Below are 55,670 nucleotides of genomic sequence, written 5' to 3'. Positions count from 1 at the left end.
CCACTTCATGCAGGACAAGCTGGCGCCCGCCGAGCGCGGCATCTTCATTGCCGGCGACGACGTTTCGTTCACGCCCGCGTGGGTGGAAGGCGCGGTGCAGACCTCCCTGAACGCGGTGTGGGGCATCGCGCGCCACCTGGGCGGCCACACGCACGCGGACAACCCCGGGCCGGGCGACGTGTTCGCCGAGCTCGGGCCGATGGCACTGCCGGACTGATCTCCGTTCGGGCTGAGCTTGTCGAAGCCCTCACCCACACCCATGACCGCCGACACCCTCTCCCTCGCGCTCTGGCAGTGCCCCTACGCAGGCCGTTCCAGCGAAGCCCTGGTGCGGCTCGACGCCACCGCCGCGCAGGCCCGCGCCCAGGGTGCCGGGCTGCTGGTCTGCCCCGAGATGTCGCTCACCGGTTACCAGATCGGCGCGGCCCAGGTGGCCGAACTCGCCGAGCCGGCCGACGGCGCGCTGGCTCAAGCCGTGGGTGCCATCGCACAGCGCCACGGCATCGCCATCGTGTACGGCTACCCCGAACACCACGCCGGAAGCAAGCCGTACAACGCCGCGCAGTTCATCAGCGCCGACGGCCAGCGTGTGGCGAACTACCGCAAGACCCACCTCTTCGGCGACATCGACCGCGCGCAGTTCAGCCCCGGTCCGCAAGCGCCCGCGGTGTTCGGGTGGAACGGCTGGCGCCTGGGCCTGTTGATTTGCTACGACATCGAATTTCCCGAACCGGCGCGCGGGCTTGCGCTGCAAGGCGCCGACGCGATCCTGGTGCCCACGGCCAACATGGTCGCCTTCGACGAGGTGCAGCGCGTGCTGCTGCCGGCGCGCGCGCTGGAGAACCGGGTGTATGTGGCCTACGCGAACGCCTGCGGGCAGGAGGGCGACACGGCCTATGGCGGCCTGAGCACGGTGTGCGGCCCCCTGGGTGATGCAGGCCACTCGGCAGGGCGTGACGAGGCCTTGCTGCTGGTCACGCTGGAGCCTTCGGCCTTGCAGCGCGCCCGCGTCGGCGCCCAGTGGCCCGACCGCCGGCCCGCGCTCTACGCACCCGGGCGCGGTTGAGCCTTCACGGCGCGCGGCTGGCGCCTCCTGGGGCTGGCCGTGGCGCGGCTGGCCTGGGTCAGCAGTTGCGCAAACGCCGTGGCGGCCGGCGACAGGCTGCGCCCGGTGCGGCGGATCAGGCCGATGGTGCGGCTGATGGCCGGGTCTTCCAGCCGAACACCCACGATGGAGGCGGGCTGGCGGGGCAAGGTGAGCTGCGGAACGATGGCGACACCCAGCCCGTTGTCCACGAAGCCGATCAAGGTCGAGATGTGGCGGAATTCGCAGACCGGTCGCGGCAGCGGGGCCAGCTCGGCCAGCGCCTGGTCGATCAACACCCGGTTGCGGCTCGCGTGCGACACCAGCGCGTACGGGTAGTCCGCGAGCTCTTCCCAGCGCACCGAACGCCGACGGGCCAGCGGATGCTCCGCGGGACATGCCAGCACGAAGTGCTCCTTCAGCAAGGGCGTGAACTCGACCTCGGGGTCCTGCATGCCGGTGTAGTTGAGCGCGAAGTCCGCTTCGCCGCTCTTCACGCTGGCGAGCACTTCGTCCGCGCCCTCTTCGATGATCCGCACCAGCACATGCGGGTGGTGCTCGCGGTAGCTGCGGATCACCCCGGGCAGGAAGTGGTGCACGGCCGAGAACACGCAACCGATCGTCACGTCACCCGACTCCAGGTGCGCGACATCGTGCAGGTCGACCACCGAGCGGTCGAGGTCGTCGATCACGCTGCGCACCTGACCCAGGAAGCGCTGCCCCAGCTGGGTGAGCGCCACGCTGCGCGTGGTGCGGTCGAACAGGCGCACGCCCAGCAAGCCCTCCAGGTGGGAGATGCGGCGCGAGAGCGCCGGCTGCGACAGGTGCAGGGCCTTGGCCGCCGCGGCAAAGCTCTGCAGTTCGCCCACGGTGACGAAGGCACGAAGGTCGGCCAACGTCGGCTTCATCGGATTCATCTCACCTCCCATTCATGCATTGAATGCATCAAGACCTCAGAAAGATGCAATTTACAGCACCTTCCCGCGCTGTCAACATGAGCACACAACGAAGGAGACAAGAACCGTGAAACGCCGCCACCTCTTGCAGGCAGCATCGGCTGCCATCGCCCTGCCAGGCCTTGCCCTGGCGCAGACCTACCCCACCCGATCCATGCGCTACATCGTGCCCGTGGCCGCCGGCGGCGGCAGCGACATGATCGCCCGCGTGGTCACCGAGCGCTGGGGCAAGGCGCTGGGCCAGAGCTTCATCGTGGACAACCAGAGTGGCGGCGGCGGCGTGGTCGCGTGCCAGCTCACGGCCCGCGCACCGGCCGACGGCTACACCTTGCTGCAAGGCTACGTGGCCACCCACGGCACCACCCCGGCCACGCGCCGCGTCAGCTACGACGCGGTCGCCGATTTCACGCCCATCGGCATGATCGGCGCCACACCGAACGTGCTGGCGGTCAACGCCAACGTGCCGGTCAAGGACATCAAGGAATTCATCGACTACGTCAAGCGCCAGCCGGGCAAGCTGAGCTATGGCTCGGCCGGCCAGGGTTCGCTCACGCACCTGACGATGGAACTGCTCAAGCAGGAGACGGGCATCTTCATGCTGCACATCCCCTACCGCGGCATCGCGCCCGCCATCAACGACCTGCTGGGCGGCCAGACCCAGGCGATCTTTCCCGGCCTGGCGGCGGCCCTGCCGCACCTGCGCTCGGGCCGCATGCGCGCGCTGGCCGTGACCGGCAAGTCCCGCAGTCCGCAGCTGCCGAACGTGCCCACCATGGACGAGATCGGTTTCAAGGGCTTTGATGCCATGCAGTGGTACGGCGTGGTCGGCCCGGCCGGCATGCCGGCGGACGTGGTGCGCCGCCTCAACGAGACGCAGGTGGCCGTGCTAAAGGCGCCCGACCTCGCCGAGAAGCTCGCGGGCGAAGCCGTGGAGCCCTGGCCCATGGCGCCCGACCAATTCGGTCAGTACATCCGCGCCGAAGTCACGCGCTGGAGCGCGCTGGCCAAGGCACGAAACATCCGCCTGGACGAGTGACGCTGGCCGAAGTCCCGCTGCCTCTCTCTTCCTCCCTTTCCTCCTCACCAGAACAGGTTCCCGTGGCCCGCAACACCCAAGTCCCAGCCGACACCTCGGCGCCTCCCATCACGGCCATCCTGGCCCGTTTCGTCGCCACCCACCCGCCCAAGGGCTGGAGCGCCGCCGTTGAAAACGAGGCCCACCGCACCTTCTACAACTGGCTGGGCTGCGCGATCGGCGCGGCGCACCACGAGGCGGCCGACGCCGCCCTGGCCGCCGTGCAACTGCTGCAGCCCGCACCGCAAGCTACCGTGCTGGGGCGCAGCGAGCAGGTGGACATGGCCAGCGCCGCACTGGTCAACGGCATCACCTCGCACACCTTTGATTTCGACGACACGCACCTGAAAACCATCATCCACCCGGCCGGCCCCGTGGCCTCGGCCGTGCTGGCGCTGGCGGAGCACCTGGGCAGCAGCGGGCGCGAGGTGCTCGATGCGCTGGTGCTCGGCATCGACGTGGCCTGCCGCATCGGCAACGTGATGTACCCCGACCACTACGACCGCGGCTGGCACATCACCGGCTCCACCGGCATGCTGGGCGCCGCAGCCGGCTGTGCGCGCCTGCTCAAGCTGAACGAGCAGCAGACCACCATGGCGCTCGGCATCGCGGCATCGCAGCCCGTCGGCCTGCGCGAGCAGTTCGGCACCATGACCAAACCCTTCCACCCGGGCGGTGCGGCGCGTGCCGGCCTCATGTCGGCGCTGCTGGCGAGCCAGGGTTTCACGTCGAGCGCGCGCGCACTCGAAGCGCCGCGCGGCTTCGTGCAGGTGGCGTCGGACAAGCGCGCCTGGCACGAGGCCACCGACGAGCTCGGCGAGCGCTTCGAGATTTCCTTCAACACCTACAAGCCCTTTGCCTGCGGCATCGTGATCCACCCCAGCATCGACGCCTGCGTGCAGCTGCGCGACCAGGGTGTGACACCGGACCAGGTGAAGACCATCGAGCTGCGCGTGCACTCGCTGGTGCTCGAACTCACCGGCAAGAAAACGCCTCAGGACGGCCTGCAAGGCAAGTTCAGCGTCTACCACGGCTGCGCGGTGGGCCTGATGTACGGCCGCGCGGCGGAAGAAGAGTTTTCGGATGCGGTGGTCACCGACCCGGCCGTGGTGGCGCTGCGCGACAAGGTGCAGGCCACGGTGGACGACAGCATCGCCGAGGAAGCGGTTCACGTGACCGCGGTGCTGCACGACGGCCGGCGCGTCGAGGTGCGCGTGGACCACGCGATCGGCTCCATGCAGAACCCGCTGACCGACGCGCAGCTGGCAGCCAAGTTCGGCTCGCTCGTGGCGCCGGTGCTCGGTGCCGACAAGGCGCAGGCCATCACCACCGCTTGCCGCGCACTGGCCTCGCTGCCCGACGTGCGCGCGCTCACCGCGCTCTGCCGCCCATAACCCCTCCGGTCGCCCCATGCCCCACCTGCCCGCCTCCGCTGCCCTGCAGCGCTTCCGTGTGATCGACCTCACCCAGGTGCGCGCCGGCCCCACCGCCTGCCGCCAGCTGGCCGACTGGGGCGCCGACGTGGTCCAGGTGCAGATGCCCGAGAGCATGCGCGGCGACGACACGCTGGGGGGCCAGGACGGCTCCGACTACCAGTACACGCACCGCAACAAGCGCTCGATCACGCTGAACCTGAAGGAAGACGAAGGCATCGCCACCTTGAAGCGCCTCATCGACGGCGCGGACGTGGTGGTCGAGAACTTCCGCCCCGACGTGAAGTTCCGCCTGGGCATCGACTACGCCTCGCTGGCCGCGAGCAACCCCGGCCTGGTCTACGCCAGCATCTCGGGCTTCGGCCAGACCGGACCGCTGGCCTCACGCCCGGGCTTCGACCAGATCGCTCAAGGCATGGGCGGACTGATGTCCGTCACCGGCCAGCCGGGCGAGGCACCCATGCGCGTGGGCATTCCGATCGCCGACCTGTGCGCCGGCATCTTCGCGGCACAGGGCATCCTGGTGGCGCTGCTGGAGCGCGAAGCCTCGGGCAAAGGCCAGTACCTGCACACCTCGCTGCTGGAATCGATGGTCTACATGCTGGACTTCCAGACCTCGCGCTACCTGATCGACGGCGAGGTGGCCACGCAGGCGGGCAACTTCCACCCCACCAGCATCCCCACCGGCGTCTACAAGGCGCGCGACGGCTACATGAACATCGCCGTGTTCGGCTCCAAGATCTGGGAGCGCTTCTGCCACATCCTGGGCGCGCCAGAGTGGATCACCGATGAGCGCTACCACGACAAGCCCTCGCGCTCCATCAACCGCGACTCGCTCAACGCCGAGATCAACCGCCGCCTGGCCACGCACGACCGCGCGCACTGGGTCCAGCAGTTCAACGACGGCGGCGTGGCCTGCGGCCTGATCAGCAACATGCAAGAGGCGCTGGAGGAGCCGCAGGTGCAGCACCTCGGCATGGTCAAGGAGGTGGTGTCGAAGTGGCAGGGTCCGCAGCGCCTGGTCGGCCAGCCCATGCAGCTGGAGCGCACGCCCAGCACCATCGCGCGCGCTGCGCCGCGCCGCGGCGAACACACCGAAGAGATCCTGGGGGAACTGGGCCTCGGGGCAGAGGACCTGGCCCGCATGAAAGCCGCTGGAGTCTATTGATGAACGATCCCACCTACACCAGCACCACCGAACGCGTGCAGACCTGGCTCGACGAGCGCACGCTGCACATCCGCTTCAACAACCCGGCACGGCACAACGCACTCTCGGTTGACATGTGGGAGGCCGTGCCGCCGCTGCTCGACACCGCGAGAGACGACGACCGAGTGCGCCTGGTCGTGTTCTCCGGCGCGGGCGAGAAGGCCTTTGTCTCGGGTGCGGACATCACGCAGTTCGAGGACATGCGCGCCGCGCGCGAGGCGGTGGCCTATTACGAGAAGATGGCCGAGGCCACGCTGATGGGCATCCACGATTTCCCCAAGCCCACGCTGTCCTGCATCCGCGGCTATTGCATCGGTGGCGGTGTCAACGTGGCCATCAGCTGCGACATCCGCATCGCCTCGACCGACTCGGTGTTCTCCATTCCCGCCGCGCGGCTGGGCCTGGGCTACCGCTACTCGGCCATGAAGAACCTGGTGGACCTGATCGGCCCGGGCGCGGCGAAAGACCTGTTCTTCACCGCACGCCGCATCGATGCGGCTGAAGCGAAATCGCTCGGTCTGGTCTCGCGCGTCTGCGAACCCGAGGCCCTGCCCACCTTGCTGGCCGAGTACGCCGGCACCATCGCCGAGAACGCGCCGCTCACGGTGATGGCCGGCAAGGCGATCACGCGCGAAATCCTCAAGCCCTCGCCCGAACTCGACAGCGCGCTGTGCGCCTCGCTCATCCGGGGCTGCTTCGAGAGCGCCGACTACACCGAAGGCCGCAGCGCCTTCATGCAGAAACGCAAGCCTGTTTTCACCGGCCGCTGAACGCCTGACGCGCCGTGTGCGCAACCAACACCCCAAGGAAACGAACCCATGCAGTCCTACTGGATGCAGATGACCGACACGGACACCGTGCTCGACTTGCGCGACAGCCCCATACCCACACCGGAGCCGAAACAGTTGCTGGTGCGCATGCGCGCCGCCGCGCTCAACCGCGGCGAATTCCTGCTCGGCCATGGCCTGCATGGCCAGCCCGGCAGCTGGAAAGCCATCGGCGGTGAAGGCGCGGGGGAGGTGATGGCGGTGGGTGCCGAAGTCACCGGGTTCAAACCCGGTGACCGGGTCATGGGCCGCTGCCCGGGTGCGTTCTCGGAGTACGCGGTGATGGAGTCGGCCGAAGCCATGCCGGTGCCACCCGGCCTGCCGTGGGAAATGGCCGCCAGCGTGCCGCTGACCTTCCTGGTCGCGTTCGACATGCTGGTGCTGCAGGGCCACCTGAAAGCCGGCGAGTGGCTGCTCATCAACGGCGTGTCGTCCGGCGTGGGCGTGGCGTCGTTGCAGCTGGGCAAGGCGCTGGGCGCGCACGTCATCGGCACCTCGGGTTCGGCCGACAAGCTGGAAGCGCTCAAGCCACTGGGCCTGGACCTGGCCCTGCACACCCGCGCGGCGGACTTCGCGCCCGCCGTCATGCAGGCCACACAGCAGCGCGGCGCCAACCTGATCGTCAACACGGTCGGCGGCACCGTGTTCGCGGAAGACATGCGTGCGCTCGCCTTCGAAGGCCGGCTGGCCACGGTGGGCTATGTCGATGGCGTGGTGCACGCCGACATCGACCTCGAAGCCCTGCACGCCAAGCGCCTCACCCTGTTCGGCGTGTCCAACAAGCTGCGCAGCAAAGCCCAGCGCGCTGCGGCCGTGCCGCGCTTCGTGGCCGAGGTCATGCCGCACATCGCGTCCGGGCGCATCCGGCCGCACATCGACACGGTGATGGACTTCGCCCAGCTCCAGGAAGCCAAGGCGCGCATGGAGGCCGGCGCGCACATCGGAAAAATCGTCCTGCGCATGCCGGCAGGCGCGGCCTGAATTTCAAACCCCCACGAGGAGACAAACCCATGAAAAACAAGCACCTGATCCTGGCCTTCGCCCTGAGCACACTGGCCGGCACCGTCTGGGCGCAGGCCGCTACCTACCCGAGCAAGCCGATCCGCATCGTGGTCGGCTTTGCACCCGGCGGCGCGGCCGATTACGTGGCGCGCTCCATGAGCGAAGCCTTCAGCAAGGCCATGGGCCAGACGGTGATCATCGACAACAAGCCCGGCAACGGCTCCAGCATCGCCGCCGACATCGTGGCCAAGGCCGCGCCCGACGGCCACACCCTGCTGATCGCCAGCCCCAGCAGCATCTCGGTGAACCCGGCGCTCAACCCCAAGCTGACCTACAAGCCCAGCGATCTGGTGCCGGTGAGCAAGATGACGACCTCGCCGCTGGTGCTGGCCGTCACCCCCAACAGCCCCATCAAGTCGGTGTCCGACCTGATCGCCACCGCGAAGAAGGACCCGGGCAAGCTCAACTACTCCACCTCGGGCAACGGCTCGGCGCCGCACCTGGGCATGGCGCTCTTCAACCTGTTGACCAACACGGAAATGACGCACGTGCCCTACCGGGGCGGTGCCATCGCCATCACCTCGGTGATGGCCGGCGAGACGCAGGTCACGTTTGGCACCTCGCCCTCGGTGCTGCCGCAGGCCCAGGGCGGCAAGCTGCGCGCGCTGGCCGTGAGCACGCGTGAGCGCTCGCCGCTGGTGCCCGATCTGCCCGGCATGCGCGAGGCCGGCCTGCCGGAATACAACCTGGAGTTCTGGTACGGCATGTTCGTGCCGGTGGGCACCCCACCGGCCATCATGAAGACCATCCACGAGGCCGTGCGCACGGCCATGCAGCAGCCCTCGGTGAAAGCGGCGCTGGAGCGCGAAGGCACCGAGGTCTCGCTCTCGAGCACGCCGGAGCAGTTCGGCAGTTTCCTCGCGGAAGACAGCAAGTTCTGGGTGAACCTGGTCAAGACCGCCAACGTGAAAGTCGACTGAGATGAGCACCCTCGACCTGTCGCGCCGCCACCTGGGCGCGTTCTTCGCAGCCTCCGCCCTGGTGCTCGGCGGCTGCGCGGCCACCGCACCCGCCAAGGATTCAGCCGCAGCCATTGCCCAGCTCTCACCCACCGGCAAGCTGCGGGCCGCCATCAACTTCGGCAACCCCATCCTGGCCACGCGCAACGCCGCGGGCGAGCCGCAGGGCGTGTCGGTCGATCTGGCGCGAGAGGCCGCGCGCCGCCTTGGCCTGCCGCTGGAGCTGGTGCTGTTCAACTCGGCCGGCAACGTGGTGGAAGGCATCAAGGCCGGCAAGGTCGACCTCGCCTTCGTGGCCATCGACCCGGTGCGCGCGGCCGACATGGAATACACCGCGCCCTACGTGGTGATTGAAGGCGCCTACCTGGTGCGCAACGACTCGGCGCTGCGTCGCAACGAAGACGTGGACCGCGCCGGTACCCGGGTGGTGGTGGGCAAGGGCAGCGCCTACGACCTGTTCCTCACACGCGAGATCAAAGCCGCCACGCTGGTGCGCGCACCCACCTCGCCCGCCGTGACCGACATGTTCCTCGCCGAGAAGCTCGATGTGGCCGCCGGCGTGAAGCAGCAACTGGAGATGGACGCGCAGCGCGTGGGCGGCGTGCGCCTGTTGCCCGGGCGCTTCATGGTGATCGAGCAGTCCATGGGCGTGCCCAAGGGCCGCACCGCCGCGCAGGCCTGGCTCAGCGGTTTCATCGAAGAGATGAAGGCCACCGGTTTCGTGGCGGCCGGGCTGCAGCGCCACGGCATCCAGGGTGCCGCCGTGGCACCCGCTCGCCAGCCCTGAGCGTTCAGGCGAGCGGGCGCTCGCCCACGCCGAGCACGAACTCGCCCGGCAGCGCAAAGCCGCCAGCGCGGGCCCAGCGCTGCAGGGACGCGAGGTACTCGGCGTGCACGGCGATGCGGGTGGGCGTGTCGAAGCGGCCGTAGGCCAGCGCCACCGGCCCCCCTTCAAAGGCCGCGTCGCACGCGGTGGCGCTGTCCGCGTAATCGATGGTGGTGGCGATGCGCTCGGCGTGTACCTCCCGCAGACCGGCGCCGGCCAGCGCGGTGCGCAGCGTGTCACCTCCGCCAAGACGGAAAAACATCGGGCAGACCTCGGACTGCACGCGCGCGTCGACGATGGGGAAGACGCCCGACCAGCCGCAGGCCGCGCGCTCGCCCCAGACCGACACCACCAGCCGCCCACCCGGTCGCAGGCAGCGCGCCATGGCGGCCAGGCTGGCCTCGGGGTCGGGCATGTACATCAGGCCCAGCCCGCACAGCACCACATCGAAATGATCGGGAGGCAGCACCGCGTCCACGGTCTGCGCATCGGTGCGCAGGAAATGGCAGCCGATGGATGCGGCCTGAGCCACCGCCACCATGCCCGCCGACACGTCGCAGCCCACGGCTTCGCCGCGCGGCCCGACGGCGGCCAGCGCCGCTCGCGTGAGCACACCCGAGCCGCACGCCACGTCGAGCACACGTTCGCCCGGCTGCAGCCGGGCCAGGCGCAACACGCCCTGCGTGGCCGGGGCCAGCGCCTCGCGCCACAGGTCTTCGTACCGCGCCGAGGCGCGGTCCCACCCGTAGCGCTGCACGCGCAGTTGAAGCCGCCCGTCCATGTCAGCCTCGCGTGCCGTAGATCACGCTGCCCTGCAGCGGCTGCGGGTCGGCGAACACGTGCAGGTAGGGACTGCACCGCTGCGCCTCGGCGATCACCGGCGTGAGTTGCGCGGGCGTGGCGTCCGCGTCCAGGTACAGCGTGTGGCGCACCCCGAGGTAGCCAGGGTAGATGCCGTCCATGCCGAGCAGGCCCCGGTTGTCGTAGTCAACCGCGACTTCCACCTCCAGGCTGCGCACCTCGATGCCGGCACGCGCCAGGCAGATGCCGTAGCCGATGGCCAGGCAACTGGCCAGCGCGGCCCGGCCGTGCACGCCGGGCGTGGGGCCAGCACCGCTGCCGCCGCCCTCCACCGGCATGTCGATGCTGAAGCGCCAGTCGCCCTCCTGGGCCTCGCAGCGCAGCCCGTCCACCACCCGCGCCCGCATGACGCTGCCGCCCCGGGCGGCCTCGGGCTTTTTGGCGAACACGTGTGCCATGCGGCTGAAGGCGTTGCGGATGTGCTCTTGTGCGTTCATGGCGTGTCTCCAGGGTTTCAACGGCGCGTGATGACGACCTCGAGGTATTCGCTCGGCACGACCAGCGAGAGCTCGCCACCCTGGTTCAGGCGGTTGAGCAACTCGATGAGATCGCGCTCCAGCAGCACCGCGGTCTCCGGGGGCAAGGCGGCAAACGCCTTGTGCACCGGGCCGTACCAGGTGCGGAACACCTCGACGAAGTGCGCAGCCGAACGGTAACGGAAGTTGAACATCCTGGGGGTGGCGGCGATGGCCGAGGCCTGGTCTCCAAACAAGGTCTCCAGGTGCGACTTCACGCCCCAGAGCGACGGCGGCTTCACCCCCGCCGGCGGCGGCAGGTGGCGGCCCAGGGTCTTGAACAGCTGGCCGATGAAACCCTCGGGCGTCCAGTTGGCCATGCCGATGCGCCCGCCCGGGCGGCACACACGCGCCATCTCGGCGGCCGAGCGCTGCTGGTCGGGCGCGAACATCACGCCGAAGGTGGACAGCACCACGTCGAAACTGGCGTCCTTGAAAGGCAGCGCCTCCACGTCGGCCACCTGGGTGGCCATGGCCAGGTGCTCGGCGCGTGCACGCGCCGCGCCGCGCTCCAGCAACTCGCCCACGTAGTCGGTGGAGGTCACGTCGCAGCCACGCCGCGCTGCGGCCAGGCTGGCGTTGCCGTTGCCGGCGGCCACGTCCAGCACGGCTTCGTCCCAGCGCAGGTCGCAGGCTTCGGCCAGCGATTCGCCCACGATCTGCAGCGTGGTGCCGATCACGGCATAGTCGCCGCTGGCCCAGGCCGTTTGCTGGCGTTGTTTGAGGGCGGTGAAGTCGGTCGGGGTGTCCATGTGTCTTCCTTCGGGTTGGGTGTTGAACAATGTCGCTGTCTGGAGACCCGACTGTCCACCCGGGACACCCGGGGCGTCCTTGGCTTTTTCTAAAGACTTCCTGTATTTTCTGAACCCACCGTTCCACTGGAGCCCGCGTGCCCGAGTCCTACCGCTTTGATCGCTTCGAGCTCCGACCGTCCGAGCGTGTGCTGCTGGTCGACGGCGTGCCCGCCGCGCTGGGCTCGCGCGCCTTTGACCTGCTGTTGTGCCTGGTGACGCAGCGCGACCGCGTGCTGAGCAAGGGTGAGGTGCTGGAACAGGTCTGGCCGGGCCAGGTGGTGGAAGAAAACAACCTCTCGGTGCACGTGTCCGCGCTGCGCAAGATCCTGGGCTCGGGCGCCATCACCACCGTCTCGGGCCGGGGATACCGATTCACGCTCGATCTTCAAGCCGACACAGCGCGCCATCCAGTGCCGCTGCCCGCCGAATCGCTGGAGCGCCCGACCATTGCGGTGATGCCCCTGAGCGTGCTGTCGGACGATCCGCGCATTGCATTTTTTGCGCAGGGCCTGGTGGAAGACGTCACCGCGCTGCTGGCCCGCGTGCCCGGTTTTGTCCTCATCGCACACGCCTCGTCGCTGGTGTTTCGCGGCCATCAGGCCCCGCTGCAGGACGTGGCGCGGCAACTCGGCGTGCGTTTTCTGGTGCAGGGCAGCGTGCGTCCCAAGGCCGATGCGCTGCGTGTCTCGCTGCAGCTGATCGAAGCGGCTTCGGCCCGCATCCTGTGGAGCGCGCAGTTCGACAGCCAGGCCGACAGCCTGGCCAGCGGCGCAGTCGATGCGCAGGAAAGCATCGCGCGCGGCATCATCAGCGAGCTGGAGCCCGAACTCACCCGGGCCGAGATCGCCCACATCCGCCGCCAGCGCCCGGAAAACCTCGACGCCTGGGCGCACTACCACGAGGCCGTGGGTGCGCTGGCCGCCAAGGGCTGGAGCGCCGACGGCATGGCCACGGCGCGGGCCGAGCTGCAGCGCAGCACCCAGCTCGACCCCAGCTTCGGCCTGAGCCACAGCCAGTACGCGCTGCTGACCATCCTGGCGTCCAATATCGGCATGGTCCCGGACACGCCGGACCTGCGCGCCGACGTGCTGGCCTCGGCCAACTCGGCCATCACGCTGGACGACGGCAGCTCCGAGGTGCTGGGCTACGCGGGTTGCGCCCTGTGCGACCTGGGCCACTACAAACGCGGCATCGACACGCTGCAGCACGCGCTGGCACTCAACCCGAGCAACGCCCAGGCGCACGTGGCCATGGGCGCCGCGCTGGCGATGAACCGCAAGCTGGACGAGGGTATCGAGCGGATGCGCTACGGCATGAAGATCAGCCCGCGCGACCGCCGCCTGGGCTTCTGGGGCTGGTTGCTCGGGCGCTTTCTGCTGCGCGCCGATCGTGTCGACGAAGCGCTGGTGGAAGCCCGGCTGTCGTGCCGGGTCGACCCGCGCTTCCACCTGCCGCACGTGCTGCAGGCCGCCACGCTCGACCGCCAGGGCGCCACCACCGACGCAGTCGCCGCGCTGAGGGCCGCCCGCCAGCGCCGCAGCGAAATGTCGCTGGGGGAAGTGACGCTGACGCACGGTCGGCGCATCGGCGAGCGGATCGCGCAGTTGTGGGAGCGGGCGGGCTGAGTACCGCCCGGTCAGAACCCGACCGAGTAGCTCGCCAGCAAGGAGTTGGTGGCCGACGACGAGAAGGCTTCTTTGCGGTAGACCCACTGCGCGCTGAGCTGCTGGGTCTTGTTGATGTCGTAAACGCCCCCGACCGAGGCCACGGGCCGGGTCTTTTTCGGGTTGCTGTTGAACTCGAACGGCTGCAGCGCAGCCACACCGGTGGCGCTGTAGTCGCTGGTTTTGTGCGAGTGGTCGTGCTCCAGACCAGCGAAGCCCGTGAGCGTGAAACGTGGCGTGAGCCGCGCCGACACATGGCTGCCCAGCAGCAGGATCACCGAGCGTTCGGACAACGCACCGTGGCTCAGGGGCGCGGTGACACTGGCCGACGCCGTTTCGCTGTAGGCGCCGCGCTCGATCTGGATGACGCGCACACCCAGGTAGGGGCTCACGCGCCACGCGTCGTCCAGGCGCATGCCGTGGCTCCAGGTCAGCTGCGTGCCGCGCGAGGTGAGGCCCGCGGTGCCGGAGCCCGGCTCGGAGCCGGCCACCACCGGGCGGGTGATGTCGACCTTCTTTTGCCCCTGGCGGTGCGCCACGCGCACCTGCGTGCCGTCACCGTCCGGGCGCTGGTTCCAGACCGCAAACACACCCACATCCGGGTTGCCTTTGCGCACGTTCACCGAAGGGTCGCCGGTGGAATCCAGCGTCTGCTCCACGTAAGCGCCCAGGCGCAGCGTGGGTTGCACACGCCAGGCCAGGGTCACGACCCCCGAGGTAGCGCCCGCGTTCGAGCCTTGCACCGAGGTGTTGCGCGCGGTGGCCGCCACGCACAGGCCTTTGCCGTCGAACAGCGCGCAGTCGTGGCTCAGGCCGGGATTGAGGTAAGCGGTCTGCACGGCGAAGACGGAGCGCAGACCTCCGGCGGTGGCTTGCAGGGAACTCAGGGTGGCCTGGGCCGTGGGGCCGGGTGCTGCGAAGACGAGGTCGTAGTTGGCGCCATCGAACCGCAAGGACCAGGCGAGGCCGGCGTACGTTCCTGCCGTGTTGTCCAGCCACGAACCGTCGAAGTTGCTCAACACGTCTTCGTAGGTGCCCGGTGCCACCACCGAGGTGTTGTAGATGCCGAAGGTCATGTGGCCTCCGCTGTTGAACGCCGACATCTTTCCATACACGCCGGGGCTGTCGATGATGATGTTGTAGTTGGCCGGCAAGCCGCCGTCGTGCATCGTCAGCGGCGAGCTGCCGCCCTGACGGTTGTTCAGGGTGGTGATGGGCGCGTGGTTGAGCATCGACCTGAACTGCCCCGTCATCGAGCCCATGTTGGTGAGCGTGCCAATGGCCCCCTGGTTGTAGAAGTGGTAACCCGGTCCGATCACGCCGTTGTTGATGAAGGTGGTGATCGTGCCCTGGTTGAACAGCGTCTCGTCACCCGCGGAAATGATGCCGTTGTTGATCAGGGTGATGCCGGTGGCCGACGGCTTGATCCAGACACCCAGGCTGTTGGGGGTGTGGACCGTGGCGCCCGCGTTGATCGTGATCGTCTGGTTGGGGTTGTTGATCACGAGGAACGAGCAATCGACCGCGACACTGGCGTCGGGCGCACACGCACCGGCAAATGCCTCGCCGCGCGCCACCAACAAACAAGCCGCCAACGTGGCCAAGGCAAACAGTTGTCGGGCACGTTGGCGCGAACTCGGCGAGTGGGTCAGGCAGCGGCCACCGGGGTGTGTCATGGGGAAGGCTCTCGGTGTGGGGCGGAACGTTTCCGATCGTGGATAGGCGAGGTTGTGCACGGTGGAACGCGAACCCACGCTGCGCCCATGAACGGTACGCTGCCGGCCCATCGGCGAATCCTTGAACTGAGCCCGGATCACCCGCCTGTTCCTGGGCTGCCCAACACCTCCGGGCCCAAGGCTCTTTCGCGGTTGTCGCTGCGCGGAGCGCCGCAGGACGCGAAGGCACAAATGCCTTGACCCCCATCGCTTCGCACAAGAAAATCAAATTTCCTGAAAATCTTGTGCGAGACCTCATCCCTTGGATTTCACCCCCCTCACCGAAGACCAGCTGCGCCAGTACATCGACGCCGAGTCCAGTTACAGCGCCATGGAGCAGGCACGCCGGGCGGCCAGCGAGGTACGAGGGTCCATGTTCTGGCGCCAGGACCGGGGCCACACCTACCTCGTGCGCTCCAACACCGCTGCGCGGCAAACGCGGTTGGGCCTGCAAACACCCGAAACCGAGGCGATGCAAGCACGCTTCACCGAGCGCAAGCACCAGCTGGAAGGTCGGCTTGCCACCCTGAAAGAAAGCGTTGCGCGCCACGAGCGCCTGAACCGCGCACTGCGTGTGGGTCGCTGTCCGACCATCCTGGTGGCCATCCTGCAACGCTTCGAGCAATATGGGCTGTCGCCCCACCTCCTGACGGTGGGCACCCACGCGCTTTACGCGTTCGAGGCTGCGGCGGGTGTGCGGATCGCGCCTCAAGCCCTGGCCACGCAAGACGTGGACGTGTTGTTCGACACCCGCAAACGGGTCACGTTCTTTTCGCGGCTGGAAGAAGCCGACATCTCGTTCATCGACGTCCTGCGCAAAGCCGACAAGACATTCGAAGTCAGGGCTGATCAGCTGCAGACCGCCGTGAACGCGCAAGGCTTCGAGGTGGACGTGATCCGCCGCGATGCCAGGGGCGAAGACCCGCACCCGCTTCGAATGAGCCACAAGGAAGAGGACCTTTGGGCCGTGCAGGTGAGCAGCGGCTCGCGCATGCTGGGCGCAGAGCGGTTCTCGCAGGTGGTGGTGGCAAGCAATGGCGCCATGGCACGCATGAACACGGTGTCACCCGCCGCCTTCGTCAAGCTCAAGCGCGCACTGTCCAGCAGCCGCACGCGGGATCCGCTCAAGAAACCGAAAGACGCTTTGCAGGCAACCATCGTGCAGCGTCTGATCGATGAGTTCCTGATCGGAGAACATGCGACGCTGTAGCCTCTGGCCATGGATTCCCTGATCACGGCCAGCGCGCGCGCACTCGCCGCGGGCGACGCGCTCGGTGCGCTCAAACGCGTTGCCCTGCGCGACGACCCGCCAGCGCTGGCCTTGCGCGGCATTGCCATGGCCCAGCTCGGCGAACACCCGCGTGCGCGCGAGTTGCTGCGCCGCGCGGGCCGGGGTTTTGGTGCCCGCGAGGAACTGGCCCGGGCGCGCTGTGTGGTGGCCGAAGCCGAGGTGGCGCTGGCCATGCGCGACCTTGGTGGTTCGCCCCGTCCGCTGGCCGCGGCAGCCGCCACGCTCGACGCCCACGCCGATCGCGCCAACGCGCTGCAGGCGCGGCTCATCGCGGCGCGCCGGCTGGTGCTGCTCGGCCGCCTGGACGAAGCCACGGCCGCGCTCGCGCAGCTCGACGCGCGAGGCCTGTCGCCGGCGCTGGCGGCGGTGGCCGAGCTGGTCGCGGCCGAACTCGCGCTGCGCTCGCTGCGCGTGGACACGGCGCGCGCGTCACTCGCGCAAGCACGGGCAGCGGCTGAGCGCTCGGGGGTGCCGGCGCTGCAAGCCGAGGTGGCGCGGGCGCTGGCCACGCTGGATCAGCCCGCAGCGCGCCGCCAGACACAGGGCGGTGAGCAGGCGCTGACGCTCGAAGCGGTGGCGGCGCTGCTGGCGTCGCAGGCGCTCGTGGTCGACGCCTGCCGCCACGGCCTGGGCCACGGTTCGGCGTGGGTGGCGCTGGCGCGCCGGCCGGTGCTGTTTGCCCTGGCGCGCGCGCTGGCGCAGGCCTGGCCGGGCGGCGTGGACCGCGAGGCGCTGATCGCGGATGCGTTTCGCACCCGCCGCCCCGACGAGACCCACCGCGCACGGCTGCGGGTCGAGATCGGCCGGCTGCGCGCGCTGGTGAAGACCATGGCGCGCATCGAGGCCACCGGGCGCGGCTTCGTGCTGCAGCCGCTGGACGGGCGCGAGGTCGTGTTGCTGGCGCCGCCCTTCGACGGCGACCAGGCCTCGCTGGTGGCGCTGCTCAGCGACGGCGCGGCCTGGTCCACTTCGGCCCTGGCGCTGGCGCTGGGTGCGAGCCAGCGCACCGTGCAGCGCGCGCTGGCCGAGCTGGAGACCGAGGGCCGGGTGCGCGCCATCGGGCAGGCGCGGTCGCGGCGCTGGCTGGCGCCGACCCTGGCCGGTTTCACGACGATCTTGTTACTCCCCGCTGCGCTGCCGATTGAATAGAGCGGCCTCCAGGCGCCGGACCACGGCGCTGACCACCAGGAGCCCTCCATGAACAGCAAGACCGCAACACCCCCCCGGCGCGCCACCACGGCGCGCCCCGCCGAGATCGTGCGCGAGTACGGCCCCTTCGACGGCGCTGGCCGCGTGAACGGCGTCACCCACGATGGCCAGCGCGTCTGGGCCTCTGTCGGCGCGCAGATCCTGGCCTTCGATCCCACCAGCGGCGAGACCACCCGCACGCTGGAGCACGCTGGCGACGCCGGCACCGCTTTCGACGGCACCCACCTCTACCAGATCGCCGAGGCGCGCATCGACAAGATCGACCCGGCCACCGGCCAGGTGCTGCACACCATTCCCGCGCCCGGTGGCGGCAGCGACTCCGGGCTCACCTGGGCCGAAGGCAGCCTGTGGGTGGGCCAGTACCGCGACCGCAAGATCCACCAGATCGACCCGTCCACCGGCGCGATCCGCCGCACCATCGAGTCCGACAGCTTCGTCACCGGCGTGACCTGGGTCGACGGCGAGCTCTGGCACGGCACCTGGGAAGGCGAGGCGAGCGACATCCGGCGCATCGACCCCGCCAGCGGCGCGGTGCTGGAGCGGCTCGACATGCCACCCGGCACCGGCGTGAGTGGCCTCGAGTCCGACGGCACCGATCTCTTCTATTGCGGCGGTGGAGAGAGCGGCAAGGTGCGCGCCGTGCGGCGCCCGAAGGCCGCGTGAGCGCTAAGGCCCGATGTCCCGCGCGAGCGCGGCCTGCAGCTCGGCGGCCAGGGCCTTGAGCGCGCCGGAAAGCTCGCGCACCACGCAGGGCAGGGGCTCCTCGGTCGAGACGCTGATGTTCAGCACGTAGACCCCCTCCACGGTGGCCAGGGGCGTGGCCATGGCCACCACCTCGGCTTGCCAGGAGGCCGCGCAAAAGCCCTGCTCCTGCACCTGCCGGATGGCGGCGTGGATCTCCGCCTGCACCTCGCGCCAGTGGTCACCACAGCGCTGCTGGAACACCTTGAACAAGGCCTTTCGCCGGTCGGCCGACACGGTCGACAGGTAGGCCCTGCCCAGCGAGGTCAGCTCCATGGGCACCCGCTGTCCCGAGACCACGTTGCGCAGCGCCACCCGGCGGTTGTAGCGGATGGATTCCAGGTAGACCATCTCGTCGTTGTCAGGCGCCGCCAGCCCGACGTTGATGCGCCGGCTTTCGGCCAGCGCCCGCATGCGTGGCGCGGCCACCGCCAGCACCGTCGAGCCCGCCCGCATGGCGTGCGCGAAGCTGAGCACGGGCGGGGCCAGCCGGTAGGCGCGGCGTTGCGGGTCGTGCTGCAGCATGCCGGCCGTCACCAGGGTCTGCGTCAGGCGGCTGATGGTGGACGGCGACAGACCCGTGCGCTCCGCCAGATCGCCATTGCCCAGCCAGCTGGAGCCGGGCCGGAACGCCCGCAGGATCTCGATGCCGCGCACCAGTGACCGGTTGGTGGGCGAGGTGCCGAACTTGTCGCCGGGTGGCAGGGTTTTCATGTTGGAGGGCACAGGGGTTTCATTCCATTGGGTGGAATTCAAGGGATGCAAATGCGGGGCATCGACCGTAGCATTCTCCTGCGCGGCACACCGCGTCCACAAGGAGACATTCCATGCAGCTTTCCCGCCGAACCACCGCCCTGCGGCTGGGCTTCCTCGTCGCGTCGATGGCGCTCACCGCCACAGCCGCCCTGGCCGAGTTTCCCGACAAGCCGGTTCGCCTGGTGGTGCCGTTTGCACCCGGCGGCGGCACCGACCTGATCGCGCGCACCCTGGGGCTGGGCATGTCCAGAGAGCTGGGCCAGCCGGTGGTCATCGAGAACAAGCCGGGCGCGGGCACGATCATCGGCACCGATGCCGTGGCCAAGAGCCCGGCCGACGGCTACACCCTGGTGATCTCGACGTTTGCGCACGCGGTGAACCCCAGCCTGATGCAGAAGCTGCCCTACGACAACGACAAGGCGTTCGCGCCGGTGATCCTGATCGGCAAGGGCCCCAACGTGCTGGTGGTGCGCACGGAGAGCCCGTTCAAGTCTGTCAAGGACATCCTGGACGCGGCCCGGGCCAACCCGGGCAAGCTCAACTACGCGTCGCAGGGCAATGGCACCTCGGCGCACCTGGCCGGCGAGATGTTCGACAACCTGGCGAAGGTCCAGATGAGGCACATCCCCTACCGCGGCGCCGGGCCGGCGCTCACGGACCTGATGGGTGGACAGGTCGACATGATTTTCGGCACCGCCACCGCCGTGTCCTCGGGCCTGGACAGCGGCCGGCTGCGCGCCCTGGCCGTGACCGGCGCCGAACACTCGCCGGTGCTCAAGAACATCCCGACGATTGCAGAAACCATTCCGGGCTACGTGATGGAGAGCTGGTACGGCCTGTACGCGCCCGCCGGCACGCCGCCCGACGTGATCACCAAGCTCAACGCCGCCGCCAGGAAGGCCGTGGCCACCGACGATTTCCGCAAGAAGGTGGAGCAGGAAGGCCTGGCGATCAGCGCCGGCACGCCCGCCGAGCTGGACGCCTACGTGCGCGCCGAAGAGGCCCGCTGGCGCAGGATCGTCAAAGAAAACAACATCACCGCCAACTGACCCGACGTCTGGAGCCCTCCATGTCCACCCCCCTGATCGATCTGCAGGTTGAAGCCGGCATCGCCACGCTCACGCTGAACCGCCCCGAGAAACGCAACGCCATGAGCGATGCCATGCGCACCGCGTTCATCCACGCCCTGGAACAGGTGGCCGCGGACAAGGCCATCCGCGCGCTGGTGCTCACCGGCGCGGGCAAAGGTTTCTGCGCCGGGGGCGACATCTCCGGCATGGAGAAGCGCATGAACGCGCCCACCGGCGAGATCGCCTTCAACGGCTGGCACCGGCAACAAGGCGTGCACCACACCCAGATGCTGCTGCACACCATGCCCAAGCCGGTGATTGCCGCAGTGAACGGCGCGGCCTCGGGCCTGGGCGCCGACACCGCGCTGGCCTGCGATTTCGTGATCGCCAGCGAATGGGGCAGCTTCAGCTGGTCCTACATCCACCGCGGCATCATCCCCGACGGCGGCGGCCTGTACTTCCTGCCGCGCCGGGTCGGCCTGTCCAAGGCGAAAGAGCTGGTCTTCACCGGCCGCAAGGTGGAGGTCGACGAGGCGCTGGCGCTGGGCATCGTGGACCGCAAGACCTCGGCCGACACGCTGGTGGCCGACGCGCAGGCCTGGGCCCGTGAACTGAGCCAGGGTTCGGCGACCGCGCTGGCGCTGGGCAAGACCATCCTGAACCAGACCTTCGAGCTGCCGGCACAGCAGGTCTTCGCCCAGGGCAGCCAGGCCCAGGGCATCTGCTACACGAGCACCGAGCACCGCGACGCGGTCATGGCCTTCCTGAACAAAACAGCGCCCCAGGCATGAACCCCGTGAACCCGATCTCCCGGCTGATGCGCCCGCGCAGCGTGGCCGTCATTGGCGCATCCGCCGACGCCGGCAAGACCGCGGGGCGCCCGGTCGCCTACCTGCGCAAGCACGGCTTTCGCGGCGACATCTATCCCGTCAACCCGCGCGTGGACCACATCGACGGGCTGCGCTGTTACCCCGACATCGCCTCGCTGCCGTCCGTGCCCGACGTGGGCATCGTGCTGCTGGGCGCCGAGCGTGCACACAAGGCCGTGCAGGAGCTTGCGGCGCGCGGCACGGCCGCCGCCATCGTGCTGGCCAGCGGCTACAGCGAAACCGGTGAAGAAGGCGCGCGCCGGCAGGCCCAGCTGATCGAGGCCGCGGGCAGCATGCGCATCCTCGGCCCCAACACCATCGGCCTGGTCAACCTCACCGACGGCATCGTGCTCTCGGCCAGCGGCGCGCTGGAGATGGACCACTTCCCGGTCGGCTCGGTGGGCGTGGTCTCGCAAAGCGGCGGCATCCTGGGCGCGCTGCTCTCGCGCGCCGCGCCGCGCGGCATCGGCCTCTCGAAGCTCATCTCCACCAGCAACGAGGTCGATCTGGACATTGCAGACTTCATCGACCACCTGGCCGACGACGAGGCCACGAAGGTCATCGCGCTGTACGTGGAAAGCGTGCGGCACCCGGAGCGGTTCCGCCAGGCCGCGCTGAAAGCGGCGCGTGCCGGCAAGCCGGTGGTGGCGTTCAAGATCGGCCGCTCCGAGGCGGGTGCGAAAGCCGCCGTCTCGCACACCGGTGCGCTCGCGGGCGCGGACCGCATGTACGACGCGCTGTTCCGGGAAGTGGGCGTGATCCGGGCGCAGACCTTCGGCGACCTGCTCGACATTCCCGCGGCCCTGTCCACCGGCCGCCGCCTGCGCGGCAACCGCGTGGCCATCCTCACCTCCACCGGAGGCGCTGGCACGCTGGTGTCGGACAGCTACGGTGTCTCGGGCTTCGACACGCCGGCCCCGGACGACGCCACCGCCGCGCGCCTGCGCGCCCTGCAGACCGGCGACCACGCCGCGCTGGACCGCAACCCGATCGACGTGACCCTGGCCGGCCTGCAGCCGGACCTGCTGCGCGGCGCCATCCGTGCCCTACTCGAGAGCCCCAGCTACGACGCGCTGACCATCATCGTGGGATCGTCCAGCCTGGCCATGCCGGAGCTGATGGCCAGCGCCATCCAGGACTGCCTGCCGCTGAGCGACAAGCCGGTGATCGCCTTCGTGAGCCCGCACGCGCCCGAGGTGGCCGCGCTGTTGACGCAGCGCGGTGTGCCGGCCTTCGCCTCCGCCGAGAGCTGCACGGCGGCGCTGACCGGCATGCTGCAAACCCACCGCTGGAGCGAACCGGCCGCCGCCACCCACGGCACGCCGGTGTGCGTGCACGACATCCCCGGCGGCTCGCTGAACGAAGCCGAATGCAAGCAGCTGTTCGCGCGTTTCGGCATCCCCTGCACGGCCGAAACGGTGGTGAACACCCCGGCCGAGGCCGGACAGGCCGCGCGCGCCCTGGGAGAGCGGGTGGTGCTGAAGATCCTGTCGGGGGAGATCACGCACAAGAGCGATGTGGGCGGCGTGGCGGTGAACGTGCCGGCCGGGCAGATCGGCGAACGCCTCGACGCCATGGCCACCGAAGTGCACAGCAAGGCCGGCGTGAAGCCCACGCGCTTTCTGGTCCAGGAGATGGTGTCCGGCGGCACCGAACTCATCCTGGGCATGCACCGCGACGTGCTGGGCACCGCCATCCTGCTGGGCATGGGCGGCATCACCGCCGAGCTGTTCAAGGACACCACCTTGCGCATGCTGCCCGCCCAGGGCGGCCTGAGCCGCGAGGTGGCGGCCGGCATGGTGCGCGAGCTGAAAACCTGGCCCCTGCTCGACGGCTACCGCGGCCGGCCCAAGGCCGATGTCGAGGCCCTGGTCTCGGCCATCGTGGCGTTCTCGCAGATGACCGCGCAACTCGGCGAACGCCTGATCGAGGCCGAGATCAACCCGCTGTTCGTGCTGGACGAAGGCCGGGGCGTGAAGGCCGCCGACGGTGTGGTGGTGCTCGCCGGCGCGGCGGGCTGATGCAGGACATGCCCGTGGACGACGCACAGGCCCGCGCACTGATCGAGCGGCTGTCGGCCCAGGCCCGCACCGAGCGCGTGGCATGGCCGGGCGGCCAGGTCTGCTGGCGCGGCTTCGGCGCCGGCAGCCCGGTGGTGCTGGTGCACGGCGGCCACGGGAGCTGGCTGCACTGGGTGCGCAACATCGAGGCGCTGGCCGCGCACCACACGGTGTGGGCGGTGGACCTGCCGGGCTTCGGCGATTCGGAAGCGCCCGGCGAGGGCATAGCCGCGCTGCTGGCACCGACGCTGGCCACGCTGGACGTGCTCATCGGCAGCGACACGCCGCTGGATCTGGTGGGCTTCTCGTTCGGTGGCCTGGTGGCGGCGCACATGGCCGCGCAGCGGCCCAACGTGAGGCGCCTGGCGCTGCTGGGCACCGGAGGCCACCCGGGACTCCGGCGCCCCAAAGGCGAGTTGCTCAACTGGAAGCCGGCGTGGCACGCGGGCGATGCGCTGGCGCTGGAGCACGTGATGCGCCACAACCTGGCGATGCACATGCTCAGCGGCGCGGCAGCAGAGCTCGACGCGCTCGCGGTGCGCGTGCACACCGAGGCCTGCGTGCGCACCTGGTTCCGCAGCAAGGACATCTCGCGCGCCGGCGGTCTGGTCGAGGCGCTGGCACCCTACGCCGGGCCGACCTGGCTGGTCTGGGGCGCGCACGATGTGACGGCAGACCCACCCGTGATCGCCCCGGCGCTGGCCTCGGCCCTGTTCGATGGACGCAGCGATGTGGTGGCCGGCGCAGGGCACTGGGTGCAGTACGAGCGGGCCGATGTGATCAACCCGATGCTGCTGGACTGGCTTGGCGCCGTCAGGCAGCGCGCGACAGTGCCGCCGGGTTGACCACCTGCGTCAGGCGGCCTTGCGCAAACGCGACGATGTTGTCGAAGGCGATGCCGAAGTAGCGCTCGTAGTTGTCTTTTTCCACGTAACCGATGTGCGGCGTGCACAGCACGTTCGGCAAGGCCAGCAGCGGGTGGTGGGCGCCCAGCACCGGCTCTTCTTCGTACACGTCCACCGCGGCGAAACCGGGCCGCCCGCGCGCCAGCGCGAGCGCCAGCGCACCCGGTGCAATCAGCTCGGCGCGGCTGGTGTTCACCAGCAGCGCGGTGGGCTTCATGCGCGCGAGGTCGTCCCCGGTGACGATACCGGTGGTCTCGGGATTGAGGCGCACGTGCAGGCTGATCACGTCGCTCTGCGCGAAGAAATCTTCACGCGTCGGCGCCAATTCAAAACCGTCGGCACGCGCCGCGGCCGTGGAGGCCTCGCGGCCCCAGATCCAGACCTGCATGCCGAACGCCCGGCCATAACCCGCCACCTGGCGGCCGATGCGGCCATAGCTCCAGACGCCCAGGCGCTGGCCGCAAAGCTGCTGGCCGAGGTGGCCTTGCCACAGGCCCTGGCGCAAGCGGTTTGCTTCGCTGACCAGGTGGCGTCGGCTCGCCAGCGCGAGCGCCCAGGCGATTTCGGCCGTGGCCGAACCGGCCCCGCTGCCCTCGGCCACCACCACGCCACGCGCGGTGCAGGCCTCCAGGTCCACGTGACCAGCCAGCTTGCCGGTCTGGCTGATGAGCCGCAGCCGGGGCAGGCGGTCGAGCAGCTCGGCATCGATGCGGGTGCGCTCGCGCGTGAGCACGATGGCATCGGCATCGGCGAAGCGCGCCGCGAGGGCGTCGGTGCCCTTGACCGTGTCGTTGAACACGCGCACCTCGTGGCCGGCGAGCCGGGCAAAACAGTCCAGGCCGCGCACGCAGTCCTGGTGGTCATCCGGAATGACGATGCGCATGGCGTTCACTGCAGGGTGATTCCCAGCTGATCGACCGTGCGCTTCCACAGCCCCAGGTCCTTGCGCACGAGCTCGGTGTACTGCTCGGGCGTCATGCCGCCAGCCTCGATGCCGTAGTTCTCGAACAGGTCGCGGATCTCGGCGGAGTCGAGCGCCTTTTTGACCTCGGCATACAGCGTCTGCATCACCGGCGCGGGCGTGCCGCTGCGCGCGAACAGGCCGTACCAGCCGTGCACGTCGAAGCCCGGGTAGCCCTGCTCGGCCACGGTCGGCACATCGGGCAGGCCGGCGAAGCGCCGCGCCGGCGCCACCGCCAGCGCGCGCAGCTTGCCCGCCTTGATCTGGGCCAGCGCCGAGCTCATGTCCAGGAACATGAACTGGATCTGGCCGCCCAGCAGGTCCTGCACCGCGGGCGCCGCGCCGCGGTAGGGCACGTGCGTGACCTTGATGTCCGCGCGCTGCGCGAACAGCGCCGCGCCGAGGTGGGCCGAGGTGCCGTTGCCCGAAGACCCGTAGTTTATGCTGCCGGGGCTGGCCTTGGCCATCGCCACCAGGGCCGGCAGGTCTTTTGCGGCGAAGTCGGGGCGCACGACCAGGGCGTGCGGGATGTAGCCCACCACCGTCAGCGGCGAGAAGTCGCGCAGCGTGTCGAACGGGTAGTTCGCCATCAGCGCCGGGTTGGTGACCGCGAGGATCGAGGGGAACACCAGCGTGTAGCCGTCTGCTGGTGAACGCGCCACCTCACCCATGGCGATCACGCCGCCACCGCCGGGCTTGTTCTCGACGATCACCGGCTGCCCCAGGGACGTCGACAGGCTCTTGCCCACGGCGCGCGCCATCAGGTCTGTCGGGCCGCCGGCCGCGAAGGGCACCAGGATGCGGATGGGTTTGGCCGGGTAGGCCTGCGCGCGCGCGGCCAGCGGCAGCGCGAGGCAGGCGCCGATCACGGCATTGAAACGTCGGCGCGACACGGGATGCTGGATCGTCATGGTTGTCTCTCTTTTTTGGGTTGTGCCGGAATGCGGCGGCCATGGAGACTTGAGCTTAGGCGGCCTGCCCGGCAAACGCACCACCCCAATTCCACGCAATGGAATGTCAGGGGTCACCCGGAAGCCGCCTTTGAGGGGAAACCCGAGGTGATGCGGCCCGTCCGGCCCGGGCGCGGGCTACGCCTTCCAGAAGTCCGGCCGCGCGTACTCGTGCTTGAGGAAGTCGATCCACAGGCGCACGCGCAGCGCCAGGTGCTTGCGCTGGGGGAACAGCGCGAAGATGCCGTTGGGTGGCGCGGCGAACTCGTCGAGCACGCTCACCAGCCGCCCCTGCGCGATGTCGGTCTCCACCTCCCAGGTGCTGCGCCAGGCGATGCCGTAGCCGGCCAGGCACCACTCGTGCAGCACCTGGCCATCGGTGCAGTCGAGCGGGCCGCCGGGACGCAAGTGAGTGATGGTGGTCTCACCGGTGTCACCGGGCACGGCGAAGGCCCAGCCACGGGTTTGCGAGGCGTCGCTGGACAGCGTGAGGCAGTCAAAGCGCACCAGGTCGGCCGGGGTTTGCGGGCGGCCGTGGTGCTGCAGGTAACGCGGCGTGGCCACGCACAGGCGGCGGTTCTCGGCCAGTCGCACACTCACCAGCGAGGAGTCGGGCAGATCCCCCACGCGCACCGCGCAGTCGTAGGCCTCGCCGGCCACGTCGACCACGCGGTCGCTCAGGTTGAGCGAGATCGTCACCTCGGGGTGCAGTTCGCGAAAGTGGGGCACGAGCGGCGCCACGTGGCGGCGGCCAAAGCCGGCCGGCGCGGTGATGCGCAGGTGTCCGCTGGCCTTCACGCCTCCGGCGCTCACGCTGGCTTCGGCGTTCGCCAGATCGGTCAGCAAGCGGTGGCAGTCTTCCAGGAAGGCGCTGCCTTCGTGGGTGAGGGTGATGCGCCGCGTGGTGCGCACCATGAGCTTCACACCCAGGCGGGCTTCGAGGGCATCGAGCCGGCGCCCGATGATGGCGGGCGCCACGCCCTCGGCTTTGGCGGCGGCGGTCAGGCTGCCACGCGTGGCCACCGACACATAGGTTTCGAGTTGTTTGAGTTTGTCCACCGGGGCAGATTACCCCACGAACCGTGATGGATCAATGCCGATTGCACCTGGATTGATGACTTCTCAGGAGGCTTTCGCCACCGTCTGGCTCAGGCGGGCGGCGGCGTCGGCGGTGTAGCCGAGTTCGGCGAGCAGCTCCGCGCTGTTCTCGCCCAGCGTCGGCGGGCTGCGGCGCACACCGAGGCGCTCACCGTCGAGCGCGAGCGGCAGCAGCACGGTCTGCGCGGTCTGGCCGGCCCGCGCGCCGTCGGGCAGGGTGATCGGGGCCAGGCCACCGGTGGCGCAGAGGTGCGGATCGTCCAGCAGCTCGTGGGGCTTGGTGATGGGGGCGAACGGCAGGCCATGGCGCTCGAACAGCGCCGCCAGATCCGCAGCGCTCTGCAGCGCGAGGCGTTCGCGCAGCAGCGGAATGAGCCAGTCGCGGTTGCGCACGCGGTTGTTGTTGCCCTGCAGGCGAGCGTCGGCCTTGAGGTCTTCGTAGCCGAAGGCGTCGCAGAAGATGGCCCACTGCGTGTCGCTCACCACGGCCAGGAAGATCTGCTCGGCATCCTTGACCTTGAACACGTCGTAGATGCCCCAGGACGAGATGCGGTCGGGCATGGGCGCGGCGGGCTGGCCGGTGACGGCGAACTGCATCATGTGCTGCGCGACGAGGAAGACGTTGTTCTCGAACAGCGAGCTCTGCACTTCGCAGCCTTCGCCGGTGTGCTCGCGCGCACTCAGCGCGGCCATCACACCGATGGCGCCGAACAGGCCACCCATGATGTCGTTCACCGACGAGCCCGCGCGCAGCGGGTCGCCGGGGCGCCCGGTCATGTAGGCCAGGCCACCCATCATCTGCACCACCTCGTCCAGCGCGGTGCGGTGGTCGTACGGCCCGGGCAGGAAGCCCTTGTGGCTCACGTGGATCAGGCGCGGGTTCAGCGTCTTGAGGCTCTGGTAGTCCAGCCCCAGCTTCTTCATGGTCTCGGGCTTGAAGTTCTCGCTGACCACGTCGGCCGTGGCGATCAGCTTGAGCACCGCCTCCTTGCCGTCGGGTGATTGCAGATCGAGCACCAGGCTTTTCTTGTTGCGGTTGAAGAGCGGGTAGAAGCCCGCGCCCGAGCCGAGCAGGCGGCGCGTGTTGTCGCCGGCCGGTGGCTCGACCTTGATGACCTCGGCGCCCAGGTCGGCCAGCACCATGCCGCAGGTGGGGCCCATGACCATGTGGGTGAATTCGACGACGCGGATGCCTTCGTAGGGAAGTTTTTTCATGGTGCTGAGAAGGTGAGAGGGCTTCGACAGGCTCAGCCCGAACGGGAGGCGTTGGTGAGCCAGCCCTTGGGCAGGCCGGCTTCAGGCGTCATGCCGTAGACCGGCTCGCCGGGCAGACCCGCCTTGAGGGGTTCGCGCGCGGCGATGAGTTTTGTGACGTCGATGCCAGTGCGCACGCCCATGGCCTCGAACATGAAGACCAGGTCTTCGGTGACCACGTTGCCCGAGGCACCGGGCGCATACGGGCAGCCGCCCAGGCCGCCGAGCGAGGCGTCGAAGGTGCGCACGCCGACATCAAACGCAGCCAGGCAGTTGGCCAAACCGAGGCCACGCGTGTTGTGCATGTGGGCCGCGCCCGCGCGCTCGCCCAGATCGGCGCGCAGGCGCGTGAACAGGCGACGCACCTGCGCCGGGTTGGCCATGCCGGTGGTGTCGGACAGGCCTACCTCGTCCGCGCCCGCCTGCACGCAGGCCACGGCCAGGCGGATCACCTCGTCTTCATTCACCGCGCCCTGCAGCGTGCAGCCGAACGCGGTGGAAAGACCCACTTCCATCGCCACACCCGGCGCGGTGTCGCGCCGCAGCGCGTGCACCTCGCGCAATTCGTCGAGCATCTGCGCCGGCGTCTTGCGCACATTGGCCAGCGAATGCGCCTCGCTGGCCGACACCGGCAAGGTGATCTTGTGCACGCCCGCGGCCAGCGCGGCCTCGGCGCCGCGCCGGTTGGGCACGAGCGCCATCACGGTGATGCCCTGGTGCCGCAGCGCGTGGCGCACCACGTCCACCACGTCGGCCATCTGCGGCAGCAGCTTCGCGGGCACAAAGGAGCCAACCTCGATCTCGCGCAGGCCGGCGGCCACGAGCGCGTCGATCCAGCGCAGCTTGTGCTCCGTGGGCATGGTGGCCTGCACCGACTGCAGGCCGTCGCGCGGGCCGACTTCGCTGATGAGGACTTCGGGGGCGTTGTGCATGTGAAAACAGGGTGTGGCTTGCGTTCTGTCTGACAGAACGATATTCTCTCTACTGAAAGAATCGCAGATCGCCCCAACGCTGTCAACCCAAGCCCATGCCCCGCAAAGCCCAGACCCCATCGCTGGCCGACGCCAACGCCGCCACCGGCGGCACCGCCGCCGTGGACCGCGCGCTCTCGCTGCTCGGCGCCTTCCGCGCGGGCGACGCGGCCTTGTCACTGGCCGAGCTGGCCGAGCGCACGCAGCTCTACAAGAGCACCGCACTGCGCCTGCTCGCCTCGCTCGAACACGCGCACCTGCTGCAGCGGCTGGACGACGGGCGCTACGCCCTGGGGGGTGAGGTGGCACGGCTGCACGGCATTTACGCCGCCTCGTTCTCGCTGGACCGCGTCGTCATGCCCGTGCTGCGCCAGCTGGTGGCCGCCACCGGCGAGAGCGCGGCGTACCACGTGCGCCAGGGTCAAGCGCCGAACCAGACGCGCCTGTGCCTTTACCGCGTGGATTCACCGCACCCGGTGCGCGACCACATCCGCGCGGGCGACGTGCTGCCGCTGCACCAGGGCACGGGCGGGCGCGTGCTCTCGGCGTTTGGCGCGGGCGACGACAGCCGCAAACCCACCGCCGCCGACAAGCGCGTGGCCGCGCGCATCCGCGCCGACGGCTACATGACCGCCGTGGGCGACCGCCTGGCCGAGGTGGCCGGCATCTCGGCGCCGGTGTTCCATGCGGACGGCTCGATTGCCGCGTCGCTCACGCTCACGATGCCGGCGCACCGGTTTGACGAGCGGCATGTGGGCAAGGTGCTGGCAGCGGCACGGCAACTGGGGGGGCGGGTCGGATAAATGCTTCTACCTCCTTGGGCAACGACCATCTTGCGCCTCAGATCACCAATTGCCTACAAAAAAGTCACTGATCCAACTCAAATCGATCAATCAATCACTGGGAAAGTGTGGAATACAGTGCGGGAATGCAAAAACCCCGCGCAGTCCTCTTCGACGCCTACGGCACGCTCTTCGACGTGTACAGCGTGGGCCTGCTCGCCGAGCAGCTGTTTCCGGGACAAGGCGCGAGACTGGCAACACTCTGGCGCGACAAGCAGATTGAATACACGCGGCTGGTGACCACCAGCGACCATGGCGCGCACTACCGGCCGTTCTGGGCGCTCACGCAAAACGCGTTGGCCTACGCCATCAAGACGATTGCGCCCGAGGCGCGCAGCGACTGGCCCGCCTTTGAGGAACGCGCCGCGCGACTCATGAACCAGTACCGCCACCTCTCGGCTTTTCCGGAAAACCGCGCCGTGCTGCAGGCGCTGCGCGAGCGCGGTGTGGTCACCGGCATCCTCAGCAATGGCGACCCCGACATGCTGGGCATTGCGGTGCGCAGTGCGGGGCTTGAGGGTCTGCTCGATCACGTGATCAGCGTGGACCCGATCCACAAGTACAAGACCCACCCCGAGGCTTATGCGCTGGGCGAGCAGGCCACCGGTTTGGCCTGTGGGCAGATCGCGTTCGTGAGCAGCAACGCCTGGGACGCACTGGCCGCCACCTGGTACGGCTACCGCACGCTGTGGGTGAACCGACAAAATCTGCCCTTTGAAGAACTCGGCACCCAGCCTCACCGCACCGGCAGCCAGCTGAGCGATGTGCTCGCCTTTTTTGACTGATTTCCTTTTTCCACCCTTCCCACCATCCCGTTCGGGCTGAGCTTGTCGAAGCCCTCACCAGAGAACCCACCATGACAACCCGCACCCAGATCCACGGCCTTCAAGTCGCCACCGTTCTCGCCGACTTCATCAACCAGCAGGTGCTGCCCGGCACCGGCGTGAGCGAATCCGCCTTCTGGGCGGGCTTTGACGCCATCGTGACCGACCTCGCGCCCAAGAACGCTGCGCTGCTGGCCGAGCGCGACCGCCTGCAGACCGAGCTGGACACCTGGCACGCGGCCCACCCCGGTCCCATTGCCGACATGGCGGCCTACCGCACCTTCCTCGAAGGCATTGGCTACCTCGTGCCCCAGCCCAAGAAGGTGAAGGCGACCACGAAGAACGTGGACGACGAGCTGGCCGTGCAGGCCGGCCCACAACTCGTGGTGCCGATCCTGAACGCGCGCTATGCGCTCAACGCAGCCAATGCGCGCTGGGGTTCGCTGTACGACGCGCTCTACGGCACCGACGTGATTTCGGAAGACAAGGGTTGCGAGAAGGTGGGCAAGAAGGGCGGCTACAACCCCAAGCGCGGCGCCAAGGTCATCGAGTACGCACGCCATGTGCTGGACCGTACCGCTCCGCTGAAGAAGGGCTCGCACGTGGGCTCCACGAGCTACAAGATCAACAAGGACGGTGAACTGGTCGTCGGCCTGGCTGAAGGCGGCACCAGCAAACTGGCCGACAAGTCGCAACTGGTGGGCTACCAGGGCGAGGCCAAGGCACCCAGCTCGGTGCTGCTCAAGCACAACGGCCTGCACCTGGACATCCAGATCGACCGCAACACACCCATCGGCAAGTCGGACGCCGCCGGCGTGAGCGACCTGGTGCTGGAAGCCGCGCTCTCCACCATCCTCGACCTCGAGGACTCCATTGCCGCGGTGGACGCAGAAGACAAGGTGCTGGCCTACAGCAATTGGCTCGGCATTCTGCAGGCCACGCTGACCGAATCGGTGAGCAAGGGCGGCACCACCTTCACGCGTGGGCTCAACGCCGACCGCGAATACACCGCACCCAACGGCAAGCAGAACGCCGTGCGCCTGCATGGCCGCTCGCTCATGTTCCTGCGCAACGTGGGCCACCTCATGACCAACCCGGCCATCCTCTGGGGTGCAGAAGGCCAGGAGATTCCCGAAGGCATCATGGACGCGGTGGTCACCACCACCATCGCCCTGCACGACTTGAAGCGCACGAAGAAGGACGCCATCCGCAACTCGCGCAAGGGCTCGGTCTACATCGTCAAGCCCAAGATGCACGGCCCGGCCGAGGTGGCGTTTGCCGCCGAACTCTTCGGCCGCGTGGAGCAACTGCTCGGCCTGCCCGAGAGCACGGTCAAGCTCGGCATCATGGACGAAGAGCGCCGCACCTCCGTCAACTTGAAGGCCTGCATCGCCGCGGCTTCCAGCCGCGTGGCCTTCATCAACACCGGCTTCCTGGACCGCACCGGCGACGAGATGCACACCGCCATGCTGGCTGGCCCCATGGTGCGCAAGGGCGACATGAAAGCCAGCGCCTGGATCCAGAGCTACGAGCGCAACAACGTGCTGGTTGGCCTGAGCTGCGGCCTGCGTGGCAAGGCACAGATCGGCAAGGGTATGTGGGCCATGCCCGACCTGATGGCCGAGATGCTCAAGCAGAAGATCGGCCACCCCAAAGCCGGCGCCAACACCGCCTGGGTGCCCAGCCCCACCGGCGCCACGCTGCACAGCCTGCACTACCACCAGGTGCTGGTGTCCGACGTGCAGAAAGAGCTGGAGAAGATCGACGCCAACAAGGAACGCGACAACCTGCTCACGGGCCTGCTCACCATCCCCGTCACCGCCACGCCGAACTGGAGCGACGCCGAGAAGCAGCAGGAGCTTGACAACAACGTGCAAGGCATCCTGGGTTATGTGGTGCGCTGGGTCGACCAGGGCGTGGGCTGCTCCAAGGTGCCCGACATCCACAACGTGGGCCTGATGGAAGACCGCGCCACGCTGCGCATTTCCAGCCAGCACATTGCCAACTGGCTGCACCACGGCGTGGTGACCGCAGCGCAAGTGACCCAGACCTTCGAGCGCATGGCCGCCGTGGTGGACGGCCAGAACGCCGGCGACAAGCTGTACCAACCCATGGCCGGCAACTTCAAGACCAGCAAGGCCTACCTGGCCGCGCTGGACCTGGTGTTCAAGGGCAAGGCCCAGCCGAGCGGCTACACCGAGCCGCTGCTGCATGCGTGGCGCCTCAAAGTGAAAGCGGCCTGAGTCCCTGGCTTCAGTCCTTCAAAGCGGCGCCTTCGGGCGCCGTTTTTCATGGCGCCGCGCACAGACAATCAGGGCATGACACTCCAATACCTCCTTTTCGACCCCAGCGACGACGGCGAAGGCACCGGCACCTGGGACGCCATGGCCAGCGTGCGCGCTGCGCAGTTGCCTGAGGTGATGCGGGAAGTGCAGGCCGTGCTTGCCTGGGCCGAGCGGCACAGCCCCGGCCCCCGCGGCCCGCTGGACGACGGCGGCGCCTGGGACGCCGACCATCTGGTGCAGACCGAGGGCGACTGGACCACCGTGACGCTCACGATCACGGGGCCGTGGGCCTGGGGTGAGGGCCTGGCGGCTCACTTCGCGGAGTGAAGGGGCCGCGCTTCGGTGACTGCATTCACAGCCGCCTGTGCCTTCTCCAGCCGCACGCGCAGTTCCGGGTGGGTGGTGCCCATCAGCAGGTTGAGGGCCGAAGGCTCGGTGCCGTGGATCTTGGCCAGCACGCTCACCATGGCTTGCGGGTTGCGGCCCACGGTGCGCAGCAGTTCAATGGCGCGCAGGTCGGCCGAGTGTTCTTGTGCATGCAGCTGCTGCCGCGCCTCGCGGGCCAGCGCAGAGCGCGGGTTGAACATCTCCAGCGCCATGCGGTCGCGGGCGTCTTCAAAGCGCATGGCGGGTTGCCCCAGGCGCTGAAGGTGGGTGCAAGCCTCCACCAATGAATCGTGGCCTTCGATGTGCGCGAGCTCGTGCGCCATCACCGCAGCCAGTTCGTCGTCTGAGAGGGCCTCTTTTGCACTCCACATCGCGCTGGTGAGGATGACCATGCCGTGGTCGGCAGCGTAGGCGTTGAGGTCAACGTCCTCATAGGCCAGCAAGTGCACTACCGGGCCCTGGCGCAGCCGGGGTGAGGCCGCCACCAGGCTGGCGAGCATGTGGTGCAGCCGTGGGGGTGCGGCCACCACCTCGAAGCGGTCCATCAGCTCGGAGATCTGGATTTCGTCGAGCACGCGCAGCTCGTGGGCGCGGGCAGGGTCGTCCACACAAGTGCCCTGGGCCGCCGCCGGGGCGGTGGCCAGCAGGCCTGCCACCGTGAGGCCGACAAGCTGCAAAAAACGAGCCATACCGTTCATACCGTTTCCCCCCGATCCGGTTGTACTCCTCTTGCGACCGCCCGACCAGCCCCGCGCACCACGGCGGCCCACCAGCCTGGTGCGTTCGGGCGCTGTCGTGGCGCACGATGCCCTGGACCTGGGATGAGATGGGTGCTTTCGAACTAATGGCGGCACTTGAAACGGGTGGCTTCGGGCTGGCACGGTTGCTGCATTGGTCTGGACACACGTATCCGTGGATCCAATGATCCGAATCCACGGTCCCAGCCACCCGACGCCGCAGGCCGCCATCGATGAGAACCTCCGCCCTCGCCGACTTCGATCCCTCGCTGGTGGCCGCGCACGACGAGGCTTACGCGCACATCCTGGGCGCCTTGCGTCTGGGTCGCTATGTCGCGGGAGAGCGGCTCATTCCCGAGACGATTGCGTCGGAGATCGGCACCAGCCGCATGCCGGTGCGCGAGGCGCTGCGCCGTCTGGCGGCCGAAGGGCTGGTGACGATGCGCGCCAACCGGGGTGTGACGGTCAACGCGCCGAACGTGAAAGAGATGCGCGAAGTGTTCGAGATGCGCGCGGTGCTCGAAGGCCTGGCCGTGCGCCTGGCCGTGCCCAACCTGAAGGCCGCCGACATCCGCCAGCTGGAGCAGTTGCTCGAAGCGATGGAGCCGCGCTCGGAACTGCAGGCCGACTGGACCACCGCGCACCGCCACTTCCATGAAGCGCTCTGCGCCAAGAGCGACTGCCCGCGCCTGCTGCGCCAGATCTCCGCACTGCATTCGGTGGTGGAGCCGCACATGCGCATGTGGGCCTCGATGGAGGACCGCCAGGTGGGCACGCGCGAACACCACGAGAAACTGCTCGACGCGATCCGCGCGGGCGATGCCAGCGCCTGTGAAGAAGCCATGCGCCAGCATGTGCTGGACACCGTACCCGACCTCATGCGGCACATGCCATCGGTGCACGGCCCCTGAACGTTCCCTGATCCCCCTGTTCCCCACGCTGAAGCCACGACCGGGTCGCGGCCAGGCGCCCTGTTGTCTTTCGTTTTTCATCCACTCACCAGGAGTCCCGCCATGTCCTTGATCCGCCGCCAGTTCCTCACCCGCGCCGCCGTTGCCGGCAGCGTCCTCGGTGCCCCCGCCATTGCCAACGCGCAGTCGACCAAATTCAACTGGAAGATGACCAGCGCCTACGGCAAGGGCTCGCCCTTCTACATGGACGGCCCGGGCAGCGCGACCGATCTCGCCAAACGCATCCGCGAGATGTCGGACGGCCGCTTGAACATCCAGGTGTTCGGTGCCGGTGAACTGATCCCGGCGTTTGAAGGCTTCGACGCGGTGCGCGCCGGCACGGTGGAGATGAACCACGCCAACGCCTACTTCTGGACCGGCAAGACCGCCGCCGCGCAGTACTTCACCGCGGTGCCCTTCGGCATGAACTTCCAGGGCATGAACGGCTGGTTGTACGACGGCGGCGGCATTGACCTCTGGAACGAGGTCTACGCGCCCTTCGGCATGGTGGCCATGCCCTGCGGCAACACCGGCGTGCAGATGACGGGCTGGTTCAAGAAAGAAATCAAGACTGTGGCCGACTTGAAGGGCCTGAAGATGCGCATCCCCGGCCTGGCCGGCAAGGTCTACGCCAACCTGGGGGTGGACGTGAAGGTGCTGCCGGGCGGCGAGATCTTCCCTGCGCTGGAGCGCGGCGTGATCGACGCGGCCGAGTTCGTCGGCCCCTTCCAGGACCGCCGCCTGGGTCTGCACAAGGCCGCCAAGTTCTACTACACCACCGGCTGGCACGAGTCGTCGACCGTGTCGGAGCTGCTGATCAACAAGGCCGCCTGGGACAAGCTGCCGAAAGACCTGCAGGCCATCGTGAGCAACGCCTCGGCCGCCTGCAACGTGATCAGCGAAGGCTGGTGCCAGAAGGCCAACTCCGAAGCCATGGAGGACCTGATCAAGAACCAGGGCGTGACGGCCAGACCATTGCCGGATGACGTGATCAAGGCACTGAAGGCAGAAACCGACAAGGTGCTGGCCGACGGCCTCAAGGACCCGCTGACGAAGAAGGTTCACGACTCCTACTTCGCCTTCAAGGCCAAGTACGACCGCTGGAGCGAGATCAGCGAAGAGGCCTACCACCTCAAGGTTCGCGGCTGAACGAAGGATTGGCGTCATGCTCAAGGTTTTGCGGCCGCTGGCCACTCTCATCGAAGGTTTCATCGACCGCATCGGCGGGCTCACCGCCTGGATCGCGCTGGTCATGATCGGCCTGGTGGCCACCAACGTGGTCCTGCGCTACAGCTTCAGCTTCGGCTCGGTCTGGGCGCAGGAGCTCGAATGGCACCTGCTGGCCGCCCTCATCCTCCTGGGCATGAGCCATGCGCTGCAGCGCGGCGAGAACGTGCGCGTGGACCTGTTCTACGCGCGCTACTCGCCCGCCGCCAAACGCGTGGTCGATGTGGTCTCCGCGCTGCTGCTCATCGCCGTGAGCCTGGGCTTCATCTGGTTGTCGCTGGGCTATGTGGAGCAGTCGCGTTCCATCAGCGAGGCCTCGGCCGACCCGGGCGGCATTCCGCTGCGCTGGCTGGTGAAGGCCCTGATTCCCCTGGGCTACGGCCTGCTGGTGTTGCAGCAGCTCGCGCACCTGGTGCGCCTGCTGGATGCGCCCCTCAACGCAGTTGAGGAGTCGAGCCATGTTTGAGATGTCGACCTACGCCGTCTTCATGCTGGTCGGCTTCTTCGTGATGCTGATGATCGGCATCCCGGTGGCCATCAGCCTGGCCGTCAGCGGCTTCGTGTTCGGCTGGCTGGGCTTTGGCGAGACGCTGTTCAACCTGCTGCCCGCGCGCTTCTACGGCATCGTCAGCGGCTACCAGTGGATGGCGATTCCGCTCTTCGTCTTCATGGGCGTGATGCTGGAGAAATCGCGCTTGGCCGACGACCTGCTGGACGTCATGGGCCACATCGCCGGCGGCCTCAAGGGCGGCATGGCCATCGGCATCGTGCTCTTCGGCGTGCTCATGGGCGCGACCACCGGCATCGTGGGCGCGACCATCATCACGCTGGGCCTGCTGACCCTGCCCACACTCATCAGGAGGGGCTACGACAAGAGCGTGGCATGCGGCGTGATCTGCGCCTCGGGCACGCTGGGCCAGATCATCCCGCCCAGCCTCATCCTCATCTTGCTGTCGGACATCATGCAGCTCTCGGTGGGCACGCTGTTCGCCGCCGCCGTGGGCCCGGGCATGTTGCTGGCTGCGGTGTACATCGTCTACCTCGTGATCATGGGCTGGCTCAAGCCCGAGACCATGCCGCCAATTCCGCTGGCCGAGCGCGATGCGGTCTCGCGCCGCCAGCTGTGGGTGCGCTTCTTCAAGGTGCTGGTGCCACCGGTCATGCTGGTGGTGGCGGTGCTGGGCTCCATCGTGGGTGGCATCGCGGCCCCCACCGAAGCGGCGAGCATGGGCGCCGTGGGCGCGGTGATCATCACGGCGCTGTCGGGCCGCTTCACCTGGGCCACCCTCAAGGCCACCGCGATGGACACCAGCAAGATCACCGCCATCATGATGTTCATCCTCATGACCGCGCAGGTGTTCGCGCTCTCGTTCCGCGGCCTGCACGGTGAAGACCTGATCGCCGGCATGTTCGAGGCATTGCCGGGCGGCACCAACACCGCCATCTGGTTCATGATGCTCATCATCTTTGTGCTCGGCTTCTTCGTCGAGTGGATCGAGATCAGCTATATCGCCGTGCCGCTGTTCCTGCCCATCCTCATGAACATGGGCGTTGACCCGGTCTGGCTGGCCATGCTGATCACGGTGAACCTGCAGTCGAGCTTCCTCACGCCGCCGTTCGGCTGGGCGCTGTTCTACCTGAAAGGCGTGGCGCCGCCCGAGGTGAACATCAAGGACATCTACAAGGGTGTGGTGCCGTTCATCCTGCTGCAGTTGTTCACCCTGGGCCTCGTGTTCTTGTTCCCGCAGATCGCGCTGTGGCTGCCCAAGGCCATCGGCTGGTGACGCCGGCGCTGCCCGGTCAAGGTGCGACACTCTCGCCCGCGACCGTGGCCCCGCAACCCGCTCACCTGAACAACAAACTGGAGACCTGAATGATCCACACCCTCACCGCCCTGGGCGGCATGTTTGTCGCGCCACACCACCTGGCCGCGCAGGCCGGGCGCGATGTGCTGCGCGACGGCGGCAACGCGGTGGAAGCCATGGTGGCTGCGGCCGCGGCCATCGCCGTGGTGTATCCGCACATGAACGCCATTGGTGGTGACGGTTTCTGGCTGATCCACGAACCCGGTAAAGAGCCTGTGGCCATAAGTGCGTGTGGCCCCGCCGCAGCCTTGGCCGACCTGGACTGGTACGCAGGACACGACACGATTCCCTCGCGGGGCCCCAAGGCTGCGCTCACCGTGGCCGGCACCATCGGTGGCTGGGCCAAGGCCCTTGAGGTGGCCGCGCCCTGGGGCCCCGCCCTGCCCTTGCCGCGCCTGCTGGCCGACGGCATCCGCCACGCCCACCACGGCATCGCCGTCACCGAAAGCCAGGCCGCGCTCACGCGCGAGAAGTTCGACGGCCTGAAAGACGCACCCGGTTTTGCACAGACCCACCTGGTCAACGGCCAACCGCCCCCCGTGGGCCACATCCTCAAGCAGTCCACGCTGGGCCGCACGCTGAGCGAACTGGCCGAGCGCGGGCTGGACGATTTTTACCGCGGTGAGCTTGCCCAGCGCATCGGTGCCGAGCTCGAACGCGTGGGCAGCCCGCTGCGCACCAGCGACCTCGCGGCCTACCAGGCGCAGATCGTCGAACCACTGGCGGTGCGGCTGAACGACAGCACGGTCTACAACCTGCCGCCACCCACGCAAGGCTTGTCGGCGCTGATGATCCTGGGCCTGTTCGAGCGCCTGGGCGTGACCGAGGGCGAAGGCTTTGCGCACGTGCACGGCCTGGTGGAGGCGACCAAACGCGCCTTCCGCGTGCGCGAGCGTGTGGTGACCGATCCGCAACGCCTGCCGGCCGACCCCAGGGGCTTTTTGCAACCCGCCGCGCTGGACGATCTGGCCGCCGACATCGACCGCGAAAGAGCCCTGCCCTGGCCCGATCTGGCCAAGCCGGGCGACACCATCTGGATGGGCTGCATCGACGCGCAAGGCCGCGCGGTGAGCTTCATCCAGAGCGTGTACTGGGAATTCGGCTCGGGCGTGGTGCTGCAGGACACCGGCATCGTCTGGCAGAACCGTGGCACGAGTTTTTCGCTCGACCCGAAAGCGCTCAACGTGCTCAAGCCCGGCATGCGCCCCTTCCACACGCTCAACCCGTCGCTGGCGCTGTTCGACGATGGCCGCGTGATGCCTTACGGCACCATGGGCGGCGAGGGCCAGCCGCAGACGCAGGCGGCGGTGTTCACGCGGTATGCGCGCTTCGGCCAGGGCCTGCAGCAGGCCGTGACCGCGCCGCGCTGGCTGCTCGGGCGCACCTGGGGAGGCGAGACGACCTCACTCAAGCTGGAGAGCCGCTTCGACCCGGCGCTGATCGATGCGCTCAAGGCCGCCGGGCACGAGGTGGAGGTGTTTGCCGAGCCTTTCAGCGACACCATGGGCCACGCCGGCGCGCTGGTGCGCCATCCCGATGGCGTGATCGAAGGCGCGGCCGATCCGCGCAGCGACGGGGTGGTGGCGGGCGTCTGACGCCCACGCTCACAAGCGGATCAGGCAGCGCGGCGGCGGCGCAGGCCGATGGCGGCCAGGCCCACAACCAGCAAGGCCAGCGTGCCGGGTTCGGGCACCTGGGCGGCGGTGGACAAGGACACGTTGTCCAGAATCGCACCGATGGTGTCGTTGCCGCCCGCGTCCCTGATGAACAGCCGGGCGAACACATCTGCATCGGGCGTGAAGCTCAGCGCGAAGGTGTTGAAGGCGTCGCCTTGCACAGACACCTCTGTGCCGGCCAAGCCCGCAAAGCCGAAGCTCACTTTGTCGGTGTTGCCGTTGCGCTGGCTGCCCGAGAGGTCCAGCGAGAACAGGTAGGTGGTTCCGGCCAGCAGCTCAAAGGCGTCCTTCGTGGTCATCAAGCCGGCCTTTCCGGTGCTGCCGTCGAGGTCCACGCAGCCGCCAAGCTTGCCGACGCAATCAATGCTGTAGCCACCACTGCGGATGTAGTCGACCGTGTGCAAGGTGTTGTTGACGTTGCCACCCGTGATGACCCACTGGTTGAACGCATTGAAGTTCAGAACGCTGGCTTGGGCATCGGTGTTGAAGCTGTCGCTGAACAACACACCGGCCTGAGCAGCAGGTGCTGCGGCCATCAGGGCGGCGACGGTCAGGGGAGCGGCGAAACGGGAGAGGAAACGGATCATGGGATGCCTGGGGTTCGTTGGGGGTGTGATTTATGTCACGACCCTGAAAGGCTCGCCACAATTCACTTCTTTGCTTCAATAAGCAGAGCAAGAGACGGGCCACGTGGCCAAGGCGTTGATCTGTATGGGCCTACCCCGGGGGGTTGTAACCAAGTGTCACATTTCCCGACACTTTTTGGCGCTGGTGGCGGGCAAGCCGCCCGACAGGCCAAAAATTGCTCAGCGCGCGAGTTGCTGGCCCCAACCCTGGAGCGGCCCCAGGGGCTTTCGTTGCACGTCCACCTCGCGAATGGTGGGCTGACCGCCCATGAGCTTGTAGACCATGGTGTCATCCACAAACACCAGCAGCACGTCCACGCTCCAGCCGGTGGTGATGGTTTCGCGCCGGAAATCCAGCGAATCGATCCAGAAGTTGCCCACCCGCTGGCGCGCCAGCTTTTTCACCGAAATCGCGTAGCCGCTGCAGCGCTGGCCGGCCTGCAGGCAGGCGTTCACCCCGGGGTCCACGTGGTCGGGTCGACTCTGCACCACGGCCGTGAAGCGCTGCAGCACATCGGCGAAATGCAGCACCGTGATGCCGGGACCCAGGTGCGGGTCCAGCCCCAGGCGGTGAACATCTTCGCGTTTGGCCTCGAAGGCCTGGAGGGTGGCCAGGGCGCCCTGCGCGTCGTCATAGCTGGTCCAGCGCGAGGTGACATCGGTCCGGGAGGTGGGCAGCAAGGAGGTGCAGCCGCCCAGGACCCCCAGGGTCAGGGCCAGAACCAGGCGCTGCAAGACAAGGCGAGGACGTTTCATGAGGGTGAGCCGCGCGCCCGGCATGGGCTCAAGGGCTGCGTCCACTGTAGCGCTGGCGGGCGCCTGCGGGATGATCCTGATCAAGCAAACGTGCTGTCCGGGAAAACGGCCACCGTGCGGGGCCATGCGTGATGGGCGTGAATGAAACTACCATCGGCACTCGCCCACGCCACCTGGGCAGACCAGCACCGCCATGACCATCACCGTCCCCGACATCGATCCCTCGCGCTGCCCCTTGTGCGGCCAGGACAACCGCTGCGCGATGGAAATCGAGCGCGACACCGGTCAGGTGCAGCCGCCGTGCTGGTGCATGGACGCCACCTTCAGCCCCGGGTTGTTCGCGCGCATTCCCACCGAAGCACGTGGACAGGCCTGCATCTGTGCGACCTGCGTGGCCAAAGCACTGAGCGCAGCAGAGAACGGCTAAGGCTCGCTCGGCGTTTGTGCTTCTGGGGGCAACACCAGCGGCGTTGCGGGTGCGTGGTTCATGCTGTGCAGCCACTCGCGCCAGATCGCCACCAGCAGCGCCATCAGCACCGGCCCGACAAACAGGCCGACGATGCCCATGGTCTTCACGCCGCCCACCAGACCAAAGAAGGTGGGCAGAAAAGGCAGCTTCACCGGCCCACCCACCAGGCGCGGGCGCAGCGTCTTGTCAACGATGAAGAGCTCGACCGCCCCCCAGGCAAACAGCCCCACGCCGGCCCACAGGTGGCCCGAGCCCACGAGGTAGAGCGAGACCAGGCTGAACGAGAGCGGCGCGCCCCCGGGAATGAGCGCCATGAAGCCGGTGACCACACCCAGCAGCACCGGCGAGGGCACGCCCGCGATCCAGTAAGCCACGCCCAGCACCACGCCCTCGCCAATGGCGATCAGGCCCAGGCCGGTCACGGTGGCGCTGACGGTGGCGGGCACCACTCGGGAGAAGCGTTGCCATTGCAGCGGCAGGATGCGCTCGCCAATGCCGTCGAGCACGTCGGCCAGGCGGGCGCCATCCTTGTAGACGAAGAACAGCGTGATCAGCATGAACAGCACGGTGAGCGCTAGGTTGAAGAGATCACCCGTGGTCCGGAGCACCGTGCGGTAGATGTTGCCGATGTGCTCGCCACTGAGGATCTGGATCCAGTCGCCGAGTGCGTGCGGCTCGCCCAGGTGCGCGCGCCAGTAGGTGGCCAGCGTCTCGCCCACCCAGGGCAGGGCTTCGATCCAGGGTGGCGGCGGCGCGCCAAAGCGGTTGACATCAAGCAGCCAGGCCACGAAGCCGCCGGCCTCCTTGAGCGCGTAGTGCAGCGCCAGGGCAAGCGGCACGATGAGCACCACGATCACGATCACCAGCGCCAGGCTGGCCGCCAGGGTGGTGTTGCCTGCGCAGGCACGCACCCCTCGGCGGTACAACGGCCAGCTGGCAAAGCCGATGATGAGCGCGGCCAGCACCGGCACCAGAAAACCCCGGAAGAAGTAGACGCCTGCGGCCACGATCAGCAGCAACAGGCCGCGGATGATCAAGGAGGCGTGGGGAACAGGTGGCATGGACGAGGAACAAACACAAACAACGGGGCCTCGGGCAATATACCTGACCCCCTCGCGCAAACGGGGTCTCGGCAAGACCCCTGCGGCCCGGGCCAATCCCGCCGGGCAAAACGAATAAGCTCGTTCTCCAATCACGGCACATCCGCCCATGACACCCTCACCCGCTGACAACACCCTGCTCACCATGCGCGCGCGCTATGGCGAACGCTACCGCTGGCTGTTGCTGCTCTCGGTGATGGTGGGCACCATGGCCTCGATCATGTCGTCGACCATCATCAACGTGGCGATCCCCGACATGAGCCAGCACTTCGCACTTGGCCAGGAGCGCGCGCAGTGGGCCGCCTCGGGCTTCATGGCGGCCATGACGGTCTCCATGCTCACCACGCCCTGGCTGCTGGCGCGCTACGGCTACCGCAGCACCTATGCCGGCTGCATGTGGCTGCTGCTGGTGGGAGGCGTGGCCGGGGGGTTTGCCAACTCGTTCGGGCTCGTGCTGGCCGCGCGCGTGGCCGAAGGCCTGGCCGCTGGCGTGGTGCAGCCGATCCCGGCCATCATCATCTTGCGCGCCTTCGAGCCGCACGAGCAGGGCCGGGCCAGCGGCATCTTCGGCATGGGCGTGGTGCTCGCGCCCGCGATCGGTCCCAGCCTCGGTGGCGTGCTGGTCGACGGCTTCGGCTGGCGCTCGATCTTCTTCATGGTGGTGCCGTTCTGCCTCGCCTCGCTGTGGCTGGCGCGGCGCTTTGTGCCCACCACCTCGCCAGGTGGCGCCGCGGCCAATCCGCAGGGTGCCGGACTGGACTGGCGCGGGCTGCTGCTGGCCGCTGCGGGCACGCTGTGCCTGCTCAATGGTCTGGTGGAGCTGCAGGGTGGCACGGCCCTGAGCGCGACAGTTCTGCTGGGCGGTGCGGCGCTGCTGCTGGTGGCCTTTGTGGTGCTGCAGCGGCGCACATTGAAACGCCGCCAGCGCCACCCCGACCAGGGCGTGGACCCGCTCATGAACCTCTCGCTCTTCAAGGACCGGCGCTTCGCCATGGGCAGCATCGTGGCCTTCATCTACGGCATCGCGCTGTTCGGCTCCACCTACCTGCTGCCGGTCTACATGCAGCTGGGCCTGGGTCTGTCGCCGTCCTATGTGGGCACCATCTTGCTGCCGGCGGGTCTGGTGCTCGCTTTCACCATCGCCATGGTGGGCCGGATGGCCGACCGGCAGCCCACGCACCGGCTGGTGAGCATCGGCCTGGTGCTGCTGGCCGCGTCGTTCGCGCTCATGGTCACCATCGACCTGGGTCGCCCGGCGCAGATCATCCCGCTGCTCATCACCTGGGCCATCCTGGGTCGCGTCGGCCTGGGCTTCATCCTGCCCTCTCTCAACATCGGGGCGATGCGCTCGCTGGACCGCAGCCACATTCCGCAAGGCTCCAGCGTCATCAATTTCCTGCGTATGCTGGGCGGTGCGGCTGGCGTGAGCCTGTGCGGCATCGTGCTCGAATGGCGCGTGGCGGCGCACGGCGCACTGCTGGACACCGGCACCACCAGCCCGGCGCGCATGGCGGCGTTTGGCGAAACCTTTCTGATGCTGGCTGCGATTTGTGCACTGGCGGTGGTCGCCGCTTTGAAACTGCGCTCGGTGCCCGCTGCAACCGGATCAAAATAGCCCCATGTGCCAACTTCTCGGCCTCAACTGCGCCACCCCCACCGACGCCTCGTTCAGCTTCACCGGCTTCTGCCAGCGCGGCGGCAACACCGACCACCACGCCGACGGCTGGGGCATTGCATTTTTCGAGGGCAAAGGCCTGCGCCTGTTCGTGGACCACGCGAGCGCTGCGCAGTCGCCCATGGCGACCTTCCTGCAAAGCTATCCGCTCAAGAGCCGCAACATCATTGCCCATGTGCGCAAGGCCACCATCGGTGAAGTGGCGCTGGAGAATGCCCACCCCTTCGTGCGCGAGCTCTGGGGCCGCCAGTGGGTGTTCGCGCACAACGGCGATCTCAAGGAGTACTTCCCGCACCTGCACAGCCACTTCCGCCCGGTGGGCACCACCGACAGTGAACGCGCCTTCTGCTGGCTGATGCAGGAGCTGGCCAAGTCGCACGCTTCCCTGCCCAGCGTGGAAGAACTCACCCTCACGCTGCGCGAGCTGGTGCCCCAGGTGCGCCGCTTCGGCACCTTCAATTTCCTGCTCTCCAACGGCGAGGCGCTGTGGGCGCACTGCAGCACCAAACTGCACTGGCTGGTGCGCCAGCACCCGTTTGCCCCGGCCACGCTGATGGACCAGGACTGGACCGTGAACTTCGCCGATCTCAACCAGCCTGGCGACCGCGCAGCGGTGGTGGTGACCACGCCGCTGACCAGCAATGAAGAGTGGGCCGCCTTCGAGCCCAACGAACTCAAGGTGTTTGTGGACGGCCTGCCGGTGAAGTGATTTCCCGGGTGGCGCGGGGCATACCCTGCGACTACCATGTGCTCAGCTCGGGCGCCGCGCGCGACCCGGCACGCACCCCCTCAACGAAGGAGACAAACCCATGCAAAGACGACACCTCGTGGTCGGCGGCCTCGCCGTCGCGGCCCTGCCCCCGCTCGCGTTCGCCCAGGGCATCGAGAAGCCCAAGGTCACCATTGCCGTGGGCGGCAAGAACCTGCTGTACTACCTGCCGCTCACCATCGCCGAGCAGCTGGGCTACTTCAAGGCCGAGGGACTGGACGTGACCATCGCCGATTTCGCGGGTGGCTCGCGCGCGCTGGCCGCGGTGGTGGGTGGCAGCGCCGACGTGGTCTCGGGCGCTTTCGAGCACACGGTCAACATGCAGTTCAAGGGCCAGCCCATGCGCGCCTTCGTGCTGCAGGGCCTGGCGCCGCAGATCGTGCTGGGCTTCAACCCCAAGACCATGGCCGGCTACAAGACCATCACCGACCTCAAGGGCAAGAAGATCGGCGTGACCGCGCCGGGCAGCTCGACCAACGTGATGGTCAACTTCGTGCTGGCCAAGGCGGGCCTGAAGCCCAGCGATGTGAGCATCGTCGGCGTGGGTGCGGGCAGCGGCGCGGTGGCGGCCATGCGCGCGGGTCAGATCGATGCCATGAGCAACCTCGACCCGGTGGTCACGCTGCTGCAGCGCTCGGGCGACATGAAAGTCATTTCCGACACGCGCATCGTGGCCGAGTCCGAGAAGGTGTTCGGCGGTCCCATGCCCGCGGGCTGCCTGTACGCGCCCCAGCCTTTCCTGGACAAGAACCCCAACACCGCGCAGGCCCTGACCAACGCCATGGTGCGCGCGAACAAGTGGATCCAGGCCGCCGGCCCAGGGGACATCATCAAGGTGGTGCCCGAAGGCTTCCTGCTCGGCGACCGAGCGGTCTACATCGACGCCTTCATGGCCGCCAAGGGTGCGCTCTCGCCCGACGGCAGCTTCCCGGCCAAGGGCGCAGACACGGCATTTCGCGCGCTGGCCAGCGTGGACGCCGAACTGGCCAAGGCCAAGCTCGACCTGAACGCGGTCTACACCAACGCCTTCGTCCAGAAAGCGAACGCCAAGTACCCGAAAGGTTGATGTGACGAGTCCTGCGATCGACCTGCAGGGCGTGTCCTGCACCTTCATCAGCAAGGACGACCCCGGCCAGCGCTACACCGCCGTGCGCGATGTGACGCTGACCGTGGGCGCCGGCGAGTTCGTGAGCGTGGTGGGCCCCACCGGGTGCGGCAAGAGCACGCTGCTCAACGTCGCGGCCGGCCTGCTCTCGCCCAGCACCGGCACGGTGACTGTGTTCGGCGAGCCGCTGGCCGGCATCAACACGCGCGCGGGCTATATGTTTCAGACCGAGAGCCTGATGCCCTGGCGCACGGCGCTGGGCAACGTGATGGCGGGCCTGTCGTTTCGCGGCGTGGCCGACGCCGACGCCCGCACGCAAGCCGAGGACTGGCTGCGCCGCGTGGGCCTGGGCGGCTTTGGCGACCGCTACCCGCACCAGATGAGCGGCGGCATGCGCAAGCGCGCGAGCCTGGCGCAAACGCTGGTGCTCGATCCCGACATCATCCTGATGGACGAGCCGTTTTCCGCCCTCGACATCCAGACGCGCCAGCTGATGGAAAACGAGGTGCTGGACCTGTGGGCCGCGAAAAAGAAAGCGGTTCTTTTCATCACGCACGACCTCGATGAAGCGATTGCAATGAGCGACCGCGTGGTGGTGCTCAGCGCCGGCCCGGCCAGCCACCCGATCGGCGAGTTCAGCATCGACATCCCGCGTCCGCGCGACGTGGCCGAGATCAAGACCACCGCCCGCTTCGTCGAGCTGCACGCCGCCATCTGGGCCGTGATGCGCGAGGAAGTGCTCAAGGGCTACCAGCAACAACTCAAGGTGGCCTGAGCCATGTGGAACCTCATCAAACCGCAGCCGAAGACCTTGCGCCTGTGGCAGCTCGGTCTGCTGGTCGCACTCATCGTGTTCTGGTACGCCATGACCGCGCCCGGCCTGCTGCCGAACTTCATGTTCGAGAACGACCGCCAGGCCGCGTTCTTCTTCGGTGAGCCGCTGCGCGTGGCCGAGCGCATCTGGGCCTGGTTCGTCACCAATGCCGACATCTACCAGCACCTGGGCGTGACCCTCACAGAGACCGTGCTGGCGTTTGCCATCGGCGCGATCGGCGGTCTGGGCGGCGGCCTGTGGCTCGCGCTCTCGCCCATGGCCTCGGCCATCCTGGAGCCCTACATCAAGGCCATGAACTCGATGCCGCGCATCATCCTGGCGCCGATCTTCGCGGTGTGGTTTGGTCTGGGCATCGCGAGCAAGGTGGCGCTGGGTGTCACGCTGGTGTTCTTCATCGTGTTCTTCAACGTCTACCAGGGCGTGAAGGAAGTGAGCCCGGTCATCCTGGCCAACGCCCGCATGCTGGGCGCAAGCCAGAAACAGTTGCTGCGCCATGTGTACCTGCCCAGCGCCACCAGCTGGGTGTTCAGCTCGCTGCACACCAGCGTGGGCCTGGCCTTCGTGGGCGCGGTGGTGGGCGAGTACCTGGGCTCCAGCCAGGGTGTGGGATACCTGATCCTGCAGGCCGAGGGCAGCTTCGACATCAACACCGTGATGGCCGGCATCGTGGTGCTCACCGCGTTCGCGCTGGTGCTCGACGCCGCCGTGGGCCGGATCGAGAAGCGGCTCATGAAGTGGCAGCCGCGAACGGGCGAAACCGAGAAACTCTGAGCACCATGAACGCCTGGCTGATCCTCGGACTTGCCATCGTGGCCGAAGTGATCGGCACCACGGCCCTCAAGGCCAGCGAGAGCTTCACGCGGCTGTGGCCGTCGGTGGTGGTCGTGCTGGGTTACGGGCTGGCGTTCTACTGCCTCTCGGTGGTGCTCAAGAGCATGCCGGTGGGCATTGCTTACGCGGTCTGGTCGGGTCTGGGCATTGTGCTGATCACGGCGGCGGCCTGGCTGGCGTACGGCCAGCGCATTGACCTGCCCGGCCTGATCGGCATGGGCCTGATCATCGCCGGGGTGGTGGTGCTCAACGTGTTCTCGAAAACCAGCGCGCACTGAACGCGCACGTTGCGGGCCGACAGATGTTCGGCGGCGCCCGCCTGGGAACCAGGCTGGGCGGATTGCTAGAGATCAAGAACAAGATGATGGGATGCCGAGCCGGAGCAGCAAATCATCATGCTTTGGTTCTTCGCCTTTTCTTCCACAGACAAGACCAGATCCTTGTGGTCCGGGGTGCCCGACAGCACACGCACTTCGCACGCGCCACACACGCCCTCTCGGCAGGAATGCGCCACACAGATTCCGGCCGCCTCAACGACTTCCAGGATGGTTTCTCCCGGCAACACGATCAGGCACTTGCCAGACTTGGCCAGTTCGACGGTGAACGCCTTGTCACCGCCCTTGTCAGCAATGCCCTCGAAGTATTCGACGTGCACCCTCTCGGGCGGCAGGGCTGAGGTCGAAGCAACAAAGGCGTCGATCATTCGTTTGGGACCACAGCAGTAGAAATGCGCGGCAAGCGGCGCTCGATCCACGACCTGCTGGAAGTCCCACCTTTCTCGCGCTGGATCGTCGCCAAAACTCAAGACCATGGTGCCCCCATGCTCTTGAGCAAAGGACTCGATCTCATCGAGAAACGCAGCGTGGATCTTGCTGCGCGCAGCGTAGTACAGGATCCATCGCGCCGAGCGACCCTTCAAGCCCTGAATCATGGACCACAAGGGCGTGATGCCAATGCCGCCAGCAACGAACACCGAGAACGGAGCATCGTCGCAGAAGGAGAAGTGGTTGGTCGTTGTCGAGATCTCCAGCAACCGACCGGGAACGACCTCGTCAAAGAGGTATCTGGAGCCGCCCGAACCGTGCGGATCCAAAGCCACGGCAACTTGGTACGCGAGGGTCTCCCCCGGTCTTCCACACAATGAATAGGAGCGGGTGAGCGTCGGCGTCAGGTGCAGATCAATATGCGCCCCTGCTGTGGCAGCAGGAAACGTGTCGACCTCGCATGGCGTCAACTCGTAGGAGCGAATGCCTTTCGCAATCTCCAGCACACGGTGTACTGTCGCCTTGAATCGGGTGGGTGGCATCCCGCTTGACTTCATCGCTGCATCCATCTTTCGTTGATGACGCTCTCACCACCGTCACGAAATCGTTCGCACAAGCCGCGGGCAGGCCTGCGGCTTGTGAATGGCGAGGAGACGTTGGTTGTGTCAGGCCGCCATCAGAAGTTGTGCTGCATGCCGAAGCCGTAGCCCGTGGTCGCCTTGCCCGCGGCATCCACATTGGCGGCGGCATTGGCCCGACCCGCATTGACGTAGAACGTGGTGCGCTTGCTCATGTAGTACCGGTAGCCCACGCTCACGCGGCGGGCGTCATCGCCGACCCGGTCGCTGACACCGTACTGAGCGTAGGCCAGACCAGCGCCCAATGGAGCGTTGACGCCCAGCACCCATGCGTTGTCGAGCGTGGAGGCCAAGCCAGACTGGTCCCGGTAAGTGAAGAACGCCTTGGCAACGCCGAAGTCGTATGCCACCCCCAGCTGATTCACAGGCTCCCCCTTGGGCGTACCGATTTTGGGAGCGCGGTAGTTCACGAACGAAGCGCTCACCGGGCCAGCGTCGTAACGCAGTGCAATGCCGTAGCCATCGTTCTTGGCGGCGGCATCGGATTCGGATGGGACCCATTCGAGTTGCGCGCGAAGACCCCCGATGGCTGGTGAAAGGTACTGCACGGCATTGGCCTGGAACACGCCATAGTTCTGTGGGACGTTGAGAGCGGTGGAGGCTTCGTAGCCGGAGACGCCCTTGGTGCCATTGGCCGACAGCACATTGCTCCAAAGAATGTGTGAAGGTCGACCCGCGCGCACGGTGCCGAAGTCACCCGTGAGGCCGACGAACATGCCGTTGTTGCCCAATACGTTGGCGGCGGGCGTGGTGCCGTCATCGCTGTTGAAGGACGTGGAGACCTGGAACACGGCCTTGAGTCCACCGCCCAGGTCTTCGGAACCGCTCAGCGTCCAGTTGCTGGTGCCGCTGCGGCTGGGGGTCATCTTCAGCGCTTGACCCGAACTGGTTTTTTGCAGGCCGTTGTCGATGATGCCCGACAAGGTGACGGTGGATTGTGCAAAGGCTGCGCCCGTCGTCGCCACGGCTGCCAAGGCGCCAAGACTGACCAGTGTTTTTTTCATAGTGGGGGTGTCTCCTCAGGAATGGATTGAATGAACGAGCCTCCGGTGCCTGAGCGCTTGGCTCCGGGACCTTGCGGCGGGCGAATTATGTTGACGATGCACTCGCCAATAACCGTCCGGCAGGCTGTATCAGTTATTCAATCAACGACTATCACACCCCTCCGGACTGAATGAACTCGGGACTCCCGGGATTTCCGGGACATGCCGTGCACACAAAAATCGGGGGAAGACAGGTCACTCTGCGCGAAAGCGGGGCGTGCGCACCACTCGAACTTCAGCGCATGAAACCCGAGGAGCTCTGCGCGGGCCTCCGTCTGGAGGCTGTGGCGTCGCGTCAAGACGCCATCGCCGGCAAAGCACTCCCGCATCGAACACCCATGCGCGAACAGACGCTCAACCAAGGCAACCGTTCATGGTGTTCGGCGGTGCGCCGCCTCCAACAGCAGTTCGCGCCCGATCTCGCCAGTCAACGTCACCAGGCGGCCATTGGCCTGGGACAACGAACCGCGTGTTGAAACGGCCATGCAGATCTCGTTTTTCAGACCCGGCGAAGCGATGGGCAGGGGCACCACGTCCTGCTTGTGGGGAGAGAGGTTGCGCGACAGATTCGACAGCACCGCAAAGCCTTCGCCCTTGGCGACAAGCTCGATGATGGTTTCAATGTTGTCGATTTCCATCACGACTTTGGGCACCTTCTTGGCCCGTCGAAGCGCCTCTTCGAACGTGGCCCTGATCGCGTTGGGTCGGCTCGGTGCGATCAAGGGGAAATCGCACAGATCGGCCAGGGTGATGGGGCTCTTCTTCGCCAATGCCTTCGCGTTTTTCTGGGAGGCCATGAGGAACAACTCTTCGGTGATCAGCGGCGTCGTCTCCACGAGCGGGGTCGAGGGTGGCGTGTAGGTGATCGCCACATCGATGGCCCCTGTGCACAAGCTGTCGATCAGGAACGCGGATCGGCCTTGAATCACGGCGAGATCCGCGCTGGGTTCCATTTTTCTCAATCGGGAGAGCAGCTCCGTGGCGACGGTGGCGGCCAAGGTGTAAGGCAGTCCAATGGCGAAGCGCCCGGCCCCGGTCGCCCTGACATCCGCTTCGGCTTCTGCGAGTTGGTCCAGGATGCGGCGGGCATGTCGCTGAAGGCGCGTGCCGGCCTCCGTCGGCGAAACACCGCGCCCGTTTCTCACGAACAAGCGCCTGCCGAGGGCCTCTTCCAGGAGGCTGATCTGTTTGCTGAGAGACGGCTGTGTCACTCGCAACACCGTGGCGGCCCGGCTGAAGCTGCCAACCTGGGCAATGGTCGAGAAATACCGCAGCTGCTTGATGTCCATGTCTCGGATCCTATTATTCCTTTTAACTATAACTGATACAGCTTCATTCGAGGTACCTGCAGCCAGCCCGACAACATAATCGCCAGCGGGAGTGCAGTCACCCAAAGACCGCACAGACGAAAAAAACAAGCGCCCTGAGGCGCATTCACAAGAACCTTGCAGGAGACAAAATGCCATCGATTTTCAAGTCACGCCGCTGTGCCGCCATTGCTGCCGCGACCACCGTGTTCGCCGTGGTGCCCACCGCATTGCAGGCGCAGAACACGGGCCAGCTGGTCGTGGGCCAGTTGCAGTTCGTACCCAACACCCACCCGCTCATTCAGGTCAACAACACCAAGCTTTTCCTGATGGGATTCATCCAGCGACCCATCACCGCCTTCGATCCGTCGGGCCAGAGCGTGTGCATTCTCTGCACGGTCAAGCCCACCCTTGAAAGCGGCATGGCCAAGATCGTGGACTTGCCTGGGGGCAAGAAGGGCATGCAGGTCACGCTCAAGCTCAGGCCCGACGTCAAATGGGGCGATGGCACGCCGGTCAGTTCCAAAGACATCGCCTTCACATGGAAGATGGCCAACGACAGCAACGTGGGGTTCTCGAACTACAACGCCTGGACGCGCGCCACCAAGGTCGATGTTGTCGACGCCAAGACCGTGGTGATGCATCTTCCCAAGGTGGCTGTGGGGTACGACAGCTGGGACCACGTGCTGCCCGCGCACCTGGAAGGGCCGATCTACGAGAAGTTCAAGACGCCCGATGAATACGCCAAGCAGAGTCTGTACAACCGCGACTCCACCAACCCCGGCCTGTGGAACGGCGCCTACGTGGTGTCCTCCATGCAACTGGGTGCCCAGGTGACGCTGGTGGCCAACAAGCATTGGCCCGACCAGGTTCATATTCCCAAGGTCGTGCTCAGCTACAGAAGCAGCGCCACGGCACTGGTGCAGAACCTGCTCTCCGGCGACCTGGATGCGGTGCCGGTGAGCCCCGGCGGCATCAGCTTCACCCAGATGCTGACGCTGCGCAAGGAAAACGCCAGCCGCTTCAGCTTCCCCGTTGGCCCTGGCTACAACCTCGAGCGGGTGGCGTTCCAGCTCAAGAACCCGCTGCTGGCCGACGTGCGGGTGCGCAAGGCCATTGCCTTCGCCATCGACCGCGAGGCCATCAGCGCCCGTTTGTTCGAGAAGCTCCAACCCGTGGCCAACAGCATCGTCGTACCGACCAGCGTGAACCACAGCACCGACGTGCCGAAGTACACCCACGACCTGGCCCGTGCCCGCGCACTCATGGCCGAAGCGGGCTGGAAACCTGGTCCGGACGGCATCTGCGTCAACAGCACTGGCCAGAAGATGGCGTTCGACCTGGTCACCACGGCCGGCAACCAGACCCGCCTGCAAATCGCGCAGGTGATGCAGAACCAGCTCAAGGCCATCTGCATCAACCTGTCTGTCAAGCAGGCACCGATCGCCGTGTTCAATGGGGAAGAGATGCGCAAACGCCAGTTCAACGGCATGAGTCTGTCTTCGATCCAGTTCCCGCCATCGACCTCGCCGGCGCTGTTCCTGGGCACCGACAGCATTCCCACCGACCAGAACGAGTGGACCGGCAACAACTTCTCGGGCTACTCGAGTGTCGCCATGGACGCCGCCGTCATCGAAGCAGAAGCCGCGCTCCAACCCGCGGCCGCCAAAGCCGCCTGGGCCAAGATCCAACGCATCGCCGCCGACGAGCTGCCCATCCTGCCGATGTACTTCTACGCCACCGCGTGGGTGGCGCCCAACGACTTCTCCGGCATGGACGTCTCGCGCTTCGACCAGCCCACCAACTGGGCAGAGGAATGGCGGCGGAAATGAAGTCCGACCCCGCGTGAGCGACGTTTCGACGCAGGGCACGAGGTCAGCGCACGCACGCACGCGCGCGGCTGGTTTCGTGGGGGTGGTTTGAACTCGGCCCGCTGGCTCCCGCTGGTGGTGGCCTGGCCGATGTTCCTGCAGAACCTGGACTCGACCGTGCTGGCCACCGCGCTGCCATCGATGGCGCGCTCGCTGGACGTGCCCGTCCTGCATCTGAACCTGGCCATCACCGGCTACCTGCTCAGTCTTGCGTTGTTCCTGCCCGTGAGCGGCTGGCTCGCCGAACGCTTCGGCCCGAAGCGCCTCTTTTGCTTGGCCATCGGCATCTTCACCCTGGGCTCGATGTTGTGCGGACTCGCTCGCGACCTCCCTGAACTGGTGGCCTGCCGCCTGTTGCAAGGCATGGGCGGGGCAATGATGGTGCCGGTGGGACGCCTCATCCTGCTGCAAAACGTGAAGCCGCTGGAGATGATCCGCGCCATGGTGTGGTTCACGGTGCCGGGCACCGTCGCCCGCCTGGCCGGCCCGCTGGTGGGCGGCGTCATTGTCACGCTCGTGTCCTGGCGATGGATTTTCATCATCCAGCTTCCGCTGGGAATGCTGGGCGTCTTCCTGGCCTGGCGGATGCTCCCCGAGGATGCCAGCGGGCCGGACCGACACCCGCGTGTGCCCTTCGATGCCATGGGCTTCGCCATGCTGTCTTCGGGCCTCCTGGCGGTGATATCGGGACTCGAGCTGGGCGGCAAGGGCTTGCTGTCGCCCGCCGCCACGATGGCGGTCATCGCGCTGGGGTTGTGGGCGCTGTGGTCCTACCGCCGGCACAGCTCCCGGGCACCTCACCCCTTGATCGATCTGAGGGTCTTCGGGCACTTCACCTACCGCACCGCCATCGTGGGCGCCGTGCCCCTGCGAATCGCCATCGGCGCCGCGCCCTTCCTGCTGCCCTTGCTGATGCAGGTCGGCTTCGGTCTGTCACCTGTGCAATCGGGCCTGCTCACCTTTGCCGGGGCCATCGGATCGCTGTCCAGCCGAACGACGGTCTCGTGGATGCTGCACCGCTTCGGATTTCGCGCCATGCTCATCGCGGCCACGCTGGCGTCCAGCGTGTGCTACGTGGGCTACGGCCTGTTCACGGCCCGCACACCACAGGAAGTGATGTTCGGTGTGATGTTGCTGGGTGGGCTGTGCAACGCCACGGCCATGGTGGCGCTGAACAGCCTGGGGTACAGCGACATTCCGCGCGAACAGGCCAGCCACGCCACCACCGCGGCGACCATGGTGCACCAGTTGTCGATGACCTTCGGTGTGGTCGTCGGCTCCACCTTGCTGGCGCTCGCCAGTCGGTTGCGCGGCGGCCCCTCGGCGGCGTTGCAGGCCAGTGACTTTTCATTCGTCTTCTTCGCCATCGGCAGCCTCACCACGCTGTGCGTCCTGGGATTCCGGCGACTGAAGCATGAAGACGGTGCACAGATGCGGGGTGACTGATGACCTCGCCATGTGCACATCTCCCACCCACCCATGACACCCCTTCTTCCATGACTGCACCGACCCACATCCGGCAAGCGTTCGCACCCACAGGCCCTCTGCGGGCGTCCATCAACCTCGGCAATCCGATCCTGGCCAACAAGGGCCCCGCCACGGGACGACCGGTCGGTGTGTCCATCGACCTGGCCATGGGCCTTGCCCAGCGGCTGGGGGTCGAGCTTGAGCTGATCGTGTTCGATGCGGCGGGCAAATCGGTAGAAGCGGTCTCGAACGGCCAGGCCGATGTCGGCTTCTTCGCCATCGACCCTTTGCGCGGTGAAAGCATTGCGTTCACGGCGCCCTACGTGCTGATCGAGGGCTGCTACCTGGTTCGCGAAGACGCCCAACTTCAACACAACGACGAGGTGGATCGGTCGGGCACGCGCGTCGCCGTGGGCAAGGGCAGCGCCTACGACCTGTTTCTTTCACGCGAACTGAAGCACGCCGACGTGGTCCGGGCACCCACGTCGCCCGCCGTCGTCGACGAGTT

At 67.5% G+C, this 55,670-nt stretch carries 54 protein-coding genes (2 of these 54 running past the window's edge); 36 read left to right on the top strand and 18 right to left on the bottom strand.

Annotated features, from left to right (window positions below; all coding sequences use genetic code 11):
* Together F9Z44_RS02120 and F9Z44_RS02115 are read left to right on the top strand one after the other, a co-directional pair.
* Positions 1-217, top strand: partial view of a flavin monoamine oxidase family protein gene (locus F9Z44_RS02120; RefSeq protein WP_159603171.1) — the end only. The gene continues 1,460 nt to the left of window position 1, outside the view; 217 of the gene's 1,677 nt are visible here — the last part of the coding sequence; its start codon lies off the left edge, out of view; the stop codon is at positions 215-217.
* A gap of 42 nt (positions 218-259) precedes the next feature.
* Positions 260-1,066, top strand: a complete 807-nt coding sequence (locus tag F9Z44_RS02115) for a carbon-nitrogen hydrolase family protein (RefSeq protein ID WP_159603169.1) — start codon at positions 260-262, stop codon at positions 1,064-1,066.
* Here the strand turns inward: F9Z44_RS02115 and F9Z44_RS02110 are convergent.
* A complete protein-coding gene (locus F9Z44_RS02110) occupies positions 1,045-1,992 on the bottom strand; it encodes a LysR family transcriptional regulator (protein ID WP_159603167.1) in 948 nt (315 codons plus the stop codon). The two genes, F9Z44_RS02115 and F9Z44_RS02110, sit on opposite strands and share 22 nt — an antisense overlap.
* A 115-nt stretch (positions 1,993-2,107) precedes the next feature.
* On the opposite strand from F9Z44_RS02110, the gene F9Z44_RS02105 reads away from it, so the two are divergent.
* From F9Z44_RS02105 to F9Z44_RS02075, 7 genes are all read left to right on the top strand, one after another.
* Positions 2,108-3,076, top strand: coding sequence for a Bug family tripartite tricarboxylate transporter substrate binding protein (locus tag F9Z44_RS02105; protein WP_159603165.1), 969 nt, complete (start codon positions 2,108-2,110; stop codon positions 3,074-3,076).
* A gap of 62 nt (positions 3,077-3,138) precedes the next feature.
* A complete protein-coding gene (locus tag F9Z44_RS02100) occupies positions 3,139-4,509 on the top strand; it encodes an MmgE/PrpD family protein (RefSeq protein WP_159603163.1) in 1,371 nt (456 codons plus the stop codon).
* A gap of 16 nt (positions 4,510-4,525) precedes the next feature.
* Positions 4,526-5,716, top strand: coding sequence for a CaiB/BaiF CoA transferase family protein (locus F9Z44_RS02095; RefSeq protein ID WP_159603161.1), 1,191 nt, complete (start codon positions 4,526-4,528; stop codon positions 5,714-5,716).
* Positions 5,716-6,525, top strand: coding sequence for an enoyl-CoA hydratase (locus tag F9Z44_RS02090; RefSeq protein ID WP_159603159.1), 810 nt, complete (start codon positions 5,716-5,718; stop codon positions 6,523-6,525). The genes F9Z44_RS02095 and F9Z44_RS02090 overlap by 1 nt, the downstream gene beginning before the upstream one ends.
* A 48-nt stretch (positions 6,526-6,573) precedes the next feature.
* Entirely contained in the window at positions 6,574-7,563 is a 990-nt protein-coding gene (locus F9Z44_RS02085) for a zinc-binding dehydrogenase (RefSeq protein ID WP_159603157.1), read from the top strand.
* Between the two features lie 29 nt (positions 7,564-7,592).
* Positions 7,593-8,564 carry a Bug family tripartite tricarboxylate transporter substrate binding protein gene (locus tag F9Z44_RS02080; RefSeq protein WP_159603155.1) on the top strand — a complete coding sequence of 324 codons (972 nt, stop codon included), beginning with the start codon at positions 7,593-7,595 and terminating at the stop codon, positions 8,562-8,564.
* A 1-nt stretch (position 8,565) separates the two neighbouring features.
* Positions 8,566-9,390 (top strand): ABC transporter substrate-binding protein, encoded by an 825-nt coding sequence (locus tag F9Z44_RS02075; protein WP_159603153.1) that lies wholly within the window; start codon positions 8,566-8,568, stop codon positions 9,388-9,390.
* 4 nt (positions 9,391-9,394) lie between these two features.
* On the opposite strand, the gene F9Z44_RS02070 is transcribed toward F9Z44_RS02075, so the two are convergent.
* From F9Z44_RS02070 to F9Z44_RS02060, 3 genes are read right to left on the bottom strand one after another with little or no spacing between them, the layout of a single operon-like run.
* Positions 9,395-10,210, bottom strand: a complete 816-nt coding sequence (locus F9Z44_RS02070; RefSeq protein ID WP_159603151.1) for a class I SAM-dependent methyltransferase — start codon at positions 10,208-10,210, stop codon at positions 9,395-9,397.
* Position 10,211: 1 nt separating this feature from the next.
* Positions 10,212-10,727 (bottom strand): OsmC family protein, encoded by a 516-nt coding sequence (locus F9Z44_RS02065; RefSeq protein WP_159603149.1) that lies wholly within the window; start codon positions 10,725-10,727, stop codon positions 10,212-10,214.
* A gap of 17 nt (positions 10,728-10,744) precedes the next feature.
* Positions 10,745-11,557 carry a class I SAM-dependent methyltransferase gene (locus tag F9Z44_RS02060; protein ID WP_159603147.1) on the bottom strand — a complete coding sequence of 271 codons (813 nt, stop codon included), beginning with the start codon at positions 11,555-11,557 and terminating at the stop codon, positions 10,745-10,747.
* 137 nt (positions 11,558-11,694) lie between these two features.
* Here F9Z44_RS02060 and F9Z44_RS02055 point away from each other — a divergent pair, with 137 nt between their 5' ends.
* On the top strand, positions 11,695-13,224 hold the full coding sequence (locus tag F9Z44_RS02055; RefSeq protein WP_159603145.1) for a winged helix-turn-helix domain-containing protein: 1,530 nt from the start codon (positions 11,695-11,697) through the stop codon (positions 13,222-13,224).
* 11 nt (positions 13,225-13,235) lie between these two features.
* Here F9Z44_RS02055 and F9Z44_RS02050 read toward each other — a convergent pair whose 3' ends face one another.
* Positions 13,236-14,939: an autotransporter domain-containing protein gene (locus F9Z44_RS02050; protein WP_159603143.1), complete on the bottom strand. Its 1,704-nt coding sequence runs from the start codon at positions 14,937-14,939 to the stop codon at positions 13,236-13,238.
* A 301-nt stretch (positions 14,940-15,240) separates the two neighbouring features.
* Here F9Z44_RS02050 and F9Z44_RS02045 point away from each other — a divergent pair, with 301 nt between their 5' ends.
* The 3 genes from F9Z44_RS02045 to F9Z44_RS02035 are packed head-to-tail and all read left to right on the top strand — an operon-like array spanning position 15,241 to position 18,141.
* Entirely contained in the window at positions 15,241-16,188 is a 948-nt protein-coding gene (locus F9Z44_RS02045) for a GSU2403 family nucleotidyltransferase fold protein (RefSeq protein WP_236574228.1), read from the top strand.
* Between the two features lie 9 nt (positions 16,189-16,197).
* The gene (locus F9Z44_RS02040; protein ID WP_159603141.1) at positions 16,198-17,418 is read left to right on the top strand and encodes a helix-turn-helix domain-containing protein; all 1,221 of its coding nucleotides are present in this window, start codon (positions 16,198-16,200) and stop codon (positions 17,416-17,418) included.
* 48 nt (positions 17,419-17,466) lie between these two features.
* Complete coding sequence (locus F9Z44_RS02035) at positions 17,467-18,141, top strand: Vgb family protein (RefSeq protein WP_159603139.1); 675 nt, start codon at positions 17,467-17,469, stop codon at positions 18,139-18,141.
* A gap of 3 nt (positions 18,142-18,144) precedes the next feature.
* Here F9Z44_RS02035 and F9Z44_RS02030 read toward each other — a convergent pair whose 3' ends face one another.
* Positions 18,145-18,933 (bottom strand): IclR family transcriptional regulator, encoded by a 789-nt coding sequence (locus F9Z44_RS02030; protein ID WP_159603137.1) that lies wholly within the window; start codon positions 18,931-18,933, stop codon positions 18,145-18,147.
* Positions 18,934-19,046: 113 nt separating this feature from the next.
* On the opposite strand from F9Z44_RS02030, the gene F9Z44_RS02025 reads away from it, so the two are divergent.
* The 4 genes from F9Z44_RS02025 to F9Z44_RS02010 are packed head-to-tail and all read left to right on the top strand — an operon-like array spanning position 19,047 to position 23,819.
* On the top strand, positions 19,047-20,024 hold the full coding sequence (locus tag F9Z44_RS02025) for a tripartite tricarboxylate transporter substrate binding protein (RefSeq protein WP_159603135.1): 978 nt from the start codon (positions 19,047-19,049) through the stop codon (positions 20,022-20,024).
* 20 nt (positions 20,025-20,044) lie between these two features.
* Positions 20,045-20,836, top strand: coding sequence for an enoyl-CoA hydratase/isomerase family protein (locus tag F9Z44_RS02020; protein ID WP_159603133.1), 792 nt, complete (start codon positions 20,045-20,047; stop codon positions 20,834-20,836).
* On the top strand, positions 20,833-22,935 hold the full coding sequence (locus tag F9Z44_RS02015; protein WP_159603131.1) for an acetate--CoA ligase family protein: 2,103 nt from the start codon (positions 20,833-20,835) through the stop codon (positions 22,933-22,935). The genes F9Z44_RS02020 and F9Z44_RS02015 overlap by 4 nt, the downstream gene beginning before the upstream one ends.
* Positions 22,936-22,943: 8 nt before the next feature.
* Positions 22,944-23,819, top strand: coding sequence for an alpha/beta fold hydrolase (locus tag F9Z44_RS02010; RefSeq protein ID WP_238407296.1), 876 nt, complete (start codon positions 22,944-22,946; stop codon positions 23,817-23,819).
* On the opposite strand, the gene F9Z44_RS02005 is transcribed toward F9Z44_RS02010, so the two are convergent.
* From F9Z44_RS02005 to F9Z44_RS01985, 5 genes are all read right to left on the bottom strand, one after another.
* Positions 23,788-24,762, bottom strand: coding sequence for a D-2-hydroxyacid dehydrogenase family protein (locus tag F9Z44_RS02005; RefSeq protein ID WP_159603127.1), 975 nt, complete (start codon positions 24,760-24,762; stop codon positions 23,788-23,790). The two genes, F9Z44_RS02010 and F9Z44_RS02005, sit on opposite strands and share 32 nt — an antisense overlap.
* Before the next feature lie 5 nt (positions 24,763-24,767).
* A complete protein-coding gene (locus F9Z44_RS02000) occupies positions 24,768-25,751 on the bottom strand; it encodes a Bug family tripartite tricarboxylate transporter substrate binding protein (RefSeq protein ID WP_159603125.1) in 984 nt (327 codons plus the stop codon).
* 177 nt (positions 25,752-25,928) lie between these two features.
* Entirely contained in the window at positions 25,929-26,849 is a 921-nt protein-coding gene (locus F9Z44_RS01995; protein ID WP_159603123.1) for a LysR family transcriptional regulator, read from the bottom strand.
* A gap of 63 nt (positions 26,850-26,912) precedes the next feature.
* The gene (locus tag F9Z44_RS01990; RefSeq protein ID WP_159603121.1) at positions 26,913-28,103 is read right to left on the bottom strand and encodes a CaiB/BaiF CoA transferase family protein; all 1,191 of its coding nucleotides are present in this window, start codon (positions 28,101-28,103) and stop codon (positions 26,913-26,915) included.
* 32 nt (positions 28,104-28,135) lie between these two features.
* Positions 28,136-29,074: a hydroxymethylglutaryl-CoA lyase gene (locus F9Z44_RS01985; RefSeq protein WP_159603119.1), complete on the bottom strand. Its 939-nt coding sequence runs from the start codon at positions 29,072-29,074 to the stop codon at positions 28,136-28,138.
* A 95-nt stretch (positions 29,075-29,169) separates the two neighbouring features.
* On the opposite strand from F9Z44_RS01985, the gene F9Z44_RS01980 reads away from it, so the two are divergent.
* From F9Z44_RS01980 to F9Z44_RS01965, 4 genes are all read left to right on the top strand, one after another.
* A complete protein-coding gene (locus F9Z44_RS01980; protein ID WP_159603117.1) occupies positions 29,170-29,916 on the top strand; it encodes an IclR family transcriptional regulator in 747 nt (248 codons plus the stop codon).
* 125 nt (positions 29,917-30,041) lie between these two features.
* Positions 30,042-30,740 carry a haloacid dehalogenase type II gene (locus tag F9Z44_RS01975; protein WP_159603115.1) on the top strand — a complete coding sequence of 233 codons (699 nt, stop codon included), beginning with the start codon at positions 30,042-30,044 and terminating at the stop codon, positions 30,738-30,740.
* 71 nt (positions 30,741-30,811) lie between these two features.
* Complete coding sequence (locus F9Z44_RS01970; RefSeq protein WP_159603113.1) at positions 30,812-33,022, top strand: malate synthase G; 2,211 nt, start codon at positions 30,812-30,814, stop codon at positions 33,020-33,022.
* A gap of 75 nt (positions 33,023-33,097) precedes the next feature.
* A complete protein-coding gene (locus F9Z44_RS01965) occupies positions 33,098-33,391 on the top strand; it encodes a hypothetical protein (RefSeq protein WP_159603111.1) in 294 nt (97 codons plus the stop codon).
* Here the strand turns inward: F9Z44_RS01965 and F9Z44_RS01960 are convergent.
* A complete protein-coding gene (locus tag F9Z44_RS01960; protein WP_159603109.1) occupies positions 33,376-34,140 on the bottom strand; it encodes a M48 family metalloprotease in 765 nt (254 codons plus the stop codon). The two genes, F9Z44_RS01965 and F9Z44_RS01960, sit on opposite strands and share 16 nt — an antisense overlap.
* Before the next feature lie 281 nt (positions 34,141-34,421).
* Between F9Z44_RS01960 and F9Z44_RS01955 the strand changes: the two genes are divergently transcribed.
* From F9Z44_RS01955 to F9Z44_RS01935, 5 genes are all read left to right on the top strand, one after another.
* Entirely contained in the window at positions 34,422-35,099 is a 678-nt protein-coding gene (locus F9Z44_RS01955; protein ID WP_159603107.1) for a GntR family transcriptional regulator, read from the top strand.
* Positions 35,100-35,201: 102 nt separating this feature from the next.
* Positions 35,202-36,287, top strand: coding sequence for a TRAP transporter substrate-binding protein (locus tag F9Z44_RS01950; protein ID WP_201449996.1), 1,086 nt, complete (start codon positions 35,202-35,204; stop codon positions 36,285-36,287).
* A 16-nt stretch (positions 36,288-36,303) separates the two neighbouring features.
* Positions 36,304-36,831, top strand: a complete 528-nt coding sequence (locus tag F9Z44_RS01945; protein ID WP_159603105.1) for a TRAP transporter small permease subunit — start codon at positions 36,304-36,306, stop codon at positions 36,829-36,831.
* Positions 36,824-38,149, top strand: a complete 1,326-nt coding sequence (locus F9Z44_RS01940) for a TRAP transporter large permease (protein ID WP_159603103.1) — start codon at positions 36,824-36,826, stop codon at positions 38,147-38,149. The genes F9Z44_RS01945 and F9Z44_RS01940 overlap by 8 nt, the downstream gene beginning before the upstream one ends.
* A gap of 89 nt (positions 38,150-38,238) precedes the next feature.
* A complete protein-coding gene (locus F9Z44_RS01935; protein ID WP_159603101.1) occupies positions 38,239-39,825 on the top strand; it encodes a gamma-glutamyltransferase family protein in 1,587 nt (528 codons plus the stop codon).
* A gap of 20 nt (positions 39,826-39,845) precedes the next feature.
* Here F9Z44_RS01935 and F9Z44_RS01930 read toward each other — a convergent pair whose 3' ends face one another.
* Together F9Z44_RS01930 and F9Z44_RS01925 are read right to left on the bottom strand one after the other, a co-directional pair.
* On the bottom strand, positions 39,846-40,493 hold the full coding sequence (locus tag F9Z44_RS01930; protein WP_159603099.1) for a PEP-CTERM sorting domain-containing protein: 648 nt from the start codon (positions 40,491-40,493) through the stop codon (positions 39,846-39,848).
* A 219-nt stretch (positions 40,494-40,712) separates the two neighbouring features.
* Positions 40,713-41,288 carry a hypothetical protein gene (locus tag F9Z44_RS01925; RefSeq protein ID WP_159603097.1) on the bottom strand — a complete coding sequence of 192 codons (576 nt, stop codon included), beginning with the start codon at positions 41,286-41,288 and terminating at the stop codon, positions 40,713-40,715.
* A gap of 193 nt (positions 41,289-41,481) precedes the next feature.
* Here F9Z44_RS01925 and F9Z44_RS01920 point away from each other — a divergent pair, with 193 nt between their 5' ends.
* Positions 41,482-41,715: a cysteine-rich CWC family protein gene (locus tag F9Z44_RS01920; RefSeq protein ID WP_159603095.1), complete on the top strand. Its 234-nt coding sequence runs from the start codon at positions 41,482-41,484 to the stop codon at positions 41,713-41,715.
* Here F9Z44_RS01920 and F9Z44_RS01915 read toward each other — a convergent pair.
* The gene (locus tag F9Z44_RS01915; protein ID WP_159603093.1) at positions 41,712-42,818 is read right to left on the bottom strand and encodes an AI-2E family transporter; all 1,107 of its coding nucleotides are present in this window, start codon (positions 42,816-42,818) and stop codon (positions 41,712-41,714) included. The genes F9Z44_RS01920 and F9Z44_RS01915 overlap by 4 nt on opposite strands.
* Before the next feature lie 148 nt (positions 42,819-42,966).
* Between F9Z44_RS01915 and F9Z44_RS01910 the strand changes: the two genes are divergently transcribed.
* The 6 genes from F9Z44_RS01910 to F9Z44_RS01885 all read left to right on the top strand — a co-directional run bounded on the left by F9Z44_RS01910 (position 42,967) and on the right by F9Z44_RS01885 (position 48,350).
* The gene (locus tag F9Z44_RS01910) at positions 42,967-44,472 is read left to right on the top strand and encodes an MFS transporter (RefSeq protein ID WP_159603091.1); all 1,506 of its coding nucleotides are present in this window, start codon (positions 42,967-42,969) and stop codon (positions 44,470-44,472) included.
* A gap of 4 nt (positions 44,473-44,476) precedes the next feature.
* Positions 44,477-45,241, top strand: a complete 765-nt coding sequence (locus F9Z44_RS01905) for a class II glutamine amidotransferase (protein WP_159603089.1) — start codon at positions 44,477-44,479, stop codon at positions 45,239-45,241.
* Positions 45,242-45,341: 100 nt separating this feature from the next.
* Positions 45,342-46,367, top strand: coding sequence for an ABC transporter substrate-binding protein (locus tag F9Z44_RS01900; RefSeq protein ID WP_159603087.1), 1,026 nt, complete (start codon positions 45,342-45,344; stop codon positions 46,365-46,367).
* Position 46,368: 1 nt separating this feature from the next.
* Positions 46,369-47,181: an ABC transporter ATP-binding protein gene (locus F9Z44_RS01895; protein WP_159603085.1), complete on the top strand. Its 813-nt coding sequence runs from the start codon at positions 46,369-46,371 to the stop codon at positions 47,179-47,181.
* 90 nt (positions 47,182-47,271) lie between these two features.
* A complete protein-coding gene (locus tag F9Z44_RS01890; RefSeq protein ID WP_442907281.1) occupies positions 47,272-48,012 on the top strand; it encodes an ABC transporter permease in 741 nt (246 codons plus the stop codon).
* A gap of 5 nt (positions 48,013-48,017) precedes the next feature.
* Positions 48,018-48,350 (top strand): SMR family transporter, encoded by a 333-nt coding sequence (locus F9Z44_RS01885; RefSeq protein ID WP_159603081.1) that lies wholly within the window; start codon positions 48,018-48,020, stop codon positions 48,348-48,350.
* Positions 48,351-48,415: 65 nt separating this feature from the next.
* Here F9Z44_RS01885 and F9Z44_RS01880 read toward each other — a convergent pair whose 3' ends face one another.
* The 3 genes from F9Z44_RS01880 to F9Z44_RS01870 all read right to left on the bottom strand — a co-directional run bounded on the left by F9Z44_RS01880 (position 48,416) and on the right by F9Z44_RS01870 (position 51,806).
* Positions 48,416-49,405: a PDR/VanB family oxidoreductase gene (locus tag F9Z44_RS01880; protein ID WP_159603079.1), complete on the bottom strand. Its 990-nt coding sequence runs from the start codon at positions 49,403-49,405 to the stop codon at positions 48,416-48,418.
* A 107-nt stretch (positions 49,406-49,512) separates the two neighbouring features.
* The gene (locus F9Z44_RS01875; protein ID WP_159603077.1) at positions 49,513-50,478 is read right to left on the bottom strand and encodes a porin; all 966 of its coding nucleotides are present in this window, start codon (positions 50,476-50,478) and stop codon (positions 49,513-49,515) included.
* A 410-nt stretch (positions 50,479-50,888) separates the two neighbouring features.
* Complete coding sequence (locus F9Z44_RS01870; RefSeq protein WP_159603075.1) at positions 50,889-51,806, bottom strand: LysR family transcriptional regulator; 918 nt, start codon at positions 51,804-51,806, stop codon at positions 50,889-50,891.
* A gap of 170 nt (positions 51,807-51,976) precedes the next feature.
* Here F9Z44_RS01870 and F9Z44_RS01865 point away from each other — a divergent pair, with 170 nt between their 5' ends.
* The 3 genes from F9Z44_RS01865 to F9Z44_RS01855 form a co-directional block, all read left to right on the top strand.
* Positions 51,977-53,656: a peptide ABC transporter substrate-binding protein gene (locus tag F9Z44_RS01865; protein WP_159603073.1), complete on the top strand. Its 1,680-nt coding sequence runs from the start codon at positions 51,977-51,979 to the stop codon at positions 53,654-53,656.
* Positions 53,657-53,743: 87 nt separating this feature from the next.
* The gene (locus F9Z44_RS01860) at positions 53,744-55,141 is read left to right on the top strand and encodes an MFS transporter (protein ID WP_236574227.1); all 1,398 of its coding nucleotides are present in this window, start codon (positions 53,744-53,746) and stop codon (positions 55,139-55,141) included.
* 50 nt (positions 55,142-55,191) lie between these two features.
* Positions 55,192-55,670, top strand: the 5' portion of a protein-coding gene (locus F9Z44_RS01855) for an ABC transporter substrate-binding protein (protein WP_159603071.1). The gene runs 271 nt beyond the window's last position; the window shows 479 of its 750 coding nt (coding positions 1-479); the start codon lies at positions 55,192-55,194; its stop codon lies off the right edge, out of view.

The organism is Hydrogenophaga sp. PBL-H3, assembly GCF_010104355.1.
Lineage (GTDB): Bacteria > Pseudomonadota > Gammaproteobacteria > Burkholderiales > Burkholderiaceae_C > Hydrogenophaga.
This window is presented reverse-complemented; position numbering and strand designations above follow the sequence as displayed.

What these genes read in the sequence shown, in the direction of transcription:
- F9Z44_RS02025 (WP_159603135.1), top strand. Translation starts at nt 19,047, where the DNA reads ATGCAGCTTTCCCGCCGAACCACCGCCCTGCGGCTGGGCTTCCTCGTC.
- F9Z44_RS02060 (WP_159603147.1), bottom strand. Translation starts at nt 11,557, where the DNA reads ATGGACACCCCGACCGACTTCACCGCCCTCAAACAACGCCAGCAAACG.
- F9Z44_RS02085 (WP_159603157.1), top strand. Translation starts at nt 6,574, where the DNA reads ATGCAGTCCTACTGGATGCAGATGACCGACACGGACACCGTGCTCGAC.
- F9Z44_RS01900 (WP_159603087.1), top strand. Translation starts at nt 45,342, where the DNA reads ATGCAAAGACGACACCTCGTGGTCGGCGGCCTCGCCGTCGCGGCCCTG.
- F9Z44_RS02075 (WP_159603153.1), top strand. Translation starts at nt 8,566, where the DNA reads ATGAGCACCCTCGACCTGTCGCGCCGCCACCTGGGCGCGTTCTTCGCA.
- F9Z44_RS02080 (WP_159603155.1), top strand. Translation starts at nt 7,593, where the DNA reads ATGAAAAACAAGCACCTGATCCTGGCCTTCGCCCTGAGCACACTGGCC.
- F9Z44_RS01960 (WP_159603109.1), bottom strand. Translation starts at nt 34,140, where the DNA reads ATGGCTCGTTTTTTGCAGCTTGTCGGCCTCACGGTGGCAGGCCTGCTG.
- F9Z44_RS02065 (WP_159603149.1), bottom strand. Translation starts at nt 10,727, where the DNA reads ATGAACGCACAAGAGCACATCCGCAACGCCTTCAGCCGCATGGCACAC.
- F9Z44_RS01890 (WP_442907281.1), top strand. Translation starts at nt 47,272, where the DNA reads ATGACCGCGCCCGGCCTGCTGCCGAACTTCATGTTCGAGAACGACCGC.
- F9Z44_RS02030 (WP_159603137.1), bottom strand. Translation starts at nt 18,933, where the DNA reads ATGAAAACCCTGCCACCCGGCGACAAGTTCGGCACCTCGCCCACCAAC.
- F9Z44_RS01910 (WP_159603091.1), top strand. Translation starts at nt 42,967, where the DNA reads ATGACACCCTCACCCGCTGACAACACCCTGCTCACCATGCGCGCGCGC.
- F9Z44_RS01930 (WP_159603099.1), bottom strand. Translation starts at nt 40,493, where the DNA reads ATGATCCGTTTCCTCTCCCGTTTCGCCGCTCCCCTGACCGTCGCCGCC.
- F9Z44_RS02090 (WP_159603159.1), top strand. Translation starts at nt 5,716, where the DNA reads ATGAACGATCCCACCTACACCAGCACCACCGAACGCGTGCAGACCTGG.
- F9Z44_RS01875 (WP_159603077.1), bottom strand. Translation starts at nt 50,478, where the DNA reads ATGAAAAAAACACTGGTCAGTCTTGGCGCCTTGGCAGCCGTGGCGACG.
- F9Z44_RS02005 (WP_159603127.1), bottom strand. Translation starts at nt 24,762, where the DNA reads ATGCGCATCGTCATTCCGGATGACCACCAGGACTGCGTGCGCGGCCTG.
- F9Z44_RS02070 (WP_159603151.1), bottom strand. Translation starts at nt 10,210, where the DNA reads ATGGACGGGCGGCTTCAACTGCGCGTGCAGCGCTACGGGTGGGACCGC.
- F9Z44_RS01935 (WP_159603101.1), top strand. Translation starts at nt 38,239, where the DNA reads ATGATCCACACCCTCACCGCCCTGGGCGGCATGTTTGTCGCGCCACAC.
- F9Z44_RS01945 (WP_159603105.1), top strand. Translation starts at nt 36,304, where the DNA reads ATGCTCAAGGTTTTGCGGCCGCTGGCCACTCTCATCGAAGGTTTCATC.
- F9Z44_RS02095 (WP_159603161.1), top strand. Translation starts at nt 4,526, where the DNA reads ATGCCCCACCTGCCCGCCTCCGCTGCCCTGCAGCGCTTCCGTGTGATC.
- F9Z44_RS02050 (WP_159603143.1), bottom strand. Translation starts at nt 14,939, where the DNA reads ATGACACACCCCGGTGGCCGCTGCCTGACCCACTCGCCGAGTTCGCGC.
- F9Z44_RS02115 (WP_159603169.1), top strand. Translation starts at nt 260, where the DNA reads ATGACCGCCGACACCCTCTCCCTCGCGCTCTGGCAGTGCCCCTACGCA.
- F9Z44_RS01885 (WP_159603081.1), top strand. Translation starts at nt 48,018, where the DNA reads ATGAACGCCTGGCTGATCCTCGGACTTGCCATCGTGGCCGAAGTGATC.
- F9Z44_RS01980 (WP_159603117.1), top strand. Translation starts at nt 29,170, where the DNA reads ATGCCCCGCAAAGCCCAGACCCCATCGCTGGCCGACGCCAACGCCGCC.
- F9Z44_RS02040 (WP_159603141.1), top strand. Translation starts at nt 16,198, where the DNA reads ATGGATTCCCTGATCACGGCCAGCGCGCGCGCACTCGCCGCGGGCGAC.
- F9Z44_RS01990 (WP_159603121.1), bottom strand. Translation starts at nt 28,103, where the DNA reads ATGAAAAAACTTCCCTACGAAGGCATCCGCGTCGTCGAATTCACCCAC.
- F9Z44_RS01925 (WP_159603097.1), bottom strand. Translation starts at nt 41,288, where the DNA reads ATGAAACGTCCTCGCCTTGTCTTGCAGCGCCTGGTTCTGGCCCTGACC.
- F9Z44_RS01965 (WP_159603111.1), top strand. Translation starts at nt 33,098, where the DNA reads ATGACACTCCAATACCTCCTTTTCGACCCCAGCGACGACGGCGAAGGC.
- F9Z44_RS02020 (WP_159603133.1), top strand. Translation starts at nt 20,045, where the DNA reads ATGTCCACCCCCCTGATCGATCTGCAGGTTGAAGCCGGCATCGCCACG.
- F9Z44_RS01915 (WP_159603093.1), bottom strand. Translation starts at nt 42,818, where the DNA reads ATGCCACCTGTTCCCCACGCCTCCTTGATCATCCGCGGCCTGTTGCTG.
- F9Z44_RS01940 (WP_159603103.1), top strand. Translation starts at nt 36,824, where the DNA reads ATGTTTGAGATGTCGACCTACGCCGTCTTCATGCTGGTCGGCTTCTTC.
- F9Z44_RS01955 (WP_159603107.1), top strand. Translation starts at nt 34,422, where the DNA reads ATGAGAACCTCCGCCCTCGCCGACTTCGATCCCTCGCTGGTGGCCGCG.
- F9Z44_RS01975 (WP_159603115.1), top strand. Translation starts at nt 30,042, where the DNA reads ATGCAAAAACCCCGCGCAGTCCTCTTCGACGCCTACGGCACGCTCTTC.
- F9Z44_RS01970 (WP_159603113.1), top strand. Translation starts at nt 30,812, where the DNA reads ATGACAACCCGCACCCAGATCCACGGCCTTCAAGTCGCCACCGTTCTC.
- F9Z44_RS02010 (WP_238407296.1), top strand. Translation starts at nt 22,944, where the DNA reads ATGCCCGTGGACGACGCACAGGCCCGCGCACTGATCGAGCGGCTGTCG.
- F9Z44_RS01905 (WP_159603089.1), top strand. Translation starts at nt 44,477, where the DNA reads ATGTGCCAACTTCTCGGCCTCAACTGCGCCACCCCCACCGACGCCTCG.
- F9Z44_RS01870 (WP_159603075.1), bottom strand. Translation starts at nt 51,806, where the DNA reads ATGGACATCAAGCAGCTGCGGTATTTCTCGACCATTGCCCAGGTTGGC.
- F9Z44_RS02035 (WP_159603139.1), top strand. Translation starts at nt 17,467, where the DNA reads ATGAACAGCAAGACCGCAACACCCCCCCGGCGCGCCACCACGGCGCGC.
- F9Z44_RS02110 (WP_159603167.1), bottom strand. Translation starts at nt 1,992, where the DNA reads ATGAAGCCGACGTTGGCCGACCTTCGTGCCTTCGTCACCGTGGGCGAA.
- F9Z44_RS01865 (WP_159603073.1), top strand. Translation starts at nt 51,977, where the DNA reads ATGCCATCGATTTTCAAGTCACGCCGCTGTGCCGCCATTGCTGCCGCG.
- F9Z44_RS01950 (WP_201449996.1), top strand. Translation starts at nt 35,202, where the DNA reads ATGTCCTTGATCCGCCGCCAGTTCCTCACCCGCGCCGCCGTTGCCGGC.
- F9Z44_RS01985 (WP_159603119.1), bottom strand. Translation starts at nt 29,074, where the DNA reads ATGCACAACGCCCCCGAAGTCCTCATCAGCGAAGTCGGCCCGCGCGAC.
- F9Z44_RS02000 (WP_159603125.1), bottom strand. Translation starts at nt 25,751, where the DNA reads ATGACGATCCAGCATCCCGTGTCGCGCCGACGTTTCAATGCCGTGATC.
- F9Z44_RS01880 (WP_159603079.1), bottom strand. Translation starts at nt 49,405, where the DNA reads ATGGATGCAGCGATGAAGTCAAGCGGGATGCCACCCACCCGATTCAAG.
- F9Z44_RS01920 (WP_159603095.1), top strand. Translation starts at nt 41,482, where the DNA reads ATGACCATCACCGTCCCCGACATCGATCCCTCGCGCTGCCCCTTGTGC.
- F9Z44_RS02015 (WP_159603131.1), top strand. Translation starts at nt 20,833, where the DNA reads ATGAACCCCGTGAACCCGATCTCCCGGCTGATGCGCCCGCGCAGCGTG.